Consider the following 57,671-nt stretch of genomic DNA (forward strand, 5'->3'; position numbering starts at 1 on the left):
TGCCATCAAAACGCTATGAATTCACGTTAGGATACTGTTCGATTAAAAACAGTGGGTTCCCCCATTCGGAAATCTCCGGATCAAAGCTTACTTACAGCTCCCCGAAGCATATCGGTGTTAGTGCCGTCCTTCATCGGCTTCTAGTGCCAAGGCATCCGCCATGCGCCCTTAATAACTTAACCTAATTGATTCCAATCTGCTGCGTAATACTTTGTCAGCTACACTTGTTCGAATGCTCATGTACGTATGTACACTCCGCTTCTCACTGCGTTTGCTTTCGCGTCTTACTTGCATCTTGAAATAATTTTCACATAAGTCATTAAGCCTAAAAAATTAAAACTTAATAATTCAAAATCTATAAAAGAAATTTGTGTTTGTGTTACTTTCAATGTCGTTTTATCCAGTTTTCAAAGAACAAGTTTTACTCTGCGACAAGTAATCGCAAGAGCAAGGTTTGAAGATCATTTGCATGAGCCTTCAAAACTAAACAGCAAGTAAGATAATCTGTATAAGACCCAAGGTCTTTTCCGTTATATTCCTTAGAAAGGAGGTGATCCAGCCGCACCTTCCGATACGGCTACCTTGTTACGACTTCACCCCAATCATCTATCCCACCTTAGGCGGCTGGCTCCTTACGGTTACCCCACCGACTTCGGGTGTTACAAACTCTCGTGGTGTGACGGGCGGTGTGTACAAGGCCCGGGAACGTATTCACCGCGGCATGCTGATCCGCGATTACTAGCGATTCCGGCTTCATGCAGGCGAGTTGCAGCCTACAATCCGAACTGAGAACGATTTTATGAGATTAGCTTACCCTCGCGAGTTTGCGACTCTTTGTATCGTCCATTGTAGCACGTGTGTAGCCCAGGTCATAAGGGGCATGATGATTTGACGTCATCCCCACCTTCCTCCGGTTTGTCACCGGCAGTCTCCTTAGAGTGCCCAACTAAATGATGGCAACTAAGAATAAGGGTTGCGCTCGTTGCGGGACTTAACCCAACATCTCACGACACGAGCTGACGACAACCATGCACCACCTGTCACCAATGTCCCCGAAGGGAAAATCCTATCTCTAGGACGGTCATTGGGATGTCAAGACCTGGTAAGGTTCTTCGCGTTGCTTCGAATTAAACCACATGCTCCACCGCTTGTGCGGGCCCCCGTCAATTCCTTTGAGTTTCAACCTTGCGGTCGTACTCCCCAGGCGGAGTGCTTAATGCGTTAGCTGCAGCACTAAGGGGCGGAAACCCCCTAACACTTAGCACTCATCGTTTACGGCGTGGACTACCAGGGTATCTAATCCTGTTTGCTCCCCACGCTTTCGCGCCTCAGTGTCAGTTACAGACCAGACAGTCGCCTTCGCCACTGGTGTTCCTCCAAATCTCTACGCATTTCACCGCTACACTTGGAATTCCACTATCCTCTTCTGCACTCAAGTTCCCCAGTTTCCAATGACCCTCCACGGTTGAGCCGTGGGCTTTCACATCAGACTTAAGAAACCACCTGCGCGCGCTTTACGCCCAATAAATCCGGACAACGCTTGCCACCTACGTATTACCGCGGCTGCTGGCACGTAGTTAGCCGTGGCTTTCTAATAAGGTACCGTCAAGGTACGTTCATTTCCTAACGTACTTGTTCTTCCCTTACAACAGAGTTTTACGATCCGAAAACCTTCATCACTCACGCGGCGTTGCTCCATCAGACTTTCGTCCATTGTGGAAGATTCCCTACTGCTGCCTCCCGTAGGAGTTTGGGCCGTGTCTCAGTCCCAATGTGGCCGATCACCCTCTCAGGTCGGCTATGCATCGTTGCCTTGGTAGGCCGTTACCCCACCAACTAGCTAATGCACCGCGGGCCCATCCTACAGTGACGCCGAAGCGCCTTTCAACTTCAAAACATGTGATTCGAAGGATTATTCGGTATTAGCCCAGGTTTCCCTGAGTTATCCCAATCTGTAGGGCAGGTTGCCCACGTGTTACTCACCCGTCCGCCGCTAAATCAGAGAAGCAAGCTTCTCGTCATTCGCTCGACTTGCATGTATTAGGCACGCCGCCAGCGTTCGTCCTGAGCCAGGATCAAACTCTCCATAAAAGTAGTTTGAAAGCTCATTTGCTTTGCTAGCGTTATCTTTTGATAACAATTGCTTATTCACTTAATGTGATAAGACTTGTTTGTGATTATCTTCTTGCTTGTTTAGTTTTCAAGGTTCATGTTGTTTCGTCGTTTTCTTGTGACGACTTAAAATATCTTAACACATCTTCATTCAAGTTGTCAACAACTTTTTTAAAATGTTTTTTAGTTATTTAAAGCGTCTTTGTTAGCGACTCTTAATATTATAAATGTTTATTATTTATAAGTCAACAACTTTTTAAAAAGAAAGTTTTTCATAAGTTAAAGTAACTTGTTCGAACTGACTTTTACTACTATACGCGCAATTATTATGAAAGTCAATGTTTTTACGAAAAAAAGTTGAACAAAGGAAAAGAAATAGTATGAGAGAAAAGAAATAAGTGTTCTTTCTACTATGATTAAGCGTTTTATTATAAAGAAAAAATCGCGCCAAAGCGCGATTTCTAAATATCTATACACATCTATTCAAGCAATTTTACTGCTCTTGATCTAACTTATCTAAAGCATCAATTACTTTTTGAGCCATCTCTAAATATAATTGTCCTGTAGAATGATTCTTCGCATAAACTGAAGGAGCAAAGTCTTCTTCAAGGATATCTGGTTGGCCTAGTGGAATTTGCGCAAGTAACTCTGTACGTAATTCCTCAGCTAATTTAGGACCGCCGCCTTTACCGAATACATATTCCTTCTCACCCGATACATCTGATTGGAACCATGACATGTTTTCGACTACACCTAAAATGTGGTGTTCTGTTTTAATTGCCATTGCACCAGCACGAGCTGCTACAAATGCTGCTGTCGGATGTGGTGTTGTTACAACGATTTCATATGATTCTGGTAACATTTGGTGAATATCTAAAGCAACATCGCCTGTGCCTGGAGGTAAATCTAATAGTAGATAATCTAATTCGCCCCACTCTACATCGCGGAAGAATTGATCTAATACTTTACCTAACATTGGTCCACGCCATACAACTGGTGCATTGTTTTCAACAAAGAAGCCCATTGAAATCATTTTTACACCAAAGCGCTCTACTGGATAAATGCGATCTTCTTTAATGACAGGCATTGTTTGAACACCCATCATATCTGGAACACTAAATCCATAAATATCTGCATCAATTAAACCAACTTTTTTACCTTGGCGTGCTAGTGCTACTGCTAAGTTAACCGATACAGTTGATTTACCAACGCCACCTTTACCAGATGCGATTGAGATAAATTTTGTTTTATTTAATGGTGAAAGCATACCTTGCGCTTCTGCTGCAGTTGCTTGTCCACGGAATTTTTCTAAAACGGATGCGTCTAACTCAGTGAAACGAATACCTACTGACTTTGCACCTGCTTCTTTTAAAACGTTTACAATTTCCATTTGAAGATTAAGTTGTTCAGGTGTACCTGTCTTTGCTACAGCAATTTTAACACTCACATGTTCTTTTTCTTCTTTGATTGTTACTTCAACAATGCCATCTGTTTCAGCTAATGTTTTATGTAGAAAAGGATCATGTAAAGCACCTACTAATTCACGAACTTGTTGTTCATTGATCACGTCTAACACTCCTTATTTATATAAATCAATATCAATTGTTAGTATAACATATTCATTTATAAAACTATTTATATTTTGCCCACATATTACTACATTACATTTATGTAAAAAAATAGGTTAAAACAACCTCTTTCATTCGAAGTTGTTTTATATTTAATGTAGAAAAGAATCGTCGTCGCTATTCTGTTCGCATGGAAACCATTTGAGATGATATTACGAACTATTGAGAAGAATGTTGCAAAACCATTCCAACCAAAAGATACATTAGTGAGTAAAAAAACAATTTAGGAGAATTCGAATGGAACAAGATATTCTATTTTTACGAAAAGCCATTGAACTAGCCAAACAGGCAAAACAGGAAAAAGACGAACCATTCGGCGAACGACTCGTAAAAGATAGCGTAATCGTCGCTACAAGACAAAATTACGTAAAACGAAATTAGAACCCCATCGCACACGCTGAACTTGAAGCGATTCACACCTATTGCACACAATCTGGAATGACAGATTTACAAGATTACACACTTTATAATAGTTGTGAACCTTGTCCGATGTATATGAGTGCGGCTATCTGGGCAAATGTTGGACGCATTGTTTACAGTGTTCCAGCAAAACAAGCAGCTGAAAAAATCGGCTCAATGTTTCAATTGAGTAGCGAAGGTCTCACCACACATAGCGCAACAAACCAAAATTAATTGGTCCATTACTTCAAGATGAAGGTATTCGATTATTTGAATAAACCAAAAAAGAGCAGTTGCTACTCTAAAGCTCTGCTCTTTTTATATTCATCTGCTAAAATCGCATAATAAAATTCATCCCACCAACCATCAGCCGTTGGAATACACTGTTTAAACAATCCTTCTTTTCGCATACCAATCTTCTCCATAATTCGCCACGATGCGATATTTTCCGGCTGACATGTTGCGACAATCCGGTGTACCCCTAATTCAGTGAACCCATAGTTGATCATTGCCGCAGCTGCTTCAGAAGTATATCCCTTACCTGTATAATAGGGATTCATTACCCATCCAATTTCATATGTATGCTTTCCGAAATATGGCTCAAAAAATAGATGACCCATTAATTGATTCGATGACTTCTCGATGATTGGAAAATACCTTGCCTTCTCTCCCTTATTTTCTAAAATAAAACGTTTCACGTCCTCTTTTGAAAAAACACCTTCTGGTATATAGTGCATCACATCCGCTTGAGATGTATAAGCATATACTGCTTCCACGTCTTCTTCTGTAAACAAACGAAGGATTAATCTCTCTGTTTGAATGTACATCTATATTCCCCCTTTCTCCCACAATACAAATCTCTGTAAAAAAATACAAACAAAAAAGCCACTCCACAAAAGTGAAGTGACTTTTTGAATCGTAAATCGAATGATTAACGTTTTGAGAACTGAGGTGCACGACGAGCTCCGCGTAAACCTGGTTTTTTACGTTCAAAAAACTTTAGGATTTCGTACAGTTGTATAGACTATCGTAAGCATTGATATTAAAGGATTTCTGATTTTTTCGATTGCATAGAATAGCGCCAAATATCACTCAGGGGTAACTAAAAGGTAACTAAATAAACTGCTGGCCGGTGGTTATTTCAATTTTCTTTTTCAACTGGAATCCAAAGTTCCATACTATAATTTTCTTTTTTCATATCTCCTTCAAAATATACTTCTAAATCTGGTTTGCCAGAATGACGGTATCCTTCTTCAGGAAAGAAAACTTCCATTGCGTATTTCCAGCCTTCTTGTATACATTCTGGAACTTTGCCTTTTAATTTAATAATAGCATATTCTGTTTCTTCAATTTCCATAAAATCTAAATTCATTTTTTTATCAATCTCACTCTTTCTAATATCATATGAAGCCATATAATTTAATTTATTCGCTTCATTTGTTATCAAGCATACTCCATATGATTTTCCATTACCAAAATGAGATAATTCTTTATGACTATATCTTTTATATAGCTCTAACCATGCATTTGAACATTGTTCAGCATCAATATTTTCTAAAAGAACGCCACAAACATAAATTGATTTTTTTCTTTGGATAGTAACCTCCATGTCTTTACCACCTCTAACACTGAGGGATAATTGTATAGGTGATATGACTTTATAAGCTAAACCTCTTCTAACGTCACTCGGTGTAACACCATGAAATAATTTAAACGCATGAGTGAAAGCATCAGAAGATTCATAACCATATTTTATGGCTACATCAATTATTTTTATATCTGAACTCCTTATTTCTATTGCAGCTTTAGACAATTTTCTTAATCGCATATATTCAGATAAAGTCATATTCGTTAAAATTGAAAATAATCTACTGAACATTGCATACGAATAAGTTGATAATCGAGTAATTTCAGCTTCATCAATTTCATCATCAAGAACATTTTCAATATAACGAATGGTATCGTTAAATGATTTAATGATTACCATAAACAATCTCCTTGCTTAATCTATTTTATTGTTTAACTGGTACCATTATATCAAGAATATTTCTAGCTTTATACTGTTCAATGAAGGGTAATGACCAATCAATTTGTTGATCATAGTTACTTATAAGCAAATTATATGCAGGACCTATTTTCTCATAAAGTTCAGGAGGCTCATAATTTAAACGTAATCTCATAAAAGTACCTCCTTCAAACATAAAAGTTTTAAATCCAAATGTATCTCCATTATCTTCTTCTTTAACAATCGAACACATTCGATATTTGTTTTTTTCATCATAATCTAAACCTAAAAGCTTACGCCCTGTAAGAGATGGAAATTTCGCTTCAAATTCCGGCCAACCTTTCTGCTGATCTTCTATGCTATTGTCAATCTCTGAATAAATTAAATGAAGCTTATCTATTTGAACTTTCTGTACATTACCTAATTCTGTTTTTAATATTTCATTCATAGTTTTTCCTCCTCATAATTAATACATAACTGTTTAAACTTATTATCTAATATTGATATTTCTTTTAAAGTATTTGATAATTTCTTGAACTCTTTATTCACACTTTCAATATGTGCTTTACTAAAATTGATTGCTATCTTTTCTTTAATCAATGCCTTCTCTTTATCAAATTCTCTTAAAAAATTACTTATATAAAGATTTCTAACAGATGCCAATCTAAAACTAAAGTATTTATGCATTTCTTCTTGCATTTCATTTAGACCATTTTGAAATATTGCTTCTGCATAATTTTCTATTACATTTTCTTCACTATGCATATATCTAGTTTTGATAATACTTATTACCGAATTATATATTTTTCTATCACAAGGTTCTGATACTTTTTTTAAGTTGCCCCACATTGAAAAAGATCCACGTTTATATTCAATATTTTTAGCTTCCCAAGATTTAATAAACTCTTTAAGAGGCACTTTCATAAATGGAAATCCTGCCGGATCATGTAAATAGATATTACTTTTTACAAATTTCGTTATACATACAAAGTGATCGACACCTAATAAATCACTATGATTTGGATTATATTTTAAATACCCCATATCTATTGGCCCAGCAATTACACTTCCATTTTCCAAATATTTATTGAGTTTGTGTATTACTTCTTCTAAAACATTTACCTCAATATCTTCTACATAAAATTCCTCAAATCCATACCCCAAAATATTCAGAGTATTGGAAATTGATTTATCAGGTAATCCATTATCAAAATATACCAATGGATATTGTGAGTCATTGTTAATTAAAGTTGCTCCATTTCCCATAGACATAATAGCTTCAATGTACTCAATAGTGTATTCATATCCATATGATTCCAATAACATCAACAAAGAATTACTATAACACAATGATGCATCGCCAAAATATTTCATACCATCCCTCCATACATACACCATATAAAATAATAGAGAAATATTATCTATTAAATTTGTACAGAAATTATAGGAAGGAAGTTAATTTAATATTCAATAAGTATATACACATTCAAAAAATATGTAATATGTATAAATACCAGAGAAAAACTAGGTCATTTCATATAGTTTCAAACAGTTTCATATCATTGATTTTTAAGCAAGCTTCACACAAAATAGTTCCCCTAGGGGTAACTAAAAGGTAATTGAATACATCAATAAAACCACAAAAAAGCACTCTTTGGAATAATCCAAAGAGTGCTTTAAACGTTGATTCAATTGAACACAAATTGCTGACGCAATTTGCGTACCAAATCTGTAAGCGAACAAGTTCGCAACAGCTTTGCCAATTAACGTTTTGAGAACTGTGGTGAACGACGAGCGCCTTTAAGACCTGGTTTCTTACGTTCAAAAAACTTTAGGATTTGCTACAGTTGTATATACTGTCGTACACATTGATATTAAAAGGATTTCCAATTTTCCCGATTGCATAGAATTGCATCAAATATCACTCAGGGGTAACTAAAGTGTAACTAAATAAACTGCTGGCCGGTGGTAAATATTTATGTTTTGAAATTTACCTATGAGTGGAAATTATTTGATACACCATAACTCAATTTCAATTTTTAATTCCGGCATCGCAAGAGCTGGCACATAAACAAATGTCATAGACGGATTATTCTTACTAAATATTAAATTCCATTTAGAATTGAAATAGTCCCAATTTATTTTTTCAGTAGCATAAATATTTACTTTTAAAACGTTGGATGGATTAATACCCTCATTTACTAGAATTTGTTGAATATTATTTAGACAATTTTCGACTTGCTCATTTAATCCAACAGGTATATTACCGAGTACATCGCAACCTACTTGTCCTGATGTTACTAATAATCTTTTATTACTTGAAACTTCCGTTAAGTGACTATATGGCCCTAGCGGAGAGGATAAAAAGAATGGATTTTTTCTAATTACTGTATCATTTTTTTCATAAGCTCTTTGTTCTTCTTTTAAAATTCCAAATACATAACTACTCGTCCATTCACCCTTATTCCAGTAATCTTTTATGAAATGAGCTTCTTTTCTCATACCTACTTTTAAGCATAATTTCTTAGAAGCTATATTTCTATCGTCACAGACTGCTTGAATTCTATGCACCTCATAGTTATTAAATATATATTCAAGCATTACTAATAGCGTTTCAGTTGCATATCCTTTGCCACTAAAATCTTTTGAAAAACTAAATCCAACTTCAATCGTTTGTTTCATTCCTGTGTGCCATGCATGAAATACACCAATTACTTTATCATTAAAAGAAACAGCTAAGTTTACAGCACGATCTTTATCTAAATCACTTTTTATGAGCAGATTATTAAAATTCACTTCTTTATTGGTTTCATCCCAAGCATAATGTAATAAATATTTACATGTTTCTTCATTTTTATAAATTTGATAAACATCATCTATGTCACTTGCTTTAAAATTTCTAACTACTAATCTTTCAGCTTTAATATACATATTATCATCATCCCTTTAAAATTTTAAAAAAGTACAGACTTATCCCTTGTTTAAAATTTTAAAAGAAAATAGCAATGTTAAATCCATATCCAATTCCCAATGATTTAATTGATCTTTTTTTCATATGGATTTCCTCCTATATATATTTATATAATTATAGCATTGTTAACTTTATGAATAAATATCATCTTTAAAAAATAGAATTAGAGATAATAATAACTATAAAGATTTCAAAAAACATCTAGTTTTTAACGTGCTAAAAATATGTAATTGTCAACCAGGGGTAACATCTATGTAAAAACCATATAAAAAAGCACCTCTCGAATATTTTCGAGAAGTGCTGTAAACGTTGATATAACTTGCGATTAACGTTTTGAGAACTGAGGTGCACGACGAGCGCCGCGTAAACCTGGTTTTTTACGTTCTTTCATACGAGGGTCACGAGTAAGTAATCCTGCTGATTTAAGAGCTGGACGGAAATCAGGGTCAACAGTTAGTAACGCACGAGCGATACCGTGGCGAATAGCGCCAGCTTGACCTGTGAATCCACCACCGTTCACGTTAACGTGAACATCATAGCTACCTAGAGTTTCTGTAGCTACTAATGGTTGTTTAATAACTTCGCGTAAAGATGCGAATGGGACGTAGTTTTCAACGTCGCGGTTGTTGATAACGATTTTACCTTCGCCTGGTACTAAACGTACGCGGGCAGTAGAGCTTTTACGACGACCTGTGCCGATATATTGAACTTGTGCCAAGGGAATATCCTCCTCTATTAATTATCCGCGAAGCTCGTAAGCTTCTGGTTTTTGTGCTGCATGTGGGTGTTCTGCACCTGTGTAAACGTGAAGTTTACCGAACATTTGACGACCTAAAGAGTTTTTAGGAAGCATGCCTTTTACTGCTAGTTCCAACATTTGAGTTGGGTATTTTTCTTTCATTTCGCCAGCAGTACGAGTTTTTAAACCACCTGCAAATTGCGTGTGACGGTAGTAAATTTTACCTTGTAATTTATTACCTGTTAACTCGATTTTTTCAGCGTTGATGATGATTACATGATCACCTGTATCAACGTTTGGTGTGAATGTTGGTTTGTTTTTACCACGTAAAATAGCAGCTACTTCTGAAGCTAAGCGACCAAGAGTTTGGCCTTCAGCGTCTACAACTAACCATTTACGTTCTACTTCGTGACCTTTAGCCATGAATGTTGTACGCATTTTAGTATCCTCCTACTAACTAATTGTTCTATAGTTCTGTTCCAATTGTTTTCTTTATCCTCAAAAGCTAAGATTCGGGGCTTATCTTGTGGGGTAATGAAAATACCATACGTTATCTTATAATAAAAAACGATGAAAGTCAAGTGCTTTAAGTAAAACACCAGGTGATGTTGTTTCACTGTGGATAATGAACTTTTTCAAGGTATAAACCTTGTGCTGGCGCGGTTTTACCGGCTTTTGAACGGTCCATCGAAGCAATGGTGGCAGATAATGTATTCACATCTCTTTTACCAATACCTACTTCCCATAATGTACCCGCAATAATGCGCACCATGTTATATAAAAAGCCATTCCCCTCAATGGTCATGTGCAATTCTTCATCATGCCATTCAAAGTTAATTGCATGCACTGTACGTACTTTATCTTTTACTCCTGTATTTGCTGCACAAAAACAAGAAAAGTCATGTGTACCCAAAATATACTGTGCTGCTTCTTTCATTAAAGTCACATCTGGTTTCACCCCATTGGTGGGTGTTGCATAAAAACGTCGAAATGGATTTTGAATCTTTTCACAAGACCAAATATAGCGATAACGTTTTCCACTCACACCATAGCGCGCATGAAAATCATCTGCTACTTCCTCTATTTCTAACACACGAATATCTCGTGGTAATTGAACGTTTAATGCGTGTGCATAACGATCAAGGGGAATGGATAAAGTCGTATCAAAGTGTAGTACTTGACCAGTTGCATGTACACGAGCATCTGTACGACCACTCGCTACTACATGCACGATTTCATCACTCTTATGCATCGCTGTCAGTACTTTCTCAATTTCTTCTTGGACTGTTCGCTGTTGAGGCTGAACCTGATATCCTGCGAAATTTGTACCGTCATATGCAATTGTAGCTTTCATTCTTCTTTTCATCGTTATGCAAGTCTCCTAATAATAAATTCTTAAATAAATTAAAATGGCTGCTAATACTACAAATACAACCATCGCAATTGTATCGCGCCCCGTCCATTTCAACTGACGATAACGCGTTCTTCCTTCACCACCACGATAGCCTCTTACTTCCATCGCTGTAGCTAAGTCCTCTGCTCGTTTAAATGCACTAACGAACAATGGAATCAATAATGGTACAACTGCTTTAATACGCTCTTTAATCGGCCCTGACGTTACATCTGAACCTCGTGCCATCTGTGCTTTCATAATTTTATCTGTTTCATCCATTAATGTTGGAATAAAACGTAGCGCAATCGACATCATCAATGCTAATTCATGCACAGGTACTTTAATTCTCTTTAATGGATTCAGCAATGTCTCTAAACCATCTGTAATCGAAATAGGCGATGTTGTTAAAGTTAAGATGGATGTAACAAATACTAAAACTAAGAATCGAATCGAAATAAAAATCCCTTGTTTCAATCCTTCTTCATAAATCTTCACAAAACCAATCTCAACTAATAAATCGCCACCTTTTGTAAAGAATACATGGAGTAAAAAGGTGAAAATCATCAAAATTAAGACCGGCTTCAACCCATTAATTAAAAAGTACAAACGAATACGTGATACAAAGACAATAAAGAAAGTAAATACAACAAGTGCAATATAAGCTGGAATGTTATTTGCCACGAATACAATAAAGATGAAAGCAAAAACGAAAATCAATTTTGCACGTGGGTCCATCTTATGTACAAATGAATCCCCTGGAATAAATCGTCCGAAAATCATTTTTTCCATCATGATTGATCACGCTCCTCACGTACAAGCTGACCAATCTCTTTTGCTAATTCTTCTTCAGTTAGACATAGCGTATTCAACTTTCGTCCAATTTTCGCCTCTAATTGCTTTTGGAATTGAATAATGTGTGGCACTTCCAAACGATAAGCAGCGAGCTTCTCTGCATCGCTAAATACTTCTCTCGGGGTACCATGTAATACGCTCTCCCCGTCATACATAATTGTAATCGCATCTGCATAACGTGCTGCATCTTCCATACTATGTGTCACAAGAATCATCGTTAGATTCTTCTCATGGTGTAGACGATTGAACAACTCCATAATCTCTTGGCGGCCACGAGGATCAAGTCCTGCTGTTGGCTCATCCAACACAATAACTTCTGGGTCCATCGCTAACACACCTGCAATCGCTACCCGACGCATTTGACCACCCGACAAATCAAATGGTGACTTTTCTAATATCGCTGGTGGTAAGCCCACTACTTCAATTAATTGACGCGCGCGCTGTTCTGCTTCTTGCTCTGGAACACCGAAGTTCATCGGACCAAAACAAATATCTTTCAAAACCGTTTCTTCAAACAGTTGATGTTCAGGAAATTGAAACACGATCCCTACTTTTTGACGTACAGCACGTAAATCTTTCTCTTTCTTACCTGCCACAATCGTCTTTTCACCAATTTGAATTTGTCCTTCAGTTGGTTTTAAAAGCGCATTTAAATGTTGTAGAACCGTTGATTTACCCGATCCTGTATGACCAATAATCGCATGGAAAGTGCCATTTTCAATTGCAATATTCACATCATGTAATGCTCTCTTTTCAAAAGGCGTATTTTGAGCATATGAAAAACCTACTTCTTGAAGTTTGATATCCATAGATCTTCCACCAACTCTCTCTCCGACATATGTGTTCCTTCTAACGAAACACCTTCCTGCATTAATAGATGAGCCATCTTCATTGCGAATGGTAAATCTAATCCCAATGTGATCAACTGGTCACCCAATGCAAAAATCTCTGAAGGTTTTCCTTCTGCAAACTTCTCACCTTGATTCATGAATAAAAGACGGTCTGCTAAAATCGCTTCTTCTAAATCATGTGTAATTGATAAAACCGTCAAACCGGTTTCTTCTCTTAATGTACGAACTGTATCTAAAACTTCTTGTCGCCCTTGTGGGTCTAACATCGAAGTCGCTTCATCTAAAATTAATAATTTCGGTCTTAATGCTAACGCACCCGCAATCGCGACACGCTGCTTTTGACCACCAGATAAATGTTGTGGTTCATGATTCATGAAACCCGACATTTTTACTTGCTCTAACGCCTGCTCAACTCGACTCACCATATCTTCATATGGTACCCCATTATTTTCTAACGCAAAAGCAACGTCATCTTGTACAGTTGCTCCAACAAATTGATTATCTGGATTTTGAAAAACCATGCCCAGTTGTGAACGAATCGACCATAGATTTTCTTCGTTCATTGGCATACCAAAAATTTCTACTGTTCCTTCTTGTGGAAACAATAAACCATTCATGATTTTGGCAATCGTCGATTTACCCGACCCATTATGACCAACAATGGCAATCCATTCGCCTTGTTCTACAGAAAATGAAACATCTTCTACAGCATTTTTCACTTCTGGCTGCTCCAGATCATATGTGAATGTTATGTTTTGTAAAGATAAAATCTCCGTCATATGACCATCTCCTCGTGCTAGTTTACTAATCTCTGCTCATCTCTTTACGTTACACTGTTTTCTCTTTAAATGCTAGACAGAATTTTCTATGTATAAATAAACGAGGCTACCTAAAAGCCTCCGTAAGACGTCCTTCTCGAACTGTTAAGATGAAAAAACTTATGTTATAAGATTTTTGTCATTCAACTCAAAAAAACGTGCAACTTGGAAGTTTTTAAATAGCCTCGTGCATTAATGCAATAAAAAAGCGCGCACCCCATTCAAGAGAAATGCGCAATAATCGAATATTCTCACCTTCTAAGGTTGCTCAGACCTTAGAGTGAATGGGGTGCGTAGAGCTAAACGAGACAGCACTTATGTCCGCTCATCATAACGCTCGGCTTTTAAATTTGTCGTATAAATCTTGTTTTTATAAAAAAGAGGGTGCAAAGTTCATTTGCGTGAACAAGTACACCCTCCATCGCATTTCGCAATGATTAAACTAGTTCAATCACAACTACAGGCGCACCGTCACCACGGCGAGGTCCCATTTTCATAATGCGAGTATAACCGCCTTGACGGTCAGCGTAGCGTGGTGCTACATCATCAAACAATTTTTGTAATGCAAAAACTGTTGATTCATTACCTTCAGCGTCAGTGATTGTAGCCACTTCACGACGAATGTATGCTGCCGCTTGACGACGAGCATGTAAATCACCGCGTTTACCTAAAGTAATCATTTTTTCTACAACCGAGCGTAATTCTTTCGCACGCGTTTCAGTTGTTTGAATACGTTCGTTAATGATTAAGTCAGTTGCTAAATCACGTAACATCGCTTTACGTTGAGAACTTGTACGTCCAAGTTTTCTGTAACCCATGGATGTTTCCCTCCTTCGTTCAATTACTGATCATACATTTTTTTATATAAAATCGCTTAGTCTTCTTCTCGTAATCCTAAACCAAGCTCTTCTAACTTAGCTTTTACTTCTTCAAGTGATTTACGACCTAAGTTGCGAACTTTCATCATATCATCCTCAGACTTATTAGCAAGTTCAAGAACAGTATTGATACCAGCACGTTTTAGGCAGTTGTAAGAACGAACAGAAAGATCAAGCTCTTCGATAGTCATCTCTAATACTTTTTCTTTTTGATCTTCTTCTTTTTCAACCATGATTTCAGCTGTTTTAGCTTCATCAGTTAAACCAACGAAGATATTTAGATGCTCGGTTAAAATTTTTGCTCCGAGCGAAATCGCCTCTTTAGGACCGATGCTGCCATCTGTCCACACATCTAGTGAAAGTTTGTCGAAATCAGACGATTGTCCAACACGAGTATTCTCCACAGTGAAGTTGACGCGTGAAACTGGAGTGTAAATAGAGTCGATCGGGATAACGCCGATAGGAAGATCCTCGCGTTTGTTTTGATCAGCTGGAGTGTATCCACGTCCACGTTGTGCGTGCATACGCATACGCAAATGACCGTTTTTAGCAACAGTTGCGATATATAGATCTGGGTTTAACACTTCCACATCACTGTCATGCATGATGTCAGCAGCTGTGATAACACCTTCGCCTGCAAAATCAATTTCAATAACTTTTTCTTCGTCAGAGTAAATTTTCAATGCAAGTTTCTTTAAATTCAAAATGATTGAAGCAACATCTTCAACTACACCCTCAATAGTAGAGAACTCGTGAAGTACGCCGTCAATTTGAATAGAAGTTACAGCAGCGCCTGGTAAAGAAGACAGCAGAATGCGACGTAGTGAATTACCCAAAGTAGTACCATAACCACGTTCAAGTGGCTCTACAACAAATTTGCCATATTTAAGGTCATTACTGATCTCAACGGTTTCAATCTTTGGTTTTTCAATTTCGATCATTCAATTTACCCTCCTTAAAAACATCGAATATATATCTATTTCAACATAAAATCAAATGTCAATCAATCTTTACGATATTAAATATATGTGTACATTAAATCTAGTCGACAAGACAAGAAACTTAATTATACGCGACGACGTTTTGGTGGGCGGCAACCATTATGAGGAACTGGAGTTACGTCTTTAATAGCTGTAACTTCTAAACCTGCAGCTTGAAGTGCACGAATAGCAGCTTCACGACCTGCACCAGGACCTTTAACAGTTACTTCTAATGTTTTTAAACCGTGTTCCATTGCAGTTTTAGCAGCAGTTTCTGCAGCCATTTGAGAAGCGAATGGAGTAGATTTACGTGATCCACGGAAACCTAATGCACCAGCAGAAGACCAAGAAATAGCGTTACCTTGTACATCTGTGATGGTTACGATTGTATTATTAAATGTAGAACGGATGTGAGCGATACCAGATTCGATATTCTTTTTCACACGACGTTTACGTGATTGTTGTTTACGTACCATGTTAAGAAGAAACCTCCTTTACTTAATTATTTTTTCTTGTTCGCAACAGTTTTACGAGGACCTTTACGCGTACGCGCATTGTTCTTCGTATTTTGTCCACGAACTGGTAAACCACGACGGTGACGGATACCGCGGAATGAAGCGATCTCCATTAGACGTTTAATGTTAAGTGAGATTTCGCGACGTAAGTCACCCTCTACTTTATACTTGTCTAATTGTTCACGGATTTGGTTTAATTGATCTTCAGTTAGATCTTTTACACGAGTATCTTCTGAAACACCTGCGTCTGCAAGAACTTGCTTAGCAGTTGTGTTACCGATACCGTAAATGTATGTTAATGAAATTACAACGCGTTTTTCGCGTGGAATGTCAACACCAGCAATACGTGCCATGTACGATGTGCACCTCCTTTAGAATTATCCTTGTTTTTGTTTGTGTTTAGGATTTTCACAGATTACCATTACTTTACCGCGTCGACGAATAACTTTACATTTTTCGCAGATCGGTTTTACTGATGGTCTTACTTTCATCTTAACCTAACCTCCTTAGTGGTCCGGAGTGCAAAAGATTATTTAAAACGGTATGTGATACGACCGCGTGTTAAGTCATACGGAGATAATTCAATTGTAACTTTATCTCCAGGTAAAATACGGATAAAGTGCATACGGATTTTGCCAGATACATGAGCTAGCACTGTATGACCATTTTCTAATTCTACCTTAAACATCGCGTTTGGCAAAGTTTCAACAACTGTACCTTCGATTTCAATTACATCGTCTTTCGCCATCGAGCCTGTCTCCCTTCTATATGCAATTCAGGTTCTCATCGTCAAATTCAAACGGAATTTGCTGCAAGCTTCATCTTAAACAAGATAATTCGCATCAACAATGGTTTGGTTTATGAGGATGTTCGAAAGACGTTCATCAGGTTTCGCATCTCATAATCCCAGGATAATATGTCCCCGGAGAACCTTGTATCCCTTCATGTCAACACGATCACCCGGAATGTCCTAGATGAGATCCTGCATACCTGTTAAAAACAGATACTTTTCACGAAACCCATTATACCCTGTTCGAATACTGATTGCATCTAGGAAAAAGGGTATCCTTTAAACGAAACAATCCATTCTTCAGTGCATAGACCGGGCACAATATGCTTTTGCAGCTCTCGAAAATTAACTTTCCGTTGTGCCACCGCATACTACCTTGCCTCAGCAAAATCAATGCGCCCGAGACACGGGTTATTAGTTGCGGCTGCTCTGTAAAAGAGCGTCTACATCAGCAAACACTTTACCGATTTCTTGATCGCCATTAATGTTTGTTAAAACATTTTTAGCAGCGTAGAAATCTAATAATGGTTGTGATTGCTTAATATTTACTTCCAGACGGTTATTAACTGTCTCTGGATTATCGTCTGCTCTTTGATAAAGTTCTCCTCCATCTTTATCACATTTTCCTTCCTCTTTTGGAGGGTTGAAAATTAAATGATAAGATGAACCACATACTTTACAGATACGACGACCTGTTAAACGTTTAACCAGATCTTCTTTAGCTACTTCAATATTTACCACATGTTCAATTGATTTACCTAAATCAGCTAGAATTGCATCTAGTGCTTCAGCTTGCTCAATTGTACGTGGGAAACCATCAAGTAGGAATCCTTGGTTACAATCAGGTTGGCTTAAGCGCTCGCGAACGATACCAATCGTTACTTCATCCGGAACTAAAGAACCGTTATCCATAAACGATTTCGCTTGTAAGCCTAATTCCGTACCGTTACTAATAGCTGCACGGAACATATCGCCTGTAGAAATATGAGGGATATCGTACTTCTCAACAATTTTGTCTGCTTGAGTACCTTTACCAGCACCAGGCAAACCCATTAAAACGATATTCATACGGTGAGCCCCCTCTTTCAATTATGATGGTTCAAAGGAACGAAAACGCCCCTGAAAACCAACTTTTATTTCATAAAACCTTTGTAGTGACGCTTTACTAATTGAGATTCAAGTTGTTTCATTGTTTCGAGTGCAACACCCACAACGATGATTAAACTTGTACCGCCAATTTGAGCCGACTGCGGAAGATTAGCGATATTTACGAATAAAATCGGTAAAATTGCCACAACTGACAGATAAATAGCCCCAACAAAAGTTAAGCGATATAAGACACTTGTTAAATAACTTTCAGTACTTTTACCTGGGCGAATACCCGGAATATAAGCACCTTGTTTTTTCAAGTTGTCCGCTACTTTTTCCGGATTCACTTGTACGAAAGCATAGAAGTACGTAAATGCAACAATCAATGCAACGTAGATAATCATACCAACTGGTTTTGAATAATCAAAAGTGTTTTGGATAAAGATAGCTACTTTCCCATCACCGAAGAAACTAGCCAATGTTCTAGGTGTTACGATGAACGCAACCGCAAAGATTACTGGAATAACGCCGGCAGCGTTAACTTTCAATGGTAAATGAGATTGTTGTGCTCCACGATTAGCACTTGTGCCTTTTGCATATTGAATTGGAATTTTACGATCCGCTTGTTGGAAGTAAATGATTCCGACAATAATAAGAAGAGCTGCAAGAGCAATCAGTACGACTTTGATAATGTTGATGAACATTTGATCACCAGCATTTTCAAATTCTTGAGCATATATTTGGTTCACTGTTGTTGGTAAAGCAGCTACGATACCTGCGAAGATAATGATTGAAACACCATTACCAACACCTTTATCAGTAATTTGCTCACCTAACCATAAAAGGAATGCTGTACCAGCAGTTAACACAATAGCAATTGTAAAGTAAGTTAGGAAACCTTCACCTTGAATCAATTCCCCACCGTACATACGGTTGAAACCGTACGACATAGCGATTGATTGGATGAATGCAAGAATAATAGCAAAGTAACGAGTAAATTGCGCACTCTTCTTACGTCCTGCCTCACCTTGTTTTGACCACTCTGTAAACTTCTTAACAACGTCCATTTGCAACAGTTGCACGATGATTGATGCCGTAATATAAGGCATAATCCCCATCGCAAAGATTGAGAAGTTTTGTAAAGCTCCTCCACCGAAAGTATTTAAAAAGCCGACAAGACTATATTGGTCTGTTTGCTTTAATACGTCAGCGTTCACATTTGGCACTGGCACAAATGTTCCAATACGGAACACTACCAGCATCAAAAGTGTAAAGATGATTTTATTTCGAATATCTCTCACACGTAAAAAGCTCGAGATTGTCTGAAACATTAAATCACCTCAATGTTCCCGCCCGCATTTTCGATTGCTTCTTTTGCTGAAGCTGAGAATTTGTGGGCTTTAATAGAAAGCTTTTTATCAAGTGATCCATTACCTAGGATTTTGATACCAGATTTTTCATTGCCTACAACACCAGATTCGATAAGTAAAGCTGGTGTAACTTCTGTACCTTCTTCAAAACGGTTTAACGCATCAAGGTTCACGATAGCGAACTCTTTACGGTTAATGTTTGTGAAGCCGCGTTTTGGTAAACGACGGAATAAAGGGTTTTGACCACCTTCAAAGCCCGGACGAACGCCGCCGCCAGAACGTGCTTTTTGACCTTTATGACCACGACCAGAAGTTTTACCGTTACCAGTCGCGATACCACGACCTACACGGTTACGTTCTTTACGTGAACCAGCAGTTGGTTGTAACTCATGAAGTTTCATTATTAGATGGCACCTCCTTATATATAGAATAATGTATTATTTTTCAACAACAGTTACTAAGTGAGCAACTTTTGCAATCGCACCGCGAACAGCAACGTTATCGTTGTGTTCAACAGTTTGATTCATTTTGCGTAAACCTAGAGCTTGTGCAGTTGCACGTTGACCTGGTTTAGCGCCAATTAGGCTTTTTGTTAGGGTAACTTCTAATTTGTTTGCCATAGTCATTTCCCTCCCTTAACCTAATAACTCTTCTACTGATTTACCACGAAGTTTTGCAACTTCTTCAGCGTGTTTAAGTTCTGTTAAACCTTTAATAGTCGCACGTACCATGTTGATTGGTGTGTTTGAACCTAAAGATTTTGAAAGAATGTCCGTAATACCAGCTAACTCTAATACAGCACGCACTGGACCACCAGCGATAACTCCTGTACCAGGAGCAGCAGGTTTGATCATGATGTTTCCTGCACCGAATTTACCAATTACTAAATGAGGTGTAGTACCACCAACACGTGGAACTTCCACTAGGTTTTTCTTCGCATCTTCAACAGCTTTACGAATAGCATCAGGTACTTCTTGAGCTTTACCTGTACCAAAACCAACATGGCCATTGCGGTCTCCTACTACTACTAATGCAGTAAAACGGAAACGACGTCCACCTTTAACAACTTTAGCTACGCGGTTGATTGTAACAACGCGTTCTTCAAGTTCTAGTTTGTTTGCGTCAATAATGTGACCCATGAAATGTGTACCTCCTTCTTATTAAAATTCTAAACCGTTTTCGCGAGCAGCTTCAGCTAAAGCTTTTACGCGTCCGTGGTATAAGTAACCGCCGCGGTCAAATACAACAGCTTTGATGTTTTTTTCTGCAGCTTTTTTAGCGATAGTTTCACCAATTTTAGATGCAGCTTCTACGTTCCCTGCAGAACCTTCGAAACCTTTATCCATTGTTGAAGCTGAAACTAATGTTACGCCTTGAGAATCGTCGATGATTTGAGCGTAAATGTTTTTATTAGAACGGTACACGTTTAAACGAGGACGTTGTGTAGTACCAGAAATTTTTGAACGTACGCGTGCATGACGTTTTTTACGAACTTGATTCTTATCTTGTTTCGTAATCACAAAAGGTCACTCCTTTCTAATGCTTATGCAGCATTATTTACCTGTTTTACCTTCTTTACGACGAACGTATTCGCCTTCGTAACGGATCCCTTTACCTTTGTAAGGCTCTGGAGGACGAACGTCACGGATGTTAGATGCAAGAGCACCAACTTTTTCTTTTGAAATACCTTTAACGATAACTTTTGTGTTAGAAGGTACTTCAACTTCAACACCGTCTTCTGGTGTAAACTCAACTGGGTGAGAATAACCAACGTTAAGTACTAGTTTTTTGCCTTGTAATTGAGCACGGTAACCTACACCGATTAATTCTAATGATTTAGAGAATCCTTCAGATACACCAGTTACCATGTTAGCAAGTAACGCACGAGTTGTACCGTGGTTAGTACGGTGCTCTTTAGATTCAGAAGGGCGAGTGATTGTAATCACGTTACCTTCTTGTTCGATTTTCATATCTTTGTGGAAAGAACGAACTAATTCGCCTTTTGGACCTTTAACAGTTGCTACGTTGTTTGCATCTACTGATACAGTAACACCTGCAGGTACCTCGATTGGTTTTTTACCTACGCGAGACATTTAATGTTGCACCTCCATTCATTTGTTGCTTATTACCAAACGTATGCTAAAACTTCGCCGCCAACTTTTTGAGCGCGAGCTTCTTTATCTGTTAATAAACCGTTTGAAGTAGAAACTAAAGCGATCCCTAGACCGTTTAATACTTTAGGTAATTCTTCAGTTTTAGCGTAAACGCGTAAACCCGGTTTAGAAATACGTTTTAAACCTGTAATAACACGTTCGTTATTTTGACCGTATTTTAAGAAGATACGGATAATTCCTTGTTTGTCATCTTCAACATACTCTACATCACGTACAAAACCTTCACGCTTTAAAATTTCAGCGATCTCTTTTTTGATATTAGAAGCTGGAAGCTCTAATTTTTCGTGACGAACCATGTTCGCGTTACGTACGCGAGTTAGCATGTCAGCGATTGGATCTGTCATTGTCATTACATTTACCTCCTTCCCAATATTAGGGGATTACCAGCTGGCTTTTTTCACGCCAGGAATTTGTCCCTTGTAAGCAAGTTCTCGGAAACAAATACGGCAAAGTTTAAATTTGCGGTATACAGAGTGTGGACGGCCACAGCGTTCACAGCGAGTATATTCTTGTACTTTGAATTTAGAACCGCGTTGTTGCTTGATGATCATAGATTTTTTTGCCACGATCTCGCCTCCCTTATTATTTTTGGAATGGCATACCGAATTGTGTTAACAACTCGCGAGCTTCTTCGTCAGAGTTCGCAGTAGTAACGATAACGATATCCATACCGCGTACTTTTGATACTTTATCATAGTCGATTTCTGGGAAAATTAATTGTTCTTTCACACCAAGAGTGTAGTTACCGCGACCGTCGAATGCTTTTTTAGAAACACCGTGGAAGTCACGTACACGTGGTAATGAAACAGCGATTAATTTATCTAAGAAGTCATACATACGCTCTCCACGTAATGTAACTTTTGCACCGATTGGCATACCTTCACGTAGACGGAAGCCAGCGATTGATTTTTTCGCTTTTGTGATAACTGGTTTTTGACCAGTGATTAAAGCTAATTCTTCAACAGCAGAGTCAAGAACTTTAGAGTTTTGAACAGCGTCACCAACACCCATGTTAACAACGATTTTCTCAACTTTTGGTACTTGCATTACTGATGTATATTCAAATTTGCTCATTAGAGCAGATGATACTTCATTTACAAATTTGTCTTTTAGGCGGCTCATTTGTATACCTCCTCTCTATTACTATTAGTCGATTACTTTACCTGATTTTTTTGAAACACGAACTTTTTTGCCATCTTCCATTTTGTAACCTACGCGAGTCGGCTCGCCAGTTTTCGGATCGATTAACATTACGTTCGATACGTGAATTGCAGCTTCTTGGCTTACAATTCCACCTTGTGGATTTAGTTGGTTAGGCTTAACGTGTTTTTTAACGATGTTAACACCTTCAACTAAAACGCGATCTTTTTTCGGGAATGCAGATAGGATAACGCCTTCTTTGCCTTTATCTTTACCTGTAATCACTTTTACTTTATCGCCTTTTTTAACGTGCATTTGTCGCACCTCCTTGATGGCTACTTTCATGTAATTAAAGAACTTCCGGAGCTAATGAAACGATTTTCATGTAGTTGCTATCACGTAGTTCACGAGCAACTGGTCCGAAAATACGAGTTCCACGTGGTGACTTGTCATCACGGATGATTACGCATGCGTTCTCATCGAATTTGATGTAAGTACCGTCTTTACGACGTGCACCGCTCTTAGTACGAACGATTACAGCTTTAACTACTTCGCCTTTCTTGACAACGCCACCTGGTGTTGCTTTCTTAACTGTACAAACAATAACATCACCGATATTAGCAGTTTTACGGCCAGAACCACCAAGTACTTTAATTGTAAGTACTTCTTTAGCACCTGAGTTGTCGGCAACTTTCAAACGACTTTCTTGTTGAATCACTTAGGTTACCTCCCTTCGGATCGAGTGTTCCGAAATTATTTAGATAATAACCGCTTTTTCTACAACTTCAACTAAACGGAAACGTTTAGTAGCTGATAGCGGACGAGTTTCCATAATGCGTACGATATCTCCAACTTTTGCTATGTTGTTTTCATCATGCGCTTTGAACTTTTTAGAGTATTTTACACGTTTACCGTAAAGTGAGTGTTTCTTGTATGTTTCAACGACTACTGTGATCGTTTTATCCATTTTGTCAGAAACAACACGGCCTGTGTAAACTTTGCGTTGGTTACGCTCAGACATGCTTGCAAACCTCCTTTATCAGTTAATTAGCACTGATTTCTCTTTGACGAATAACAGTTTTCATACGAGCGATAGTTTTACGTACCTCACGAATGCGAGCTGTGTTTTCTAATTGACCAGTCGCTAATTGGAAGCGAAGGTTGAAAAGCTCTTCTTTCAGTGATTTTACTTGATCTTCAATTTCAACACTTGTAAGTTCACGAATTTCATTAGCTTTCATTAGATTCACCACCAATTTCTTCACGTTTAACAACTTTACACTTAACAGGTAACTTATGAGATGCTAAGCGAAGTGCTTCACGAGCGACTTCTTCCGAAACCCCACCGATTTCAAACATTACACGGCCTGGTTTTACAACTGCTACCCAACCTTCAGGAGCACCTTTACCAGAACCCATACGTACTTCTAGAGGCTTTTTAGTGTAAGGTTTGTGTGGGAAGATGTTAATCCATACTTTACCACCACGTTTTGTATAACGTGTCATTGCAATACGGGCTGCTTCAATTTGACGGTTAGTGATCCAGCTAGCTGATTGAGCTTGTAAACCGAATTCACCGAATGTTACTGTAGTACCGCCTTTTGCTTGGCCACGCATTTTACCACGGTGTACACGACGGTATTTAACGCGTTTTGGCAATAACATAATTATTTGCCTCCTTCCACAGAGTTCTTCTTAGTTGGAAGTACTTCTCCACGGTAGATCCATACTTTAACACCTAACTTACCATAAGTAGTGTCAGCTTCAGCGTGAGCATAATCGATGTCAGCGCGAAGTGTATGAAGTGGAACAGTTCCTTCACTGTAGTGCTCAGCACGAGCGATATCAGCGCCACCTAGACGACCAGATACTTGAGTTTTGATACCTTTAGCACCTGCACGCATAGTGCGTTGAATTGTTTGTTTTTGTGCACGACGGAATGATACACGGTTTTCTAATTGGCGAGCGATGTTCTCAGCAACTAGTTTTGCATCAAGATCTGCACGTTTAATTTCAACGATGTTGATGTGTACGCGTTTGCCAGTCATAGCGTTAAGGTTTTTACGAAGTGCTTCAACTTCAGTACCACCCTTACCGATAACCATACCTGGTTTCGCTGTACTAATTGTAATGTTAATTCTGTTAGCAGCACGTTCAATTTCTACTTTAGAAACTGATGCTTCTTTTAAAGTTTTTTCAATGTAATTACGTACTTTGATATCTTCGTGAAGTAATGTTGCGTAGTCTTTCTCAGCGTACCAGCGAGATTCCCAATCACGAATGACACCTACACGTAAACCTATTGGATGTACTTTTTGACCCACGTATTATCCCTCCTTCTTCTCAGATACCACTAGAGTAATGTGGCTTGTACGTTTGTTGATCGCACTTGCACGACCTTGTGCGCGTGGACGGAAACGTTTTAATGTTGGACCTTCGTCTACGAATACTTCAGAAACGATTAGGCTGTTTACATCTAAATCATAGTTGTGCTCTGCATTAGCGATTGCTGAGTTTAAAACTTTCTCTACTACAGGAGAAGCTGCTTTAGGAGTATGTTTTAAAATAGCGATTGCTTCGCCAACTTGCTTGCCTCTAATTAAGTCTACTACTAGACGTACCTTACGAGGAGCAATGCGAACTGTGCGAGCGATTGCTTTAGCTTGTTGCATTAGGATTAACCTCCCCTCTTAATTAGCGTACTGATGTTCTCTTATCATCTGCACCGTGACCTTTATAAGTACGTGTTGGTGCGAATTCGCCAAGTTTATGACCTACCATATCTTCAGTCACGTATACAGGCACATGTTTGCGTCCATCATATACTGCGATTGTTAATCCGATAAAGTTCGGGAAGATTGTAGAGCGGCGAGACCAAGTTTTAATAACTTGTTTTTTTTCTGAATCTTGTTGAGCTTCAACCTTAGTCATTAAGTGAGCGTCAACAAAAGGTCCTTTTTTCAAGCTACGACCCATTTTGGAACCTCCCTCCGTGATTCCACCACGGTTCGACCATTGAACCGTAGTTTAACCACTTTATTTTTTACGACGACGAATAATAAGCTTGTCAGATTTTGCTTTTTTGTTACGAGTTTTGTAACCAAGTGCTGGTTTACCCCATGGAGTCATTGGTGACTTACGTCCAACTGGAGCTTTACCTTCACCACCACCGTGTGGGTGATCGTTAGGGTTCATTACAGAACCACGTACAGTTGGGCGTTTACCCATCCAACGTTTACGTCCAGCTTTACCAATGTGGATAAGTTCGTGTTGTTCGTTACCTACAGCACCGATTGTAGCGCGGCATGTAGCAAGAATCATACGTACTTCACCAGATTGTAAGCGTACAATTACATACTTACCTTCTTTACCAAGTACTTGAGCTGAAGTACCTGCAGAACGTACTAATTGTCCACCTTTACCAGGTTTCATTTCGATATTGTGGATTGTTGTACCCATTGGGATATTTGTTAATGGTAACGCGTTACCAACTTTAATATCAACATCTGGACCTGAAACAACTTCCATACCTACTTTAAGACCTTTTGGTGCTAAGATATAGCGTTTTTCACCATCAGCATAGTTAATTAATGCGATGTTAGCAGATCGGTTTGGATCATACTCAATAGTAGCGACTTTACCTGGGATACCGTCTTTGATACGTTTGAAATCAATGATACGGTATTGGCGTTTGTGTCCACCACCATTATGACGAACAGTGATTTTACCCTGGTTGTTACGACCAGCTTTGCGTTTTGTAGACTCTAATAATGATTTTTCTGGCTTATTAGTAGTGATTTCAGCAAAGTCCGATGAAGTCATGTTACGACGTCCATTAGTGGTAGGTTTATACTTTTTAATCGCCATGTGTTTTCCCTCCTTTAAAAATGTCTATTCGAATTACATTTCGAATAATTCGATTTCGCCTTCAGCTAGTGTTACAACAGCTTTACGACGTTTGTTTGTTAAACCAGTGTAGCGGCCAACGCGTTTCTTTTTACCTTTGTAGTTCATGATGTTTACTTTCTCAACTTTAACTCCAAAGATTGTTTCAACAGCGTTTTTTACTTCTGTTTTGTTGGCACGAGTGTCAACTTCGAAAGTGTATTTTTGTTCTGCCATTTGTTCTGAAGAAAGCTCAGTAATGACAGGACGTTTTAAAATGTCACGTGCTTCCATTAACCAAGCACCTCCTCAATTTTTTCTACAGCAGATTTAGTCATTACAACTTGGTTATGACCAACTAGGTCAAGAACGTTGATGCCTTCAGCTGTTAATACTGTTACACCTGGAATATTACGAGCAGCAAGTGCTACGTTTTCTTCCACATCAGCAGTTACGAATAAAGCTTTAGATTCGATTTTAAGATCTGAAAGAACTTGTACGAAATCTTTAGTTTTAGGTGCTGCTAATGTTAATGCGTCTAATACTACTAATTCAGTATCTGCAACTTTTGCTGATAATACTGATTTAAGAGCTAAACGACGAACTTTTTTAGGAAGTTTGTATGCATAGCTACGTGGTGTTGGACCGAATACGATACCACCGCCGCGCCATTGTGGAGAACGGATTGAACCTTGGCGAGCACGACCAGTACCCTTTTGACGCCATGGTTTACGACCACCACCTGCAACTTCAGAACGATTTTTTACTTTGTGTGTACCTTGACGTAGTGAAGCGCGTTGAGCGATTACTGCATCAAATACAACTGATTCATTTGGTTCGATTCCGAAGATCGCATCGTTTAATTCGATTTCGCCTACAGAAGAACCTGTTTGACTAAGTACATTAACTTTTGTCATTCCTGTTTCCTCCTTTCTTCGGAAAATTAGTTACCTTTAATAGCAGATTTAACTGTTACTAATGATTTTTTAGAACCAGGAACATTACCTTTTACTAAAATAAGGTTACGTTCAGCATCCACTTTAACGATTGTTAAGTTTTGGATTGTTACTACTGTACCACCCATTTGACCAGGTAATTTCTTTTGTTTGAACACGCGGTTCGGAGCAACTGGACCCATTGAACCAGGACGACGGTGGTAACGAGAACCATGTGACATAGGTCCACGAGATTGTCCGTGGCGTTTGATAACACCTTGGAAACCTTTACCTTTAGTAACACCTGTTACATCTACTACATCGCCTTCTGCGAAACTATCAACTTTGACTTCTTGACCAATTTCGTACTCAGCTAAGTTTGCATTGCGAATTTCGCGAATGAAGCGCTTAGGAGCAGTGTTTGCTTTAGCTACGTGCCCTTGTTCAGGTTTGTTAGAAAGCTTTGCACGCTTATCTTCGAAACCTAATTGAATTGCTTCGTAACCATCAGTATCAACTGTTTTCTTTTGAAGAACTACGTTTGGAGTAGCTTCGATTACAGTTACTGGAATTAGATCGCCATTCTCTGCAAAAACTTGCGTCATACCGATTTTTCTACCTAAGATTCCTTTAGTCATTTAGTCGCACCTCCTGTAAGATTTAAAATATTATTTTTATTTTTACCATTAAAGTTTGATTTCAATATCAACGCCAGATGGTAAATCAAGTTTCATTAACGCATCAACAGTTTGTGGTGTTGGGTTAACGATATCGATCAGACGTTTATGTGTACGCATTTCGAATTGTTCACGAGAATCTTTGTACTTATGAACCGCACGTAAGATAGTGTAAACTGATTTTTCAGTTGGTAGTGGAATCGGACCTGATACACCAGCACCTGAACGTTTAGCAGTTTCAACAATTTTCTCAGCCGATTGATCAAGAATTCTGTGATCATATGCTTTTAAACGGATACGAATCTTTTGTTTTGCCATTATTTTCCCTCCCTTTTCGCCTATTTCCTAGACAATTCTCCACGAAAATTTTCCGAGCACTCGCCATGGCAATGCGGCCGGGTGTGTCGGTAACCTCTCGCTTCATCGCAGTCAAAGACCAACATTCAATATTATACATAATAATATCGCAATGTGCAAGTCGTTTCAGGAAAATATTTTATATGTAACTCGTTTCCCTTATTTCTTCACGCGTTCGGTCTTTACAACGCTTTATAGTATATAAAATTATGAACTCAATTTCAATTGTTAACTGTATATTTTTAAAAAATCTTTTGATCTTATTTAACAATAGCTAAAAGAAAAACCCAAGGAGTGCGCACTCCTTGGGTTTTATTACAGTATAACATTCTTCAATAGAAGAAATTATTTTTGGATTGAAGCTACAACGCCAGCGCCTACTGTACGGCCACCTTCACGGATTGAGAACTTAGTACCATCTTCGATAGCGATTGGGTGAATTAATTCAACATCCATTTCAACGTTATCGCCAGGCATTACCATTTCAACGCCTTCTGGAAGAGTGATAACACCAGTTACATCAGTTGTACGGAAGTAGAACTGAGGACGGTAGTTAGAGAAGAATGGAGTGTGACGTCCACCCTCTTCTTTTGATAATACATAAACTTCAGCTTTGAAGTTTGTGTGTGGAGTGATTGAACCTGGTTTAGCTAATACTTGACCACGTTGGATATCTTCACGAGAAACACCACGTAATAAAGCACCGATGTTATCGCCAGCTTCAGCGTAATCTAATAATTTACGGAACATTTCAACACCAGTTACAGTTGTTTGAGCAGTTTCTTCAGCGATACCTACGATATCGATTACGTCGCCGACTTTAACTTGACCACGTTCAACACGACCAGTTGCAACTGTACCACGACCTGTGATAGAGAATACATCCTCTACAGGCATCATGAATGGTTTGTCAGTTTGACGTTCTGGAGTTGGGATGTAAGAATCAACAGCGTCCATTAATTCAATGATTGCTTCTTCCCATTTTTCTTCGCCTTCTAAAGCTTTAAGAGCAGAACCTTTGATTACAGGAACTTCGTCGCCTGGGAAATCGTATTCTGATAATAAGTCACGAACTTCCATTTCAACTAATTCTAGTAATTCTTCGTCGTCTACCATATCGCATTTGTTTAAGAATACAACTAGGTATGGAACACCTACTTGACGAGATAAAAGGATGTGTTCACGAGTTTGTGGCATTGGACCATCAGCAGCAGATACTACTAAGATACCGCCGTCCATTTGTGCAGCACCAGTGATCATGTTTTTAACATAGTCAGCGTGTCCTGGGCAGTCAACGTGAGCGTAGTGACGTTTTTCAGTTTCGTACTCGATGTGAGAAGTGTTGATTGTGATACCGCGCTCTTTTTCTTCTGGAGCGTTATCGATTTGATCGTAAGATTTAGCTTCTCCACCCATTTTTTTAGAAAGAACTGTAGCGATTGCAGCAGTTAATGTAGTTTTACCATGGTCAACGTGTCCGATTGTACCAATGTTAGCATGTGTTTTAGAACGGTCGAATTTTTCTTTAGCCATTTTAAATGTGCCTCCTAGGGTTTGTAATTTAGTTTATAGTCATAATTTATTGAAGGGGCAGGGCCCTACCCCATAATAAATCATAGCTTACATAGTTATTTATACTTGATAACAGTAGAAAATTCAATTAAAAATAATTGAATTATTCACCTTTGTGTTTCTTGATGATTTCTTCAGAAACTGATTTTGGTACTTCTTCGTAGTGGTCAAATACCATTGAGAATGTACCGCGACCTTGTGTAGCTGAACGTAAAGTTGTTGCATAACCAAACATTTCAGCAAGTGGAACCATTGCACGAACAACTTGTGCGTTACCGCGAGCTTCCATACCCTCAACGCGTCCGCGACGAGCAGTAATGTTACCCATGATATCACCAAGGTATTCTTCTGGCATTACAACTTCTACTTTCATAACTGGTTCTAAAAGAACTGGGTTACAAACAGTTGCTGCTTTTTTAACTGCAAGAGATGCAGCCACTTTGAAGGCCATTTCGTTTGAATCGACATCATGGTAAGAACCATCGTATAACTTAGCTTTAACGTCAATTACTGGGAATCCAGCTAATACACCGTTTGCTAATGAATCTCTTAAACCAGCTTCGATTGCAGGGATGTATTCACGTGGAACAACACCACCAACGATTGCGTTTTCGAATTCGAAACCTTTACCTTCTTCATTTGGAGTGAACTCAACCCATACGTCACCGTATTGACCGCGACCACCTGATTGACGAGTGAATTTACCTTGAACTTGAGCTGATGAACGGAAAGTTTCACGGTAAGAAACTTGTGGAGCACCAACATTAGCTTCAACGCGGAATTCTCGCTTCATACGATCAACTAAGATATCTAAGTGAAGTTCACCCATACCAGAGATGATTGTTTGTCCTGTTTCAGGATCAGTATGTGCACGGAAAGTTGGATCTTCTTCTTGAAGTTTTTGTAAGGCTTGACCCATTTTATCTTGGTCAGCTTTTGATTTTGGTTCTACAGAAAGTGAGATTACTGGCTCAGGGAATTCCATAGACTCAAGAATTACTAAAGCTTTTTCATCACATAAAGTATCACCAGTAGTTGTAACTTTTAAACCTACAGCTGCTGCGATATCGCCTGCGTAAACGCGTTCGATTTCTTCACGTGAGTTTGCGTGCATTTGTAGGATACGACCTACACGTTCACGCTTACCTTTAGATGAGTTTTGTACGTAAGAACCTGATTCTAAGATACCTGAGTACACACGGAAGAAAGTTAATTTACCAACATAAGGGTCAGTCATAACTTTGAACGCTAGTGCAGCGAATGGCTCTTCATCAGATGAATGACGTACGATTTCTTCTTCGCCGTCAACAGATGTACCAGTAATAGCAGCTACGTCTGTTGGAGCTGGTAAGTAGTCAATTACTGCATCAAGCATTAATTGAACACCTTTGTTTTTGAATGCTGTACCACATACTACTGGGTAGAATTCAACAGATAGAGTTGCTTTACGGATACCCGCTTTTAACTCTTCAGTTGTAATTTCTTCGCCTGCGAAGTATTTTTCCATTAGCTCTTCGTCTAATTCAGCAACAGCTTCGATTAATTTTTCGCGGTATTCTTCAGCTTGAGCTTTGTATTCCTCAGGAATTTCTTTCACTTCAGCGTTAGAACCGTCGTCACCTTCTTTGTAGAATGTAGCGTTCATTTCTACAAGGTCGATGATTGCGTTGAACTCATCTTCAGCACCGATTGGTAACTGAATTGGGTGAGCATTTGCTTCTAAACGTTCTTTAAGAGTTCCTACAGAGTATAGGAAGTTTGCACCGATTTTATCCATTTTGTTAATAAATACGATACGTGGTACACCGTATGTTGTAGCTTGACGCCATACAGTTTCAGTTTGTGGCTCTACACCTGATTGAGCATCAAGTACAGTTACAGCACCATCAAGTACACGAAGAGAACGTTCAACTTCTACAGTGAAGTCTACGTGTCCTGGTGTATCAATGATGTTTATGCGGTGGCCTTTCCATTGAGCTGTTGTCGCGGCAGAAGTGATTGTGATACCACGTTCTTGCTCTTGCTCCATCCAGTCCATTTGAGAAGCACCTTCGTGAGTTTCACCGATTTTGTGAATCTTACCAGTGTAATAAAGGATACGCTCTGTAGTTGTTGTTTTACCAGCATCGATGTGAGCCATGATTCCGATATTACGAGTGTTCTCTAGTGAGAATTCTCTAGTCATGCGGTATTTCTCCTTCCATAATGGATTAAGATATTTTTAATATTACCAACGGTAGTGAGCGAACGCTTTGTTTGCTTCTGCCATTTTGTGCATATCTTCGCGTTTTTTAACTGACGCACCAGTGTTGTTAGAAGCGTCTAAAATTTCGTTAGCAAGACGTTCTTCCATTGTTTTTTCGCCACGAAGACGAGAGTAGTTTACTAGGTAACGAAGACCAAGAGTTGTACGACGTTCTGGACGTACTTCTACTGGTACTTGGTAGTTAGCACCACCAACACGACGAGCGCGTACTTCAAGTACAGGCATTACGTTGTTAAGTGCAGCATCAAATACTTCTAGTGGATCTTGACCTGAGCGTTCTTTTACTAATTCGAAAGCTCCGTATAAGATTTTTTGAGAAGTACCTCTTTTACCATCTACCATCATTTTATTGATTAAACGAGTTACTAGTTTTGAATTATAAATTGGATCTGGTAACACGTCACGTTTGGAAACAGGACCTTTACGAGGCATGTGTTTTCCTCCTTTCAGCTATATAGCTCAATGTAAATTATTTTTTCTCTTTAGGTTTTTTAGCACCGTATAATGAACGTGATTGCATACGTCCTTGTACAGCAGCAGTATCAAGCGCACCACGTACGATGTGGTAACGAACACCAGGTAAATCCTTTACGCGTCCGCCACGGATAAGAACAACACTGTGCTCTTGTAAGTTGTGACCTTCACCAGGGATATAAGCGTTAACTTCGATTTGGTTAGTTAAACGCACACGAGCGTACTTACGTAACGCTGAGTTAGGTTTTTTAGGTGTCATTGTACCAACACGTGTACAAACACCACGTTTTTGTGGTGAGTTAACGTTTGTTAACGCTTTGTCAAAGCTGTTATAGCCTTTGTTTAGTGCTGGTGAGTTTGATTTCTTACTTTTGGATTGACGAGGCTTACGTACTAATTGGTTAATTGTAGGCATCGATTCTTCCTCCTCTCATTGATTGTGTTTTAAATCCACACATCCAGGTGGTTCATTTTAGGGTAAAAAACAAAGCTTTCGCATGATCAGTGCAAAAACTACCATCAATACTAATATCGCTTGCCACATGTTCAAATAATAAAATTCTCTACTAGCTTAGCTGCCAGTTCAAATGCAACGGGAACACCAATATATGTGCTACTAGTCGCACCGCATGCGTGGCCATTCGATCGTATACATTTAGAGGTTCATTATCCTCATACATGACCAACAAATATTAACTATTGTTCGTTTTAAACCAGACTGTTGATTTTTCCGTGAGAAAATTTTCATATCCTCCGAAATGATAGACAGACAACTATCAACCTAAAATATATTATCATTCTCAAAACAACGTGTCAACCCAAAATAAAAAATCGAGGGAGATTTCTCCCTCGATTTTCATCAGTTATTCAGCAGAAACTGCTTCTTCTGATTTTTGCTCGTCTTCACCAGCAATTTGGATTTGACGGTAGCGTTGCATACCTGTACCAGCAGGAATCAACTTACCAAGGATAACGTTCTCTTTAAGTCCTAATAACTCATCGCGTTTTCCTTTGATTGCAGCATCTGTAAGAACACGAGTTGTTTCTTGGAATGATGCAGCAGATAAGAATGATTCTGTTTCAAGTGATGCTTTTGTAATACCAAGAATCACTGGTGTACATGTAGCAGGTAGTTTACCTTCTTTAAGAACAGTTTTGTTTGCATCATAGAATTGGTGAACATCTAGAAGTGAACCAGGTAATAAATCAGTATCACCAGCTTCGATTACGCGTACTTTGCGTAGCATTTGACGAACCATTACTTCAATGTGTTTATCGCCAATTTCTACCCCTTGCATACGGTAAACTTTTTGTACTTCTTTTAATAGATATTCTTCTACAGTTGAAACATCTGTTACTTTGATTAATTGTTTTGGATCAATTGAACCCTCTGTTAATACTTGACCATGAACAACTTCATCGTTTACTTGTACTTTTAAACGTGCATTGTATGGTGCTAAATATTTACGTGATTCAATTGGGCTTGTTACCGTAATTTCTTTTTGACCTTCACGAATTTCCTCAATATCAGAAACAACACCAGTGATTTCACTGATTACTGCTTGACCTTTTGGATTACGTGCTTCAAAAATCTCTTGGATACGAGGAAGACCTTGTGTGATATCGGCACCGGCAACCCCACCAGTATGGAATGTACGCATTGTTAACTGTGTACCTGGCTCACCGATTGATTGAGCTGCGATTGTACCAACAGCTTCGCCAACTTCAACTTTATCTCCTGTAGCTAAGTTCATACCGTAACATTTTTTACATACGCCGTGACGTGTGTTACATGTAAATGCAGAACGAATTGTAACTTCTTCGATTCCAGCATCAATAATTACGCGAGCTAACTCTTGCGTAATTAATTCGTTACGCGCAACGATTACTTCTTTTGTTTCTGGGTGACGAATTGTTTTCTTCGCATAACGACCGATAATACGCTCGTCTAATGCTTCGATAATTTCAGAGCCCTCTTTTAATGAAGTAATTGTTAAACCACGGTCAGTACCGCAATCATCTTCACGTACGATTACATCTTGCGCTACGTCAACTAGACGACGAGTAAGGTAACCTGAATCGGCTGTTTTAAGTGCGGTATCGGCAAGACCTTTACGCGCACCATGAGTCGAGATGAAGTACTCTAATACGGTTAAACCTTCACGGAATGATGATTTGATTGGTAACTCGATGATACGACCAGATGGGTTTGCCATCAGACCACGCATACCAGCTAACTGTGTAAAGTTAGATGCGTTACCACGGGCACCAGAGTCACTCATCATAAAGATTGGGTTTTCAGCTGGTAAAGATTTCATCAGACGTGCTTGAATTTCGTCTTTTGCAGCACCCCAGAATGAAATAACGCGATCATATCGCTCTTCTTCTGTGATTAAACCACGACGGAATTGTTTTTGTACTTTATCTACTTGTTCTTGCGCATGATGTAAAATTTCACCTTTGTCTGGTAATACGATGATATCTGAGATACCGATTGAAATACCAGCTTTAGTAGAATATTTGAATCCTAAGTCTTTCATACGGTCTAACATAACAGATGTTTCTGTAATGTGATAACGTGCAAAGACTTCCGCAATAACATTACCTAAGAATTTCTTTGTAAATGGTTTTATTACATCTGTATTTTCGAAGTATTCTTTTACATTTGTATTCGTTGGTAAGAAGAAGTGATCTGGTGTTTCTAATAAGTTATCATTTGATGGTTCATTAATATATGGGAAGTTCTCATCAAGAATTTCGTTGAAAATAATTTTACCAACAGTTGTAACTAATAGTTTACCATTCTGTTCTTCTGTAAATGTTTTATTATTTAAAGATGATGCTTTAATTGCTACACGTGTATGCAGATGTACTTCAGTGTTTTGGTAAGCTACCATTACTTCTTCAGCATCTGTAAATACTGTACCTTCACCAGGTGCACCTTTACGTTCTAAAGTTAGGTAGTAGTTACCTAATACCATATCTTGAGAAGGCGTTACAACTGGCTTACCATCTTTAGGGTTCAAGATGTTTTGAGCAGCTAACATTAATAGACGAGCTTCTGCTTGCGCTTCTGCTGAAAGTGGTACATGGACCGCCATTTGGTCACCGTCGAAGTCAGCATTGTAAGCTGTACATACTAACGGATGAAGACGAATCGCTTTACCTTCAATTAATGTTGGTTCGAATGCTTGGATACCTAAACGGTGAAGCGTTGGCGCTCGGTTTAGTAATACTGGGTGCTCGCGAATGATTTCTTCTAAAACATCCCATACATCTTCATGCATACGTTCAATTTTACGTTTTGCAGATTTAATGTTGTGCGCTAAACCACGCTCAACTAATTCTTTCATTAGGAAAGGTTTGAATAGCTCGATTGCCATACCTTTTGGTAAACCACATTGGTACATTTTTAAAGATGGACCAACTACGATTACTGAACGACCAGAGTAGTCAACACGTTTACCAAGTAAGTTTTGACGGAAACGACCTTGTTTACCTTTTAACATATGTGAAAGTGATTTTAATGGACGGTTACCAGGACCTGTAACAGGACGGCCACGACGACCATTATCGATTAATGCATCTACCGCTTCTTGTAACATACGTTTTTCGTTTTGTACGATGATGCCAGGAGCACCAAGGTCTAATAAACGTTTTAAACGGTTATTACGGTTGATTACACGACGATATAAATCGTTTAAATCTGAAGTCGCAAAACGACCACCATCAAGTTGTACCATTGGACGTAATTCTGGTGGAATTACAGGTAGTACATCTAAAATCATCCATTCAGGACGGTTACCTGAGTGACGGAACGATTCAACTACTTCAAGACGTTTAATCGCACGTGTACGGCGTTGACCTTGAGCAGTTTTTAATTCTTCTTTTAACATTTCTGTTTCTTTATCAAGATCGATTTCACGTAAAAGGTCTTTAATCGCTTCAGCACCCATTGATGCTTTGAATGTTGAACCGAACTTTTCACGATAAGCACGATACTCTTTTTCAGAAAGTAATTGTTTTTTCTCTAAAGGTGTATCAGCTGAATCGATTACTACGTAAGAAGCAAAGTAGATAACTTCTTCTAGTGCACGAGGTGACATGTCTAAAATTAGACCCATACGAGATGGAATACCTTTAAAGTACCAAATGTGTGATACAGATGCTGCTAATTCGATGTGACCCATACGTTCACGACGAACTTTAGCGCGTGTTACTTCTACGCCACAACGGTCACAAACTACACCTTTATAGCGAACGCGTTTGTATTTACCACAATGACATTCCCAGTCCTTTGTAGGTCCGAAAATACGCTCACAGAATAAACCATCTTTTTCTGGTTTTAGTGTGCGGTAGTTGATTGTTTCAGGTTTTTTTACTTCTCCATAAGACCATGAGCGGATTTTATCTGGTGAAGCTAAACCGATTTTCATATACTCAAAATTATTAACGTCTATCAAGGAGCCTACCTCCCTTTATTCTGAAGTCTATTTGACTTATAAATTAGCTCGACGATTGATTTTTATAGATAAATTGGAATTAGGACAAGCCCAAAAAGAGCCTGTCCATCTTCCACAAAAATACTCGATTAATCTTCTTGTACAGTCGCTGATGCTTCTGCATTTTCATCATTTGGAAGAATGTTTAATGCGTTATTTGATGTGTTTTCTTCTTCATCATCTAAGTCGCGTAGTTCAATTTCTTCGTCATTGATGTTTAACATTTTCACATCTAAACCTAAAGATTGTAACTCTTTAATTAGTACTTTGAATGATTCTGGAACGCCTGGTTCTGGAACCGGATCGCCTTTTACGATTGCTTCGTATGTTTTCACACGACCAACAACGTCATCTGATTTAACAGTTAAGATTTCTTGAAGTGTGTGCGCAGCACCATATGCTTCAAGAGCCCAAACTTCCATCTCACCAAAACGTTGTCCACCGAATTGCGCTTTACCACCAAGTGGTTGTTGCGTAACAAGTGAGTAAGGTCCTGTTGAACGTGCGTGAAGTTTATCGTCAACCATGTGCGCAAGTTTGATCATGTACATAACCCCAACTGATACGCGGTTGTCTAACGGTTCGCCTGAGCGACCATCATAAAGAACTGTTTTACCATCACGGTTCATACCAGCTTCTTCCATCACTTTCCATACATCTTCATCTGACGCACCATCGAATACTGGTGTAGCCATGTGAACACCTAAGTAACGAGCAGCCATACCTAAATGAAGCTCTAATACTTGTCCGATATTCATACGAGATGGTACCCCAAGTGGGTTAAGCATGATATCGACTGGTGTACCGTCTGGTAAGAATGGCATATCTTCTTCTGGAAGGATACGCGAGATAACCCCTTTGTTACCATGTCGTCCGGCCATTTTGTCACCAACGCGAATTTTACGTTTTTGAACAATGTAAACACGAACTAATTGGTTAACACCTGGAGATAATTCGTCGCCATCTTCACGGTTGAAGACTTTAACATCAAGTACGATACCACCGGCACCATGTGGTACACGAAGTGATGTATCACGTACTTCACGTGCTTTTTCACCGAAGATTGCATGTAATAGACGTTCTTCAGCAGTTAATTCTGTTACACCTTTTGGCGTTACTTTACCTACTAAAATATCACCGTCATTTACTTCAGCACCGATACGAATAATACCACGTTCGTCAAGGTTACGAAGTGCTTCTTCTCCGACATTTGGAATGTCACGAGTGATTTCTTCAGGCCCTAGCTTTGTATCACGCGCTTCTGATTCATATTCTTCGATATGAACTGAAGTGTATACATCTTCTTTAACTAGGCGTTCATTCATGATGACAGCATCCTCATAGTTATAACCATTCCAAGTCATGAAGGCTACAACTACGTTACGACCTAATGCAAGTTCACCTTTTTCCATTGATGGACCGTCAGCAAGAATATCGCGTGGTTTTACGCGCTCGCCTACGCTCACAAGTGGACGTTGGTTATAACTTGTACCTTGGTTTGAACGAACGAATTTTTGTAGTTTATATTTAGTTAAATCTCCTTGAACCTCTTTACCGTCTACAACTTCAATACGGCGTACGTGGATTGAACGAGCTTCTACATGTTCTACAATACCAGCATATTTCGCTACTACTGCAGCACCAGAATCACGTGCATCTACGTGTTCCATACCAGTTCCAACGAATGGAGCTTCAGGGTTTAATAAAGGAACAGCTTGTCGTTGCATGTTGGCACCCATTAGAGCACGGTTTGAGTCATCGTTTTCTAAGAATGGGATACATGCTGTCGCAGCAGATACTACTTGTTTAGGAGATACGTCCATGTAGTCAATTGTTTCACGCTTGAAAACAGAGTTATCTCCACGGAAACGACCTACCACTTCACTCTCTACGAATGTACCATCTGGATTTAATGGTGAGTTCGCTTGAGCTACTACATAGTTATCTTCCTCATCTGCTGTTAAGTAATCGATATGCGCAGTTACAGCACCTGTTTCAGGATCGACACGACGATATGGCGTTTCGATGAAACCAAATGGATTAACTTTTGCATAAGAAGATAGTGAGTTGATTAAACCAATGTTCGGTCCCTCAGGAGTTTCAATCGGACACATACGGCCATAGTGAGAATAGTGAACGTCACGTACTTCAAAGCCAGCACGTTCACGTGTTAAACCACCAGGTCCTAATGCAGATAGACGACGTTTGTGCGTTAATTCTGCAAGTGGGTTTGTTTGGTCCATGAATTGAGATAATTGAGAACTACCAAAGAATTCTTTAATAGACGCAATTACTGGACGAATATTGATTAATTGTTGTGGCACGATTGATTCAGTATCATTGATTGACATACGTTCACGTACAACACGTTCCATACGAGATAAACCGATACGGAATTGGTTTTGCAGTAACTCACCTACAGAACGTAGACGACGGTTACCTAAGTGATCGATATCATCTGTATCACCGATACCATATAATAAATTAAAGAAATAAGATACTGAAGCAACAACATCTGCTGGTGTTAAGTGTTTTACTTCATCATCAACATATGCATTACTAATAACTTTAATTTCTTTTTGAGCTTCGTCGTTCGGCGCGAAGATTTTTACTTCTTGTACTAATACGTCGCCTTCGATTACGCCACCCACTTTAGAAAGGGTTTTGAAACCAACACCATTCTCAAGGTTTGGAATAATTTTGTCTAGGACACGACGATCAATTAATGTGCCTTTTTCAACTAAAATTTCGCCTGTTTCTGGGTCTACCAGTGTTTCAGCGATTGTTTGGTTGAATAAACGGTTTTTAATGTGAAGCTTTTTGTTCATTTTATAACGACCTACAGCTGCTAAATCATAGCGTTTTGGGTCGAAGAAACGAGAATACAATAAGTTTTTCGCACTTTCTACTGTTGGTGGTTCACCAGGACGTAGACGCTCATAAATTTCTAGAAGCGCTTTTTCTGTGCTTTCTGTATTATCTTTTTCTAATGTATTACGCAAGTACTCGTTATCACCGATTAAATCGATGATTTCTTGGTCTGAAGCGAAACCTAATGCACGTAAAAGTACTGTTACTGGTAATTTACGTGTACGGTCGATACGAACATGTACTACATCTTTCGCATCTGTTTCATATTCAAGCCATGCACCACGGTTAGGAATCACTGTAGCTCCAAAACCTTTTTTACCGTTTTTATCAGTTTTATCGTGGTAGTATACACTTGGTGATCTTACTAATTGGGAAACGATAACGCGTTCTGCACCGTTAATAATGAAAGTACCTGTTTCAGTCATTAATGGGAAATCACCCATGAATACTTCTTGTTCTTTCACGTCTCCAGTTTCTTTGTTATGCAAACGTACTTTCACACGCAATGGCGCGGCAAAAGTTGCGTCGCGTTGTTTACATTCATCGACATCATATTTTGGTTCCCCAAGACTGTAATCGACAAACTCTAGTGATAAATTCCCTGTGAAGTCTTCAATCGGTGAAATATCGCGGAACATTTCACGTAATCCTTCTTCTAGGAACCACTCGTTAGATGCGGTTTGAATCTCAATAAGATTCGGAAGTTCCAGCACCTCTTTAATACGCGCGAAGCTTCTACGCTGGCGGTGTTGTCCGTACTGAACTAGTTGACCTGTCAACTCATTCACCCCTCATAAAGCGATAATAGGTCTTTCAAAATCTTTACACATCGTGTATGATTTGAAAGACAAAAAAGAAAACGAGTTCATATAATTTAGAGCTCATTCTCGTTTAACCAAACTTAAAAAATTGCTGACTTTTTACCTTGAACGATAAAAAGACATACCTATGCAATTTAAATATTTTTGCATTTTCTTATAATATCATAGCCGATTTGTCAAGTCAATCTTTTATTGTTGACAAATTATTTGACAGCTCTGATAATCCAATAACCTTTGACCTTATCAACAACTTCTACCAAACGAAACTTTTCAGCTAAATGATCCATCGTTGAAGGGGCTCCTTGCTTCTTTTGAATCACAATCCACAGCTCGCCTTCTTCTCTCAGCACATCATACGCTTGGTCATAAAAACGAAAAATCGTTTTCTTTCCTGCGCGGATTGGCGGGTTTGTCAAAACAGCAGCGACTTGATCTGTTTTCACAGATGAAAGTGCGTCACTCTCATAAATCTGCACATTTTGTACTCCGTTATTTTCCGCATTTCTCTCAGCTAAACTTAATGCTCGGTCATTCACGTCCATCATATGAACTGTGCGATCCGGATAACTTTTAGCAATCGACAACCCGATCGGCCCATAACCACAACCTACATCTAAAATATCTCCAGAAACACTCGGTAATTCAAAGCAGTCGATTAACACACGGGATCCAAAATCTACTTCGCTTTTACTAAACACGCCTGCGTCAGTTTCAAAAGAAAATGTAAAACCTCTTAATGTGAAATTCCACTTTCTTGGTTTGCTTTCTACATGCGGTTTTTTTGAATAATAATGTTCTGACATATTTCGCCCTCCTTCACATAAAATGAAGAAAAGCTCGTCAATAAGTATATTGACGAGCTTTTGTTAATCAATAGAAAATTAATTACTTAACTTCTACGTTTGCGCCAACTTCTTCAAGTTTAGCTTTGATTTCTTCAGCTTCTTCTTTAGATACGCCTTCTTTAAGAGCTTTAGGAGCGTTATCTACAACTTCTTTAGCTTCTTTAAGACCTAAACCAGTGATTTCACGAACCACTTTGATTACTTTAATTTTAGATTCACCAGCAGATGCTAATACAACATCAAATTCTGTTTTCTCTTCAGCAGCACCAGCAGCGCCACCAGCAACAGCTACAGGAGCTGCAGCAGTTACACCGAATTCTTCTTCGATTGCTTTTACTAAGTCATTTAATTCTAAAACTGTCATCTCTTTGATTGCAGCTAAGATTTGTTCTTGGTTCATTATGAGTTCCTCCTATTTGGAATCTAATTTTTTATTTTTTTGTGCATATTACTATGCGGTGAAGATCAACTTGCTATTAAGCGCCTTGTTCTTCTTTTTGGTCTGCAACAGCTTTTGTTGCAAGCGCGAAGTTGCGCATTGGTGCTTGTAGAACTGATAAAAGCATAGATAATAGACCTTCGCGTGATGGAAGTTCTGCAAGTGCTTTGATTTCTTCAGCAGAAGCCACAGCGCCTTCGATTAAACCAGCTTTAATTTCAAGTTGTTCGTTTTCTTTCGCGAAGTTGTTGATAATACGGGCTGGAGCGATTACATCTTCAGTTGAGAATGCAATAGCGTTAGGGCCTGTTAATGCAGAATTTAAATCAGCATGACCAACTTCTTCAGTAGCACGGCGAACTAAAGTATTTTTGTATACTTTGAATTCAACACCAGCTTCGCGTAATTGTTTACGTAATTCAGTTACTTGTGCAACTGTAAGACCACGGTAGTCAACTACTACTACTGACGCTGCGCTTTTGAATTTCTCAGCGATTTCTTGAACAACAGTTTGTTTCATTTCAACTGCTTTGCTCATGATTGGACACCTCCTATAAGAATGGGTCACTTATACCGACAAAAGAAAAGCCCCTCATCAATAAAATAGAGAGGGGCGGAAATTCATCATCATTAAAGAGTCTGAGTTCCTTTGCCCTCGGTAGGATCATTAAGTAGTCAATTAAGCTACCCCTACTGTCTATGGTACAAATGGATAATTCACAACGTTGTCTATTTTAACAATAGAACAGTACATTGTCAATATGAAATTATTTTGCTAAAGAAAGAGAGTCAATTTTGATTGATGGTCCCATTGTAGTTGTTACGTGAACAGACTTCATGTAAACACCTTTAGCAGTTGCAGGTTTAGCTTTTGTGATTACATCAACGATTGTTTGGATGTTTTCAGCTAATTTGTCAGCTTCGAATGAAACTTTACCTACTGGTGCATGTACGATACCAGCTTTGTCAGCACGGTATTCAACTTTACCAGCTTTGATTTCATTAACAGCTTTAGTTACGTCAAAAGTAACTGTACCTGTTTTAGGGTTTGGCATTAAACCTTTAGGTCCTAATACACGACCAAGTTTACCAACTTCACCCATCATGTCTGGAGTCGCAACGATTACGTCGAAATCGAACCAGCCACCTTGGATTTTTTGGATGTACTCAGCATCGCCTACGTAGTCAGCGCCAGCAGCTTCTGCTTCTTTGATTTTTTCACCTTTAGCGAATACTAAAACTTTTTGAGTTTTACCAGTACCGTTTGGTAGTACTACTGCACCACGGATTTGTTGGTCGTTTTTACGAGTATCGATGTTTAAGTTGAAAGCAACTTCTACAGTTGCATCAAAGTTTACAGTGCTTGTGCTTTTTGCTAACTCAGCAGCTTCTGCTACTGTGTATAGTTTATTTTTATCTACTAGCTTAGCAGCTTCTTGTAGTTTTTTACCTTTTTTAGCCATTATAATTTCCTCCTTGATTGTGGTTGTAGCGGAATAAACCTCCCACGAATAAAGGCTGCGAGTTTCAATCTTGTGAAACTGTCGCAACCTCCAAAAAACAAAACTTCTCTATCAAGTAATGGGATTAGTCTTCGATGACAATACCCATGCTACGTGCAGTACCTTCTACCATTAACATAGCAGCTTCTACAGAACCTGCGTTTAAGTCTGGCATTTTTGTTTCAGCGATTTCGCGAACTTTATCGCGTTTCACTGTAGCTACTTTAACACGGTTTGGTTCACCTGAACCTGATTTAATACCAGCTGCTACTTTAAGTAACACTGCTGCCGGCGGAGTTTTTGTAATGAATGTGAATGAACGATCCTCAAATACAGAAATCTCTACTGGAATGATTAAACCTGCTTGGTCTTGTGTACGAGCATTGAATTCTTTACAGAACCCCATGATGTTAACACCTGCTTGACCTAGTGCAGGACCTACTGGTGGAGCTGGATTTGCTTTACCAGCTTCAATTTGAAGTTTTACAACTTTTACAACTTTTTTAGCCACGAGACACACCTCCTTAAGTCCGTGATGTGGTCAAAGGGTTTCCCCTCCCACTCAATATCTGTCTGTCGGCTTATTCCGATAACATTAAAAATTACGGTAGTCATACATTACAGTCTGACCTTTGAAATGATAACACTTTTATGTTTTTGTGGCAAGTTCAAAAGTGATTAAACTTTTAAAACTTGTGCAAAATCTAGTTCCATAACCGTTTCACGGCCGAACATATCAACATTTACTTTAATTTTTTGTTTATCAGCATCAATTTCTTCAACCACACCTTGGAAGTGTGCGAAAGGTCCTTCTTTCACTTCTACTAAGTCGCCTACTGCGAAATCTAGTTCTACAGTTGGTGAGTTCGCTTCCATTTGCGCAAGGATGACTTCTACTTCTTCTGGTAATAATGGAGTTGGCTTAACACCGCCACCTGATGAACCGATAAATCCTGTTACACCTGGTGTATTACGTACTACATACCAAGCATCGTCTGTCATAATTAACTCGACAAGAACGTAACCTGGGAACGTTTTACGCATATATGTTTTTTTCTTACCATCTTTTACTTCTGTTTCTTGTTCTTCTGGGATGATTACGCGGAAAATTTTATCCGACATTCCCATTGTTTCGATACGTTTTTCGAGATTTAACTTTACTTTATTCTCGTAACCTGAATACGTATGAACAACATACCAATTCTTCTCCATAATTGTCTGGACGCGTGGTCCATTCCCTCCTTTTTTAAGGCAAATGAAAAAACCCGTACACATTACGGGCTCTTTCACAAATCATAACATTTTTCGTCTATAAATCCAAATACATACGGAATAATTTTGAGATTCCTAAGTCCACTAGCATAAAGAATACTGCCATAAAGATTAATGTAGAAATTACAACAAGTGTATATTTACTAAGCTCTTTACGTTTCGGCCAGCTTGTTTTTCGCATCTCAGATAGGACGTTTTTGAAAAACTGCTTTAACTTTGCCATCTAACCTAACCTCCGAATAAATCTTATATAAATGCTATCGTGTCTGCTTATGTAATGTGTGTTCATTACAAGTTGAGCAGAATTTTTTTAACTCCATGCGTTTTGAAAGATCTTTTGGGGCCGGTAAATGATAATTACGAGCGCCACATTTTTCACAACATAAAACGATTTTGTTTGCCATTGTCATCACCTTTTTAGGCATTGTTCTGTTAAAAGACTAACACTTTACAATCTTTTCTGTCAACTAGCTCATATATTCAAAATATGATGTTCTAACTTGCGCTTAATACGTTGTAAAGCATTATCAATCGACTTCACTTCTTTTTTCAGTGCTAATGACATCTCTTGATATGTACAATCATCTAAATAGAGAGCCAATACTTGTTTTTCAAACGCACTAAGCACATCTTTTATTTTTGATTCCATGTAATGGACTCGTTCTTTACTCACCATAACTTCTTGCGGATCATCTTGTTCATTCGTCGCCAAAATATCTAACAATGTATTCACTTGTTCATCATCATTAATCGGCTTATCAAGCGAAACAGAAGAATTCAAAGGAATGTGTTTTTGACGCGTCGCTGTTTTGATTGCTGTGATAATTTGACGTGTGATACATAGTTCCGCAAAAACTTTAAATGTCACTTGCTTATCTTCGTTAAAATCTCGAATCCCTTTATATAGACCAATCATGCCTTCTTGCACAATATCTTCTCGGTCAGCTCCTATTAAAAAATAAGACCCTGCTTTATGTCGAACAATGTTTTTATACTTTGTAATCAAAAAATCTAACGCATCACTATCGCCCTCACGAGAACGAACGACTAACTGCTCATCTGTAAGGGTTTTAAACCGTTGTTGCTTTTCTTGTAATTGATCAGTTATCAAAGTACCACCCCAATTTATGTTCCCTGCATAGTTAGACCTAGTATAACGTAACTAACAATATTTATCCATATACCTAAAATTTTCCTCTACGTATTTTTTCAAGCGCCTCATGTACTTCTTCTGACATATTTAGTGGACGCACAGGTTTTTCTTTAATCGTTTGTCGTACTTTTTCTTCAATACCTTTTTGAGCAGTTTGAACATCGATTTCAAATTCACGCGCTGATTTTCTTAGTGCGCCATTACCAAAAATGACATTTTGTTCAGCCATATCATTTGTGGCTACATAAACTTTTGTTCGACGTGACATTAACTCATTCGATAATTTTTCAATACGAGCATCTGCTGTTTCTTTTGATTTTGTAAAAATAACTTCGACTTCGTGTTTTTTAAGTTTGGTCGCATTTCCTGGGACAAGGTATGCATCGAAAACGACGATTACTTTCATGCCTGAATACGCTTGGTAATCTGCCATCATTTCAATTAAACGATCACGTGCTTCAATTAGTCCATGCTTTTTTAATTCTTGTAGCTCTTTCCAAGCTCCGATGATGTTATACCCATCTACCAACATAATATCCATAGGCAATCACTTATAATTCGTGACGCTTACGGTACACTTCATACATCAATAATGATGCAGCTACCGAGGCGTTTAATGACGTAACATGTCCAACCATTGGTAAATTGTAGAGGAAATCACACTTCTCTTTTAATACGCGACTCATACCTTTACCTTCACTACCGATAATGACGGCAAGAGGTAATGTTGCATCCATGCGACGATAGTCTTCAGAACCTTTTGCATCTGTCCCAGCAATCCATACACCACGTTCTTTTAATTCATCAACGATTTGCGATAAATTACCGACACGTACTGTTGGAATATACTCAATTGCGCCAGTTGAAGCTTTTGCTACCACTGCTGTTAAAGCAACTGAGCGACGCTTTGGAATGATGATTCCATGTACGCCAACAGCGTCTGCTGTACGCATAATTGAGCCTAAGTTATGTGGATCTTCTAATTCATCTAAAATTAAAATAAATGGATCTTCACCACGTTCTTCTGCAATCGCAAAAATATCATTTAATTCCGCATAATTATATGCAGCTACTGATGCAACAACACCTTGATGGTTTTCAGAAGTTAGACCATCGACTTTTTGTTTTGGTACAAATTGTACAACAATTCCACGTTCTTTTGCTAATTCAAGCAGTTCTGCAATCCCTGCTTTTTTTACACCTTCTGCTACCCAAATTTTATTAATATCGCGTGTCGCGCGCAATGCTTCTAATACAGGGTTTTTACCTGCAATCATTTCTTTATCTTTTTGTTCTACCTCGACAACTTCTACGATTTCTTTTGGCTCTTCGTATGGTCTTCTTGTATGCTTTTTAGGTTTGCGACCATCGCGCGTAATTTTATTACCGCGACGATCACGTTCTTCTCGTTTACCTCGTCTGTTATCCATATTGATAACCTCCTATTTCTCAGCTTCCACTGTTTCAATCGTATAAGCAATAATTTCCGCTATCCGTTCTTCTTGTCCTAATAAATATAAATAACCTAAAACAGCTTCAAATGCTGAACTGTAATGATATGTTTGTACGTCTGTATTCTTCGGTACAGAACCTGATTTTGCGTTGCGTCCTCGTCTTAATATACTCGCTTCGTCTTCTGTAAAGAACTCTTCTTCAATCATTTTTCGTACAACTTTTGCTTGTGCTTTTGCAGAAACATAGCGCGTTGCTTCACGATGTAGAATATTCGGCTTCACTTTACCATTACGTAATAAGTGTTCACGTACCGCAATTTCTAAAACAGAATCTCCCATATAAGCAAGCGCTAGAGCATTCAATTGTTTTACATCAATATCTCTTAATTGTCCCAATTGATTAGCCTCGTTTCCAACGTACACCTTGACGTGTATCTTCTAAAATAATGTTTTGTTCTTTTAAAATATCACGAATTTCATCTGCGCGCGCAAAGTTTCGGTCTTTACGAGCTTGTTGGCGTTCTTCGATTAACGCATCGATGTCTGCATCTAATAATTCCTCTGCTTGCGCTAATTGAATACCTAATACACCTGTTAATTCTTCTAGCGCTGTTTTATACGCTTCTAAAACTTCTGTGTTTGTATTTTTAGCTGTTAAATATTTATTTGCAGCAGTTGAAATGGTGAATAGTGCTGAAATGGCATTTGCTGTATTGAAATCATCATCCATTGATTCAACAAAATAAGCTTTTGCATCTTCAATAATTTGTAATTCAGCTTCGTCTACCTCAACTAAATTCGTTGCTGCTTTTAGACGATGTTGTAGATTTTGATGCGTTGTACGAAGGCGATCTAAACCATTCGCTGCTGCTTCCACCAAGTCTTGCGCAAAGTTAATTGGGTTACGGTAATGTACAGATAGAATAAAGAATCGCAACACTTGTGGGTCAATTTGTTGAATGATGTCATGTACTAAAATAAAGTTACCTAGTGATTTTGACATTTTTTCGTTATCAATATTGATATACCCGTTATGCATCCAATAATTTGAGAATTTTTTATCTGTATAAGCTTCTGATTGCGCAATCTCGTTTTCATGGTGAGGGAATTTCAAATCTTGTCCACCAGCGTGAATATCGATTGTATCACCAAAATGATTGTGAACCATAACAGAACATTCGATATGCCAACCTGGACGGCCTTCACCCCAAGGACTCTTCCATGAAATCTCACCTGGTTTTGCTGCTTTCCACAATGCGAAATCTAAGTCATCTTCTTTTTTCGTTCCTGCTTCAATACGTGCGCCAACTTTTAAATCATCTACAGATTGATGTGATAATTGTCCATAATTTTTAAATTTGCGTGTGCGGTAATACACATCTCCTTGCGATTCGTACGCATATCCTTTTTGAACTAATACATCGATGAACTCGATAATTTCATCCATATGTTCTGTTACACGTGGATGGGCATCTGCTTTTTGGGCACCTAGTGCTGTAATATCTTCAAAATATGCTGCAATGAAACGCTCTGTTAATTCAGATACATCTTCACCTAATTCGTTTGCTGCTTTGATGATTTTGTCGTCTACATCTGTGAAGTTTGAAACATAATCTACTTCATAACCACGATACGTTAAGTAGCGACGAACTGTATCATAAACGATTACCGGGCGTGCATTTCCGATATGAATGTAGTTGTAAACAGTTGGTCCACATACATACATGCGCACCTTTCCTTCTTCGATTGGTTTAAATTCTTCTTTTTCGCGTGTTAATGTATTAAAAATTTGAATAGCCAAATGAAACACTCCTTTAGATATTAAGTTTAATAAAAAAACCCCCATCTATCGTAAAGATAGACAGAGGCGAGAAAGTACGCGGTTCCACTCTGATTGAATAGGACTAACCAGCCTCTATTCCACTCAAGGTCGATAACGGTGACAAACCGATTTGACCTACCTCATTAAAAACATGGTTCAATCAAATACTCAGAGGTGCATTTCTGCTTTACAGAGGCTCAGACCACTTTCAGCCGATGATGGTCCTCTCTTTTTGGAGCTTGCGTCACATACTTCTCCTCTTCAACGCTTTATGTTGTATAAGTAACTCTATTCTACAATGTCTTTGCAAAAAAGAAAACTTATTTAATAAATGGTTCGATGCGTGCAATGACTGTTTCTTTACCTAAAAGTTCAAGTGCATCTGTTAATTCTGGTCCATGCATTTCGCCTGTTGTTGCAACACGAATTGGCATGAATAGATTTTTACCTTTATGACCTGTTTCTTTTTGAACAGCTTTGATTGCCTTTTTAATTTCTGGTGCTACGTAGTCTTCAAGTGCTTCTAGTTGTGCTTTGAATGAAGCCATTACTTCTGAAACTTGTTCACCAGCTAATACTTCTTGTTCTTCTTCACTATATGTTAATGCGTCTGTGAAGAATTGTGCTGATAATTCAACGATTTCTGCACCGTAACTCATTTGCTCATGGTATAAGCCGATTAAACGAGATGCCCACGCCGCTTCTTCTTCTGTTGGATTTTCAGGAACAAGACCTTCTTTTTGTAAGAATGGTAAGCATAGTTCAACCACTTGCTCATGCGATAACTTCTTCATGTACTGGTTGTTCATCCATTTTAACTTTTGAGTATCGTACATAGAAGGTGATTTTGTTAAACGTTTTTCAGTGAATTGAGCGATTAACTCATCCATTGAGAAGATTTCTTCTTCACCCTCTGGAGACCAACCAAGTAATGCAAGGAAGTTGACCATTGCTTCTGGTAAGTAACCTAAATCTTTATATTGTGAGATGAATTGAATAATTGACTCATCACGTTTTGATAATTTTTTATGATTTTCATTTACGATTAATGTCATATGACCAAAACGAGGTACTTCCCAACCAAATGCACGGTAAATCATCATTTGTTTTGGTGTGTTTGATAGATGCTCTTCACCGCGGAAGATGTGTGTCATCTCCATTAAGTGATCATCTAAAACAACCGCATAGTTGTATGTTGGGATTCCATTTGCTTTTACGATTACCCAGTCACCGATGTCTTTTGATTCAAACGTTACTTCGCCACGAATTAAATCATCAACTACATATGTTTCTTCTGCTGGTACTTTAAAGCGAATCGTGTATGGTAAACCCGCTGCTTCTTTTTCTGCAACTTCTTCTGCAGTTAAGTGACGACAAGTCCCTTTATACATAGGAGCGGCTACACCATTTGCACGTTGCGCTTCGCGTTCTGCTTCTAATTCTTCTGATGTACAGAAACATTTGTAAGCAAGACCTTTTTCAAGTAATTGTTGTGCATGCTCTGTATATGTGTCTAAACGTTCCATTTGACGATATGGACCGTATGGACCGCCAATGATTGGTGATTCTACAGGGATGATGCCTAACCATTCAAGGTTGTGAAGTTGAGATTCTTCTCCGCCTTCGATGTTACGAGCTACATCTGTATCTTCAATACGGAATACGAAATCCCCATCATAATGTTTTGCGTATAGATAATTAAATAATGCTGTACGTGCGCCACCGATGTGTAAATGTCCTGTTGGACTTGGTGCGTAACGTACACGAACTTTTTTAGTCATAATTCAGATCCTCCTAATTTGTCGAGAAAAATTCAACTTTCCTCATTTTACCACTCGCTCCTTGAAATTTAAAGGAACTCAGGCTTTGATTAACAAAATTGTTGCCATTGCTGCAATACCTTCTTCACGACCAACAAATCCAAGCTTTTCTGTTGTTGTTGCTTTCACATTTACTTGATCTGGTTCTGCATTTAATAGTTCTGCAATACGATTACGCATTGGTTCGATATATGGAGCCATTTTAGGACGTTGTGCCATGATTGTACAATCTACGTTTCCTAACTTATACCCTTTCTCCTCAACAATCTTCCAAATGTACGCTAATAATTTTGCTGAATCTGCATCTTTGAACTCTGGGTCTGTATCTGGGAAATGTCGCCCGATATCCCCTTCACCGATTGCGCCTAATACTGCATCTGTTACCGTATGTAACAATACATCTGCATCTGAATGCCCAATCAATCCTTTGTCATGTGGAATTGTAATACCACCGATAATTAATGGTCGTCCTTCCGCAAACTCGTGTACATCAAAACCTTGTCCAATTCTAAACATATGAATGTCCTCCTGTTCTACGATTTAAAATCGCTTCACCAAAAACTAAATCCTCTTTGGTTGTCATCTTTATATTTTCATAACTACTTTCAACAATATAGATGGATTCATCTAATCGTTCCACTAGCATCGCTTCATCGGTTCCTAAAAAACCATCTGCTGCTGCTTGTTGTTCTGCACGATTTAATAATTCAAATCGAAAAGCCTGTGGTGTTTGAATCATCCATAGATTTGAACGATCCACCGTCTCTTGTATTTTATCATCTTGTACATTTTTCATTGTATCTTTTGCTCGAACACCTGCGATTGCTGCACCCTTTTCTGTTGCCTGTTGTACAAGCTTATGTATCGTCGGTAATTCAATGAATGGTCTTGCTGCATCATGAACAAGGACAATTTCACCATTCTTTATTTCTTGTATACACGCATAAACACTATGCTGGCGTTCTTCACCACCATCAGGCATCGCAACTACTTTATGAATTTCATATTGTGCCAATTGTTGCTGAATATAGGCACGTTCTTCTGATTTTACAGCTAAATATATTGCTCGACACTGCGTATCTTGTTCGAAAACACGTAATGTATGAATCAATATAGGTATGCCTGCTAATTCTAAAAATAGCTTATTTTGATTAGCGCCCATTCGTTTCCCACTACCAGCAGCAGGTAAAATCACGTCATACTGCATATAACGTACACTCCTTCAATATAAAAGGGGCTTTGTCCGTAAAAAACCTCAATTGGTTCTTGGGGACAGCCCCTGTTCGTTTATACATTTATACTACCACTATTTATGGTTTTTTGGCTTAGCAAAAATCATTCGTCCTGCTGAAGTTTGGAGAACAGATGTCACAATTACGACAATCGCTTGTCCAATGTACGACCTTCCTTCTTCTACAACAATCATCGTTCCATCATCTAGATAGGCAACCCCTTGATTATGCTCTTTACCATCTTTGATGACGACAACGTTCATTTCTTCACCTGGAATGACGACAGGTTTTACTGCGTTAGCTAAGTCATTAATATTCAACACACTTACTTTGTGTAGCTCACATACTTTATTTAAGTTAAAGTCATTCGTTAGAATTTGTGCACCCATCTTTTTTGCCAGACGTACTAATTTTAAATCCACTTCAGGTACATCTTCAAAATCAATTTCAGTAATTAAGACATTTGAATTTGAAGCATCTTGAAGTACTTTTAAAATATCAAGTCCACGTCGACCTCTTGTACGCTTTAATGTATCAGATGAGTCGGCAATATGCTGTAATTCAGTTAATACAAATTGCGGGACAACTAAAACACCTTCAATAAAACCGGTTTTTGAAATATCTGCAATTCGACCGTCGATAATAACGCTTGTATCTAGTAGCTTATAACCTACTTCGTTAAAACTCTCCGCACCTACATCTGCTTCTTTTTTCTTATTAGAACGCGATGTGAAAACAGACATTAATTCATCGCGTTTTTTGAAACCGACTTGGAAGAAAACATATCCTAAAACAATGGATAATAAGATTGGTGCAATATCACTAATTACTGCTAAATGAAGACCATCAAGTGCAACACCTACTAAAAACGCTAGTGTTAAACCTATGATTAAACCAATTGTTCCAAATAATAAGTCGCCCACAGGTGCTTTTAATAGGCGCTCTTCAAAGAATTTCATAAATCGAATAAACGGATCTGCCAATACAAAAGACAGAATGAATAAAAGAACTGCACCAAGCGAAACCGTCACATAGGGATTGTTAATCCAAGAGTTTGAACTTAAATGAATAACATCAAATAATGGCGGTAATAAGATAAACCCTAATGTACCCCCGATGAACAAAAATGCGACTTGAACGATTCGTTTTAACATTTCTCTCACCTCCCCTTGAGCTCATTATACATACTTTGCCAACTAAACTCTCTTTTGAGGTAGACGTTTTGTCATTTTCTTTTTGAAATCATTACATTTCTTTGAACGCAATTTTCAAAGCTTGGTTTACGGTCTCTACACCCATCACTTGAATCCCTTCTGGGTACTCCCAACCACCTAAGTTAGACGCCGGAATAATCGCGCGTTTGAAACCGAGTTTCGCTGCTTCTTGAACACGTTGTTCGATACGTGACACACGTCGCACTTCACCCGTTAAACCAACCTCACCTACAAAACAGTCCGTAGCGTTAGCATTCGCATCTTTAAAACTCGATACGATACATACTAGGACGGCTAAATCGATGGCAGGTTCGTCTAACTTTACACCACCTGCTACTTTAATATAGGCATCTTGTGCTTGTAGCATTAGACCCATACGTTTTTCTAAAACAGCCATTAATAATGAAATTCGATTTTGATCCAATCCTGTCGCCATGCGTTTTGGATAGTTAAAACTTGATGGTGTTACAAGAGCTTGAATCTCTACTAAAATCGGTCTTGTCCCTTCCATTGAGGCGACAACTGTAGACCCTGGCGCACCTTGCGAACGTTCTTGTAAAAATAGTTCTGATGGATTTAGTACTTCCTTCAACCCACCTTGCAACATTTCAAAAATCGCAATTTCATTCGTAGAACCGAATCGATTTTTTTGACTGCGTAAAATACGATATGTGTGATGACGTTCTCCTTCAAAATAAAGAACGGTATCTACCATATGTTCTAAAATACGCGGTCCTGCAATTTGTCCTTCTTTCGTTACATGACCAACTAAGAAAATAGCGATATTTTTCGTTTTCGCAATACGCATTAATTCTGCTGTACACTCTCGAACTTGCGATACACTTCCTGGTGCACTCGTCACTTCTGGATGATGTACGGTTTGAATAGAATCGACAATGACAAACTTCGGCTGTACTTCCTCAATTGTTTCATGTAAAAATTCTAAATTTGTTTCAGAGTAAATATAGAGTTCAGCAGATTTTACCCCTAAGCGTTCTGCGCGTAGCTTCGTTTGGCGAACGGATTCTTCACCCGATATATATAAAACACGATGCCCTTGATTCGATAATAAGGCAGATACTTGTAATAGCAGTGTAGATTTTCCAATCCCTGGGTCGCCACCGATTAGGACAAGTGAACCTGGTACGACACCGCCACCTAACACGCGATTCAACTCGTGTAATTCTGTTTGTACACGTGGTTCTTCTTGTGTTTCGACTGAAATAATCGGCATGGCTTTTTGTTGTGATTTACTCACTGTATGTTGGAATGCACCGCGAGGGCCTTTTTGTACAATCTCAACATCTTCAATCATCGTATTCCATTCACCGCACCCTGGACAACGCCCCATCCATTTCGGCGCTTCATAACCGCAACCTGTACACATAAACTTTGTTTTTTTCTTTGCCACTTTGTGCACCTCCGCATTCATATTCCCTTATTATAAAGCAAAACACTCCAAACGTCTGTTCGGAGTGTTTTTAAATTTTAATTTCGTATAGGTTTTCACCTATCTAAAATTAGTTTTTCGCTTTTTCTTTGACATGAACAACGAAATCGCCATCTTGTACATCAAATACAACAATTTGGTCTGTTAGAACTGTACCTTTTAGAATTTCTTCTGATAAACGGTCTTCTACATTTTTCTGAATTGCACGACGCAGTGGTCTTGCACCATATTCTGGATCATAACCTTCATTTGCAATTCGGTCTAATGCAGCTTCCGTTAATTCTAATTCGATGTTTTGTTCTTTTAGACGTTTTGTTAATTGAGCTGCCATCTTTTTAACAATCTCATTTAATTCTTTCTTCTCAAGTGGATGGAAGACAATCATTTCATCCACACGGTTTAAAAATTCTGGACGGAATGCTTTTTTCAGTTCTTCTAACATCACTTGTTTTGAATTTTCTTGTGATTGTTTTTTCTCTTGCGCACCGAAACCAAGAGATTTACGATATTTCAGTGCTTCTGCACCAATATTTGAAGTCATAATAACAACTGTATTACGGAAATCGACAACGCGCCCTTTTGAGTCTGTTAAACGTCCATCATCTAATACTTGTAATAGAATGTTGAATACGTCTGGATGTGCTTTTTCAATCTCATCTAACAAGATAACTGAATATGGTTTACGACGTACTTTCTCAGTTAATTGACCACCTTCATCGAATCCTACATAACCTGGAGGCGAACCAACTAAGCGAGAAGTCGAATGTTTTTCCATGTATTCAGACATATCAATGCGAATCATCGCATCTTCTTCACCGAACATAACTTCAGCTAACGCACGAGCTAATTCTGTTTTACCTACACCGGTAGGTCCTAAGAAGATGAATGAACCAATCGGACGTTTTGGATCTTTTAATCCCGCACGTGCACGACGAATCGCACGAGAGATTGCTTCAACTGCTTCACTTTGTCCTACTACACGTTTGTGCAATTCTTCTTCTAAATTCAGTAATTTTGTAGACTCTTCTTGTTCTAGTTTTGCAACTGGAATGCCTGTCCACATCGAAACAACTTCTGCAATATCATTCACTGTCACTTCAGACTCTGAACGACCTTGGTCTTCTTTCCATTTTTTCTTTGTTTCTTCTAATTGCGCAACTAATTTTTGTTCAGAATCACGTAGGTTCGCTGCTTTTTCAAACTCTTGACTTTGCACCGCTTCATTCTTTTCTGAGCGAAGTGCTTCTAACTGAACTTCTAACTCTTTCAAGTTCGGAGGTGTTGTGTAAGAACGTAGGCGTACTTTTGAACCTGCTTCGTCAATTAAATCAATCGCTTTATCTGGTAAGAAACGATCTGAAATGTAACGATCACTCATTTTAACAGCTGCTTCTACTGCAACATCTGAGATTTTCACACGATGATGCGCTTCATAACGATCACGTAAACCTTCAATAATTTGAATCGCTTCTTCTACAGAAGGTTCATCTACTTGAATTGGTTGGAAACGACGTTCTAATGCAGCATCTTTTTCAATGTATTTACGATACTCATCTAATGTTGTTGCACCGATACATTGTAGTTCACCACGCGCTAGAGAAGGTTTTAAGATGTTTGATGCATCAATTGCACCTTCTGCACCACCCGCTCCAATCAATGTGTGTAACTCATCAATGAATAAGATAACGTTACCTGCTTGACGAATTTCATCCATCACTTTTTTCAAGCGATCTTCAAACTCACCACGATATTTTGTACCTGCAACTACCGTACCCATATCAAGTGTCATAACACGCTTATCACGTAGGATTTCAGGCACTTCATTATTCACAATTTGTTGTGCTAATCCTTCTGCAATCGCTGTTTTACCAACACCCGGTTCACCAATAATAACAGGGTTGTTTTTTGTACGACGAGATAATACCTCAATCACACGTGTAATTTCTTTACTACGTCCAATTACTGGATCTAAATTACCTTCACGCGCCATCTCTGTTAAATCACGCGCTAAGCTATCTAATGTTGGCGTATTTGCTGTCGGTGCAGCAGCGTTACCGTTTTGACCTGCATCTGAACTACCAAGCAGTTGTAATACTTGTTGACGCGCTTTATTTAAGCTAACACCTGCATTATTTAATACACGAGCAGCAACACCTTCACCTTCACGAATAAGAGCTAATAAAATATGCTCTGTTCCGATATATGAATGACCTAATTTACGAGATTCATCTACTGATAACTCAATGACTTTTTTAGCACGAGGTGTGTAATGAACGATTGGTCCAACATTTTTAGAACCTGTACCAACAAGTTCTTCAATACCCTCTTCAATCATTTCAGGACTCACTTCAATAGCCTCAAGAGCTTTTGCAGCGATTCCACCACCTTCTCGAATTAATCCAAG

General features: G+C 38.5%; 70 protein-coding genes, 2 rRNA genes and 2 other annotated features (2 of these 74 cut by a window edge). Of the genes, 2 read left to right on the forward strand and 70 right to left on the reverse strand.

The window, feature by feature from the left end; genetic code table 11:
• The 3 genes from MHB75_RS12050 to MHB75_RS12060 all read right to left on the reverse strand — a co-directional run.
• A 23S ribosomal RNA gene (locus MHB75_RS12050) occupies positions 1–182 on the reverse strand; it reaches 2,748 nt to the left of the window's first position.
• Between the two features lie 361 nt (positions 183–543).
• Positions 544–2,091: ribosomal RNA gene (locus tag MHB75_RS12055) — 16S ribosomal RNA — on the reverse strand.
• The 16S and 23S rRNA genes sit together here, the layout of an rRNA operon.
• Positions 2,092–2,605: 514 nt before the next feature.
• A complete protein-coding gene (locus MHB75_RS12060; protein WP_338838367.1) occupies positions 2,606–3,679 on the reverse strand; it encodes a P-loop NTPase in 1,074 nt (357 codons plus the stop codon).
• Between the two features lie 298 nt (positions 3,680–3,977).
• On the opposite strand from MHB75_RS12060, the gene MHB75_RS12065 reads away from it, so the two are divergent.
• Together MHB75_RS12065 and MHB75_RS12070 are read left to right on the forward strand one after the other, a co-directional pair.
• Complete coding sequence (locus MHB75_RS12065; protein WP_340997956.1) at positions 3,978–4,121, forward strand: hypothetical protein; 144 nt, start codon at positions 3,978–3,980, stop codon at positions 4,119–4,121.
• A gap of 6 nt (positions 4,122–4,127) precedes the next feature.
• Positions 4,128–4,373 (forward strand): deaminase, encoded by a 246-nt coding sequence (locus tag MHB75_RS12070; protein WP_340998626.1) that lies wholly within the window; start codon positions 4,128–4,130, stop codon positions 4,371–4,373.
• 62 nt (positions 4,374–4,435) lie between these two features.
• Here MHB75_RS12070 and MHB75_RS12075 read toward each other — a convergent pair whose 3' ends face one another.
• From MHB75_RS12075 to MHB75_RS12395, 67 genes are all read right to left on the reverse strand, one after another.
• A complete protein-coding gene (locus tag MHB75_RS12075) occupies positions 4,436–4,966 on the reverse strand; it encodes a GNAT family N-acetyltransferase (RefSeq protein ID WP_340997959.1) in 531 nt (176 codons plus the stop codon).
• A gap of 104 nt (positions 4,967–5,070) precedes the next feature.
• Entirely contained in the window at positions 5,071–5,160 is a 90-nt protein-coding gene (gene rpsI, locus MHB75_RS15130) for a 30S ribosomal protein S9 (RefSeq protein ID WP_445667024.1), read from the reverse strand.
• Between the two features lie 120 nt (positions 5,161–5,280).
• Positions 5,281–6,126 carry an AraC family transcriptional regulator gene (locus tag MHB75_RS12080; RefSeq protein WP_101152909.1) on the reverse strand — a complete coding sequence of 282 codons (846 nt, stop codon included), beginning with the start codon at positions 6,124–6,126 and terminating at the stop codon, positions 5,281–5,283.
• Positions 6,127–6,151: 25 nt separating this feature from the next.
• Positions 6,152–6,592 carry a hypothetical protein gene (locus MHB75_RS12085; RefSeq protein WP_002383628.1) on the reverse strand — a complete coding sequence of 147 codons (441 nt, stop codon included), beginning with the start codon at positions 6,590–6,592 and terminating at the stop codon, positions 6,152–6,154.
• A complete protein-coding gene (locus tag MHB75_RS12090) occupies positions 6,589–7,518 on the reverse strand; it encodes a hypothetical protein (RefSeq protein WP_340997966.1) in 930 nt (309 codons plus the stop codon). The genes MHB75_RS12085 and MHB75_RS12090 overlap by 4 nt, the downstream gene beginning before the upstream one ends.
• A gap of 389 nt (positions 7,519–7,907) precedes the next feature.
• The gene (gene rpsI, locus MHB75_RS15135; protein WP_367304778.1) at positions 7,908–7,982 is read right to left on the reverse strand and encodes a 30S ribosomal protein S9; all 75 of its coding nucleotides are present in this window, start codon (positions 7,980–7,982) and stop codon (positions 7,908–7,910) included.
• 169 nt (positions 7,983–8,151) lie between these two features.
• A complete protein-coding gene (locus MHB75_RS12095) occupies positions 8,152–9,075 on the reverse strand; it encodes a GNAT family N-acetyltransferase (RefSeq protein WP_340997968.1) in 924 nt (307 codons plus the stop codon).
• A gap of 365 nt (positions 9,076–9,440) precedes the next feature.
• A complete protein-coding gene (gene rpsI / locus MHB75_RS12100; RefSeq protein ID WP_068450183.1) occupies positions 9,441–9,833 on the reverse strand; it encodes a 30S ribosomal protein S9 in 393 nt (130 codons plus the stop codon).
• 21 nt (positions 9,834–9,854) lie between these two features.
• Positions 9,855–10,292: a 50S ribosomal protein L13 gene (rplM, locus tag MHB75_RS12105; RefSeq protein WP_068450181.1), complete on the reverse strand. Its 438-nt coding sequence runs from the start codon at positions 10,290–10,292 to the stop codon at positions 9,855–9,857.
• 175 nt (positions 10,293–10,467) lie between these two features.
• Positions 10,468–11,220, reverse strand: a complete 753-nt coding sequence (gene truA, locus MHB75_RS12110; protein ID WP_141275014.1) for a tRNA pseudouridine(38-40) synthase TruA — start codon at positions 11,218–11,220, stop codon at positions 10,468–10,470.
• A gap of 15 nt (positions 11,221–11,235) precedes the next feature.
• The gene (locus tag MHB75_RS12115) at positions 11,236–12,039 is read right to left on the reverse strand and encodes an energy-coupling factor transporter transmembrane component T family protein (protein ID WP_141275013.1); all 804 of its coding nucleotides are present in this window, start codon (positions 12,037–12,039) and stop codon (positions 11,236–11,238) included.
• On the reverse strand, positions 12,036–12,908 hold the full coding sequence (locus MHB75_RS12120; RefSeq protein ID WP_121176048.1) for an energy-coupling factor ABC transporter ATP-binding protein: 873 nt from the start codon (positions 12,906–12,908) through the stop codon (positions 12,036–12,038). The genes MHB75_RS12115 and MHB75_RS12120 overlap by 4 nt, the downstream gene beginning before the upstream one ends.
• Positions 12,884–13,729, reverse strand: a complete 846-nt coding sequence (locus MHB75_RS12125) for an energy-coupling factor ABC transporter ATP-binding protein (RefSeq protein ID WP_340997979.1) — start codon at positions 13,727–13,729, stop codon at positions 12,884–12,886. Before MHB75_RS12125 ends, MHB75_RS12120 begins: the two co-directional genes overlap by 25 nt.
• 476 nt (positions 13,730–14,205) lie before the next feature.
• The gene (gene rplQ, locus MHB75_RS12130) at positions 14,206–14,586 is read right to left on the reverse strand and encodes a 50S ribosomal protein L17 (protein ID WP_068450171.1); all 381 of its coding nucleotides are present in this window, start codon (positions 14,584–14,586) and stop codon (positions 14,206–14,208) included.
• 56 nt (positions 14,587–14,642) lie between these two features.
• A complete protein-coding gene (locus MHB75_RS12135) occupies positions 14,643–15,587 on the reverse strand; it encodes a DNA-directed RNA polymerase subunit alpha (protein ID WP_068450169.1) in 945 nt (314 codons plus the stop codon).
• A gap of 125 nt (positions 15,588–15,712) precedes the next feature.
• The gene (rpsK, locus tag MHB75_RS12140) at positions 15,713–16,102 is read right to left on the reverse strand and encodes a 30S ribosomal protein S11 (RefSeq protein ID WP_068450167.1); all 390 of its coding nucleotides are present in this window, start codon (positions 16,100–16,102) and stop codon (positions 15,713–15,715) included.
• A 26-nt stretch (positions 16,103–16,128) separates the two neighbouring features.
• Positions 16,129–16,494, reverse strand: a complete 366-nt coding sequence (rpsM, locus tag MHB75_RS12145; protein ID WP_068450165.1) for a 30S ribosomal protein S13 — start codon at positions 16,492–16,494, stop codon at positions 16,129–16,131.
• A gap of 24 nt (positions 16,495–16,518) precedes the next feature.
• Positions 16,519–16,632 (reverse strand): 50S ribosomal protein L36, encoded by a 114-nt coding sequence (gene rpmJ / locus MHB75_RS12150; protein WP_000868344.1) that lies wholly within the window; start codon positions 16,630–16,632, stop codon positions 16,519–16,521.
• A 38-nt stretch (positions 16,633–16,670) separates the two neighbouring features.
• Positions 16,671–16,889 (reverse strand): translation initiation factor IF-1, encoded by a 219-nt coding sequence (infA, locus tag MHB75_RS12155; protein ID WP_038179110.1) that lies wholly within the window; start codon positions 16,887–16,889, stop codon positions 16,671–16,673.
• Positions 16,890–17,345: 456 nt separating this feature from the next.
• Positions 17,346–17,999, reverse strand: coding sequence for an adenylate kinase (locus MHB75_RS12160; RefSeq protein ID WP_068450164.1), 654 nt, complete (start codon positions 17,997–17,999; stop codon positions 17,346–17,348).
• Between the two features lie 65 nt (positions 18,000–18,064).
• Positions 18,065–19,351, reverse strand: coding sequence for a preprotein translocase subunit SecY (gene secY / locus MHB75_RS12165; protein ID WP_068450162.1), 1,287 nt, complete (start codon positions 19,349–19,351; stop codon positions 18,065–18,067).
• Positions 19,351–19,791, reverse strand: coding sequence for a 50S ribosomal protein L15 (gene rplO / locus MHB75_RS12170; RefSeq protein WP_068450160.1), 441 nt, complete (start codon positions 19,789–19,791; stop codon positions 19,351–19,353). Before rplO ends, secY begins: the two co-directional genes overlap by 1 nt.
• Positions 19,792–19,827: 36 nt before the next feature.
• Positions 19,828–20,010, reverse strand: coding sequence for a 50S ribosomal protein L30 (rpmD, locus tag MHB75_RS12175; RefSeq protein WP_141274712.1), 183 nt, complete (start codon positions 20,008–20,010; stop codon positions 19,828–19,830).
• Between the two features lie 15 nt (positions 20,011–20,025).
• The gene (gene rpsE / locus MHB75_RS12180; protein WP_068450156.1) at positions 20,026–20,529 is read right to left on the reverse strand and encodes a 30S ribosomal protein S5; all 504 of its coding nucleotides are present in this window, start codon (positions 20,527–20,529) and stop codon (positions 20,026–20,028) included.
• A gap of 21 nt (positions 20,530–20,550) precedes the next feature.
• Positions 20,551–20,910 carry a 50S ribosomal protein L18 gene (gene rplR / locus MHB75_RS12185; protein WP_068450154.1) on the reverse strand — a complete coding sequence of 120 codons (360 nt, stop codon included), beginning with the start codon at positions 20,908–20,910 and terminating at the stop codon, positions 20,551–20,553.
• A gap of 33 nt (positions 20,911–20,943) precedes the next feature.
• Positions 20,944–21,483: a 50S ribosomal protein L6 gene (gene rplF, locus MHB75_RS12190; RefSeq protein WP_068450152.1), complete on the reverse strand. Its 540-nt coding sequence runs from the start codon at positions 21,481–21,483 to the stop codon at positions 20,944–20,946.
• 32 nt (positions 21,484–21,515) lie between these two features.
• Complete coding sequence (gene rpsH / locus MHB75_RS12195) at positions 21,516–21,914, reverse strand: 30S ribosomal protein S8 (protein ID WP_068450150.1); 399 nt, start codon at positions 21,912–21,914, stop codon at positions 21,516–21,518.
• A 30-nt stretch (positions 21,915–21,944) separates the two neighbouring features.
• A complete protein-coding gene (locus MHB75_RS12200) occupies positions 21,945–22,130 on the reverse strand; it encodes a type Z 30S ribosomal protein S14 (protein ID WP_068450148.1) in 186 nt (61 codons plus the stop codon).
• 16 nt (positions 22,131–22,146) lie between these two features.
• The gene (gene rplE / locus MHB75_RS12205; protein ID WP_068450146.1) at positions 22,147–22,686 is read right to left on the reverse strand and encodes a 50S ribosomal protein L5; all 540 of its coding nucleotides are present in this window, start codon (positions 22,684–22,686) and stop codon (positions 22,147–22,149) included.
• A 24-nt stretch (positions 22,687–22,710) separates the two neighbouring features.
• Entirely contained in the window at positions 22,711–23,019 is a 309-nt protein-coding gene (gene rplX, locus MHB75_RS12210) for a 50S ribosomal protein L24 (protein WP_068450144.1), read from the reverse strand.
• 34 nt (positions 23,020–23,053) lie between these two features.
• Positions 23,054–23,422, reverse strand: coding sequence for a 50S ribosomal protein L14 (gene rplN / locus MHB75_RS12215; protein WP_068450143.1), 369 nt, complete (start codon positions 23,420–23,422; stop codon positions 23,054–23,056).
• Positions 23,423–23,461: 39 nt separating this feature from the next.
• On the reverse strand, positions 23,462–23,725 hold the full coding sequence (gene rpsQ, locus MHB75_RS12220; RefSeq protein ID WP_141274711.1) for a 30S ribosomal protein S17: 264 nt from the start codon (positions 23,723–23,725) through the stop codon (positions 23,462–23,464).
• A 22-nt stretch (positions 23,726–23,747) separates the two neighbouring features.
• Positions 23,748–23,945, reverse strand: a complete 198-nt coding sequence (gene rpmC, locus MHB75_RS12225; RefSeq protein ID WP_068450139.1) for a 50S ribosomal protein L29 — start codon at positions 23,943–23,945, stop codon at positions 23,748–23,750.
• Entirely contained in the window at positions 23,935–24,369 is a 435-nt protein-coding gene (rplP, locus tag MHB75_RS12230) for a 50S ribosomal protein L16 (RefSeq protein WP_068450137.1), read from the reverse strand. Before rplP ends, rpmC begins: the two co-directional genes overlap by 11 nt.
• A 2-nt stretch (positions 24,370–24,371) precedes the next feature.
• Positions 24,372–25,028: a 30S ribosomal protein S3 gene (gene rpsC / locus MHB75_RS12235; protein ID WP_068450135.1), complete on the reverse strand. Its 657-nt coding sequence runs from the start codon at positions 25,026–25,028 to the stop codon at positions 24,372–24,374.
• Positions 25,029–25,031: 3 nt separating this feature from the next.
• On the reverse strand, positions 25,032–25,376 hold the full coding sequence (rplV, locus tag MHB75_RS12240; RefSeq protein ID WP_068450132.1) for a 50S ribosomal protein L22: 345 nt from the start codon (positions 25,374–25,376) through the stop codon (positions 25,032–25,034).
• 22 nt (positions 25,377–25,398) lie between these two features.
• Complete coding sequence (gene rpsS / locus MHB75_RS12245; RefSeq protein WP_068450130.1) at positions 25,399–25,680, reverse strand: 30S ribosomal protein S19; 282 nt, start codon at positions 25,678–25,680, stop codon at positions 25,399–25,401.
• 60 nt (positions 25,681–25,740) lie between these two features.
• Positions 25,741–26,571, reverse strand: coding sequence for a 50S ribosomal protein L2 (rplB, locus tag MHB75_RS12250; protein WP_068450128.1), 831 nt, complete (start codon positions 26,569–26,571; stop codon positions 25,741–25,743).
• Between the two features lie 33 nt (positions 26,572–26,604).
• The gene (rplW, locus tag MHB75_RS12255; RefSeq protein WP_068450125.1) at positions 26,605–26,883 is read right to left on the reverse strand and encodes a 50S ribosomal protein L23; all 279 of its coding nucleotides are present in this window, start codon (positions 26,881–26,883) and stop codon (positions 26,605–26,607) included.
• A complete protein-coding gene (rplD, locus tag MHB75_RS12260; RefSeq protein ID WP_068450123.1) occupies positions 26,883–27,506 on the reverse strand; it encodes a 50S ribosomal protein L4 in 624 nt (207 codons plus the stop codon). Before rplD ends, rplW begins: the two co-directional genes overlap by 1 nt.
• Before the next feature lie 26 nt (positions 27,507–27,532).
• The gene (rplC, locus tag MHB75_RS12265; RefSeq protein ID WP_068450120.1) at positions 27,533–28,162 is read right to left on the reverse strand and encodes a 50S ribosomal protein L3; all 630 of its coding nucleotides are present in this window, start codon (positions 28,160–28,162) and stop codon (positions 27,533–27,535) included.
• A gap of 48 nt (positions 28,163–28,210) precedes the next feature.
• Positions 28,211–28,519, reverse strand: coding sequence for a 30S ribosomal protein S10 (gene rpsJ, locus MHB75_RS12270; protein ID WP_029500598.1), 309 nt, complete (start codon positions 28,517–28,519; stop codon positions 28,211–28,213).
• Between the two features lie 384 nt (positions 28,520–28,903).
• Entirely contained in the window at positions 28,904–30,091 is a 1,188-nt protein-coding gene (gene tuf, locus MHB75_RS12275; RefSeq protein WP_340997998.1) for an elongation factor Tu, read from the reverse strand.
• 142 nt (positions 30,092–30,233) lie between these two features.
• Positions 30,234–32,315 carry an elongation factor G gene (gene fusA / locus MHB75_RS12280; RefSeq protein ID WP_340997999.1) on the reverse strand — a complete coding sequence of 694 codons (2,082 nt, stop codon included), beginning with the start codon at positions 32,313–32,315 and terminating at the stop codon, positions 30,234–30,236.
• A 42-nt stretch (positions 32,316–32,357) separates the two neighbouring features.
• The gene (gene rpsG / locus MHB75_RS12285) at positions 32,358–32,828 is read right to left on the reverse strand and encodes a 30S ribosomal protein S7 (RefSeq protein ID WP_066790941.1); all 471 of its coding nucleotides are present in this window, start codon (positions 32,826–32,828) and stop codon (positions 32,358–32,360) included.
• Between the two features lie 37 nt (positions 32,829–32,865).
• The gene (rpsL, locus tag MHB75_RS12290) at positions 32,866–33,285 is read right to left on the reverse strand and encodes a 30S ribosomal protein S12 (RefSeq protein ID WP_068450113.1); all 420 of its coding nucleotides are present in this window, start codon (positions 33,283–33,285) and stop codon (positions 32,866–32,868) included.
• 448 nt (positions 33,286–33,733) lie between these two features.
• On the reverse strand, positions 33,734–37,333 hold the full coding sequence (gene rpoC / locus MHB75_RS12295) for a DNA-directed RNA polymerase subunit beta' (RefSeq protein ID WP_340998004.1): 3,600 nt from the start codon (positions 37,331–37,333) through the stop codon (positions 33,734–33,736).
• 128 nt (positions 37,334–37,461) lie between these two features.
• A complete protein-coding gene (gene rpoB / locus MHB75_RS12300; RefSeq protein WP_068450108.1) occupies positions 37,462–41,022 on the reverse strand; it encodes a DNA-directed RNA polymerase subunit beta in 3,561 nt (1,186 codons plus the stop codon).
• Positions 41,023–41,267: 245 nt separating this feature from the next.
• Positions 41,268–41,867, reverse strand: coding sequence for a class I SAM-dependent methyltransferase (locus MHB75_RS12305; protein WP_121176053.1), 600 nt, complete (start codon positions 41,865–41,867; stop codon positions 41,268–41,270).
• An 82-nt stretch (positions 41,868–41,949) separates the two neighbouring features.
• Positions 41,950–42,309 (reverse strand): 50S ribosomal protein L7/L12, encoded by a 360-nt coding sequence (gene rplL / locus MHB75_RS12310; RefSeq protein WP_087681983.1) that lies wholly within the window; start codon positions 42,307–42,309, stop codon positions 41,950–41,952.
• Between the two features lie 76 nt (positions 42,310–42,385).
• A complete protein-coding gene (gene rplJ / locus MHB75_RS12315) occupies positions 42,386–42,886 on the reverse strand; it encodes a 50S ribosomal protein L10 (protein WP_068450102.1) in 501 nt (166 codons plus the stop codon).
• Between the two features lie 34 nt (positions 42,887–42,920).
• Positions 42,921–43,069, reverse strand: a sequence feature (ribosomal protein L10 leader region).
• 46 nt (positions 43,070–43,115) lie between these two features.
• Entirely contained in the window at positions 43,116–43,811 is a 696-nt protein-coding gene (rplA, locus tag MHB75_RS12320) for a 50S ribosomal protein L1 (RefSeq protein WP_141272427.1), read from the reverse strand.
• Between the two features lie 124 nt (positions 43,812–43,935).
• Positions 43,936–44,361: a 50S ribosomal protein L11 gene (gene rplK, locus MHB75_RS12325; RefSeq protein WP_068450098.1), complete on the reverse strand. Its 426-nt coding sequence runs from the start codon at positions 44,359–44,361 to the stop codon at positions 43,936–43,938.
• A 167-nt stretch (positions 44,362–44,528) separates the two neighbouring features.
• On the reverse strand, positions 44,529–45,062 hold the full coding sequence (gene nusG / locus MHB75_RS12330; RefSeq protein WP_068450096.1) for a transcription termination/antitermination protein NusG: 534 nt from the start codon (positions 45,060–45,062) through the stop codon (positions 44,529–44,531).
• Between the two features lie 97 nt (positions 45,063–45,159).
• Positions 45,160–45,345 (reverse strand): preprotein translocase subunit SecE, encoded by a 186-nt coding sequence (gene secE, locus MHB75_RS12335; RefSeq protein ID WP_068450094.1) that lies wholly within the window; start codon positions 45,343–45,345, stop codon positions 45,160–45,162.
• 34 nt (positions 45,346–45,379) lie between these two features.
• On the reverse strand, positions 45,380–45,547 hold the full coding sequence (gene rpmG, locus MHB75_RS12340) for a 50S ribosomal protein L33 (protein WP_255314689.1): 168 nt from the start codon (positions 45,545–45,547) through the stop codon (positions 45,380–45,382).
• Between the two features lie 47 nt (positions 45,548–45,594).
• Positions 45,595–46,233: an RNA polymerase sporulation sigma factor SigH gene (gene sigH, locus MHB75_RS12345; protein WP_445667008.1), complete on the reverse strand. Its 639-nt coding sequence runs from the start codon at positions 46,231–46,233 to the stop codon at positions 45,595–45,597.
• A 73-nt stretch (positions 46,234–46,306) separates the two neighbouring features.
• Positions 46,307–46,816, reverse strand: a complete 510-nt coding sequence (locus MHB75_RS12350) for an NYN domain-containing protein (protein ID WP_340998014.1) — start codon at positions 46,814–46,816, stop codon at positions 46,307–46,309.
• Between the two features lie 10 nt (positions 46,817–46,826).
• Complete coding sequence (rlmB, locus tag MHB75_RS12355) at positions 46,827–47,552, reverse strand: 23S rRNA (guanosine(2251)-2'-O)-methyltransferase RlmB (protein WP_340998628.1); 726 nt, start codon at positions 47,550–47,552, stop codon at positions 46,827–46,829.
• A gap of 165 nt (positions 47,553–47,717) precedes the next feature.
• Positions 47,718–48,125 carry a Mini-ribonuclease 3 gene (locus tag MHB75_RS12360; protein ID WP_304364143.1) on the reverse strand — a complete coding sequence of 136 codons (408 nt, stop codon included), beginning with the start codon at positions 48,123–48,125 and terminating at the stop codon, positions 47,718–47,720.
• Between the two features lie 4 nt (positions 48,126–48,129).
• Positions 48,130–49,530, reverse strand: a complete 1,401-nt coding sequence (cysS, locus tag MHB75_RS12365; RefSeq protein ID WP_340998017.1) for a cysteine--tRNA ligase — start codon at positions 49,528–49,530, stop codon at positions 48,130–48,132.
• Positions 49,531–49,589: 59 nt separating this feature from the next.
• Positions 49,590–49,825 (reverse strand) — a binding site (T-box leader).
• A gap of 46 nt (positions 49,826–49,871) precedes the next feature.
• Positions 49,872–51,332: a glutamate--tRNA ligase gene (gene gltX, locus MHB75_RS12370; RefSeq protein WP_087681985.1), complete on the reverse strand. Its 1,461-nt coding sequence runs from the start codon at positions 51,330–51,332 to the stop codon at positions 49,872–49,874.
• 78 nt (positions 51,333–51,410) lie between these two features.
• Positions 51,411–51,887: a 2-C-methyl-D-erythritol 2,4-cyclodiphosphate synthase gene (gene ispF, locus MHB75_RS12375; RefSeq protein WP_340998020.1), complete on the reverse strand. Its 477-nt coding sequence runs from the start codon at positions 51,885–51,887 to the stop codon at positions 51,411–51,413.
• On the reverse strand, positions 51,880–52,578 hold the full coding sequence (ispD, locus tag MHB75_RS12380) for a 2-C-methyl-D-erythritol 4-phosphate cytidylyltransferase (protein WP_141272419.1): 699 nt from the start codon (positions 52,576–52,578) through the stop codon (positions 51,880–51,882). Before ispD ends, ispF begins: the two co-directional genes overlap by 8 nt.
• 99 nt (positions 52,579–52,677) lie before the next feature.
• Positions 52,678–53,757: a PIN/TRAM domain-containing protein gene (locus tag MHB75_RS12385; protein WP_340998024.1), complete on the reverse strand. Its 1,080-nt coding sequence runs from the start codon at positions 53,755–53,757 to the stop codon at positions 52,678–52,680.
• Positions 53,758–53,848: 91 nt separating this feature from the next.
• Positions 53,849–55,228 carry a DNA repair protein RadA gene (gene radA / locus MHB75_RS12390; RefSeq protein ID WP_068450078.1) on the reverse strand — a complete coding sequence of 460 codons (1,380 nt, stop codon included), beginning with the start codon at positions 55,226–55,228 and terminating at the stop codon, positions 53,849–53,851.
• A 109-nt stretch (positions 55,229–55,337) separates the two neighbouring features.
• Positions 55,338–57,671, reverse strand: partial view of an ATP-dependent Clp protease ATP-binding subunit gene (locus MHB75_RS12395; protein WP_340998028.1) — the 3' portion only. 105 nt of this gene lie beyond the right edge of the window; only the last 2,334 of its 2,439 coding nucleotides appear in the window; the start codon falls outside the window, past its right edge — the gene reads right to left on this strand; its stop codon occupies positions 55,338–55,340.

It is taken from the genome of Kurthia sp. FSL E2-0154 (genome assembly GCF_038003625.1).
In the GTDB taxonomy this organism is placed as follows: domain Bacteria; phylum Bacillota; class Bacilli; order Bacillales_A; family Planococcaceae; genus Kurthia; species Kurthia gibsonii.

Bases quoted from the DNA above. Each gene is read 5' to 3' on its own strand.
- nusG (WP_068450096.1), bottom strand. From the start codon at position 45,062: ATGGAGAAGAATTGGTATGTTGTTCATACGTATTCAGGTTACGAGAAT.
- rpsH (WP_068450150.1), bottom strand. From the start codon at position 21,914: ATGACAATGACAGATCCAATCGCTGACATGCTAACTCGCGTACGTAAC.
- MHB75_RS12385 (WP_340998024.1), bottom strand. From the start codon at position 53,757: ATGTTAAAACGAATCGTTCAAGTCGCATTTTTGTTCATCGGGGGTACA.
- secE (WP_068450094.1), bottom strand. From the start codon at position 45,345: ATGGCAAAGTTAAAGCAGTTTTTCAAAAACGTCCTATCTGAGATGCGA.
- rplC (WP_068450120.1), bottom strand. From the start codon at position 28,162: ATGACTAAAGGAATCTTAGGTAGAAAAATCGGTATGACGCAAGTTTTT.
- MHB75_RS12160 (WP_068450164.1), bottom strand. From the start codon at position 17,999: ATGAATATCGTTTTAATGGGTTTGCCTGGTGCTGGTAAAGGTACTCAA.
- rplW (WP_068450125.1), bottom strand. From the start codon at position 26,883: ATGGAAGCACGTGACATTTTAAAACGTCCTGTCATTACTGAGCTTTCT.
- ispD (WP_141272419.1), bottom strand. From the start codon at position 52,578: ATGCAGTATGACGTGATTTTACCTGCTGCTGGTAGTGGGAAACGAATG.
- rpmD (WP_141274712.1), bottom strand. From the start codon at position 20,010: ATGGCAAACAAATTAGAAGTTACCCTAACAAAAAGCCTAATTGGCGCT.
- MHB75_RS12080 (WP_101152909.1), bottom strand. From the start codon at position 6,126: ATGGTAATCATTAAATCATTTAACGATACCATTCGTTATATTGAAAAT.
- rplO (WP_068450160.1), bottom strand. From the start codon at position 19,791: ATGAAACTTCATGAGTTACAACCAACTGCTGGTTCACGTAAAGAACGT.
- rplM (WP_068450181.1), bottom strand. From the start codon at position 10,292: ATGCGTACAACATTCATGGCTAAAGGTCACGAAGTAGAACGTAAATGG.
- rpsK (WP_068450167.1), bottom strand. From the start codon at position 16,102: ATGGTACGTAAACAACAATCACGTAAACGTCGTGTGAAAAAGAATATC.
- rpsM (WP_068450165.1), bottom strand. From the start codon at position 16,494: ATGGCACGTATTGCTGGTGTTGACATTCCACGCGAAAAACGCGTTGTA.
- rplV (WP_068450132.1), bottom strand. From the start codon at position 25,376: ATGCAACAAGCTAAAGCAATCGCTCGCACAGTTCGCATTGCTCCTCGT.
- MHB75_RS12095 (WP_340997968.1), bottom strand. From the start codon at position 9,075: ATGTATATTAAAGCTGAAAGATTAGTAGTTAGAAATTTTAAAGCAAGT.
- rpsE (WP_068450156.1), bottom strand. From the start codon at position 20,529: ATGGGTCACATTATTGACGCAAACAAACTAGAACTTGAAGAACGCGTT.
- rplB (WP_068450128.1), bottom strand. From the start codon at position 26,571: ATGGCGATTAAAAAGTATAAACCTACCACTAATGGACGTCGTAACATG.
- truA (WP_141275014.1), bottom strand. From the start codon at position 11,220: ATGAAAAGAAGAATGAAAGCTACAATTGCATATGACGGTACAAATTTC.
- secY (WP_068450162.1), bottom strand. From the start codon at position 19,351: ATGTTTCAGACAATCTCGAGCTTTTTACGTGTGAGAGATATTCGAAAT.
- gltX (WP_087681985.1), bottom strand. From the start codon at position 51,332: ATGACTAAAAAAGTTCGTGTACGTTACGCACCAAGTCCAACAGGACAT.
- tuf (WP_340997998.1), bottom strand. From the start codon at position 30,091: ATGGCTAAAGAAAAATTCGACCGTTCTAAAACACATGCTAACATTGGT.
- rplF (WP_068450152.1), bottom strand. From the start codon at position 21,483: ATGTCTCGCGTAGGTAAAAAACCAATCGAGGTACCTGCAGGTGTTACT.
- rpsJ (WP_029500598.1), bottom strand. From the start codon at position 28,519: ATGGCAAAACAAAAGATTCGTATCCGTTTAAAAGCATATGATCACAGA.
- infA (WP_038179110.1), bottom strand. From the start codon at position 16,889: ATGGCGAAAGACGATGTAATTGAAATCGAAGGTACAGTTGTTGAAACT.
- rplL (WP_087681983.1), bottom strand. From the start codon at position 42,309: ATGAACCAAGAACAAATCTTAGCTGCAATCAAAGAGATGACAGTTTTA.
- rplJ (WP_068450102.1), bottom strand. From the start codon at position 42,886: ATGAGCAAAGCAGTTGAAATGAAACAAACTGTTGTTCAAGAAATCGCT.
- rpsL (WP_068450113.1), bottom strand. From the start codon at position 33,285: ATGCCTACAATTAACCAATTAGTACGTAAGCCTCGTCAATCCAAAAGT.
- MHB75_RS12135 (WP_068450169.1), bottom strand. From the start codon at position 15,587: ATGATCGAAATTGAAAAACCAAAGATTGAAACCGTTGAGATCAGTAAT.
- rplD (WP_068450123.1), bottom strand. From the start codon at position 27,506: ATGACAAAAGTTAATGTACTTAGTCAAACAGGTTCTTCTGTAGGCGAA.
- MHB75_RS12115 (WP_141275013.1), bottom strand. From the start codon at position 12,039: ATGATGGAAAAAATGATTTTCGGACGATTTATTCCAGGGGATTCATTT.
- rpmC (WP_068450139.1), bottom strand. From the start codon at position 23,945: ATGAAAGCTAATGAAATTCGTGAACTTACAAGTGTTGAAATTGAAGAT.
- rpmJ (WP_000868344.1), bottom strand. From the start codon at position 16,632: ATGAAAGTAAGACCATCAGTAAAACCGATCTGCGAAAAATGTAAAGTT.
- fusA (WP_340997999.1), bottom strand. From the start codon at position 32,315: ATGACTAGAGAATTCTCACTAGAGAACACTCGTAATATCGGAATCATG.
- MHB75_RS12085 (WP_002383628.1), bottom strand. From the start codon at position 6,592: ATGAATGAAATATTAAAAACAGAATTAGGTAATGTACAGAAAGTTCAA.
- rplQ (WP_068450171.1), bottom strand. From the start codon at position 14,586: ATGGGTTACAGAAAACTTGGACGTACAAGTTCTCAACGTAAAGCGATG.
- MHB75_RS12305 (WP_121176053.1), bottom strand. From the start codon at position 41,867: ATGTCAGAACATTATTATTCAAAAAAACCGCATGTAGAAAGCAAACCA.
- ispF (WP_340998020.1), bottom strand. From the start codon at position 51,887: ATGTTTAGAATTGGACAAGGTTTTGATGTACACGAGTTTGCGGAAGGA.
- rplP (WP_068450137.1), bottom strand. From the start codon at position 24,369: ATGTTATTGCCAAAACGCGTTAAATACCGTCGTGTACACCGTGGTAAA.
- MHB75_RS12350 (WP_340998014.1), bottom strand. From the start codon at position 46,816: ATGGATATTATGTTGGTAGATGGGTATAACATCATCGGAGCTTGGAAA.
- rpmG (WP_255314689.1), bottom strand. From the start codon at position 45,547: ATGCCTAAAAAGGTGATGACAATGGCAAACAAAATCGTTTTATGTTGT.
- rpsQ (WP_141274711.1), bottom strand. From the start codon at position 23,725: ATGTCTGAGCGTAACCAACGCAAAGTTTACACAGGCCGTGTTGTTTCT.
- MHB75_RS12065 (WP_340997956.1), top strand. From the start codon at position 3,978: ATGGAACAAGATATTCTATTTTTACGAAAAGCCATTGAACTAGCCAAA.
- rlmB (WP_340998628.1), bottom strand. From the start codon at position 47,552: ATGATTGCAGGTAAAAACCCTGTATTAGAAGCATTGCGCGCGACACGC.
- rplA (WP_141272427.1), bottom strand. From the start codon at position 43,811: ATGGCTAAAAAAGGTAAAAAACTACAAGAAGCTGCTAAGCTAGTAGAT.
- rpsS (WP_068450130.1), bottom strand. From the start codon at position 25,680: ATGGGTCGTAGCTTGAAAAAAGGACCTTTTGTTGACGCTCACTTAATG.
- MHB75_RS12120 (WP_121176048.1), bottom strand. From the start codon at position 12,908: ATGGATATCAAACTTCAAGAAGTAGGTTTTTCATATGCTCAAAATACG.
- MHB75_RS12090 (WP_340997966.1), bottom strand. From the start codon at position 7,518: ATGAAATATTTTGGCGATGCATCATTGTGTTATAGTAATTCTTTGTTG.
- rplX (WP_068450144.1), bottom strand. From the start codon at position 23,019: ATGCACGTTAAAAAAGGCGATAAAGTAAAAGTGATTACAGGTAAAGAT.
- MHB75_RS12125 (WP_340997979.1), bottom strand. From the start codon at position 13,729: ATGACGGAGATTTTATCTTTACAAAACATAACATTCACATATGATCTG.
- rplE (WP_068450146.1), bottom strand. From the start codon at position 22,686: ATGAGCCGCCTAAAAGACAAATTTGTAAATGAAGTATCATCTGCTCTA.
- rpsG (WP_066790941.1), bottom strand. From the start codon at position 32,828: ATGCCTCGTAAAGGTCCTGTTTCCAAACGTGACGTGTTACCAGATCCA.
- MHB75_RS12075 (WP_340997959.1), bottom strand. From the start codon at position 4,966: ATGTACATTCAAACAGAGAGATTAATCCTTCGTTTGTTTACAGAAGAA.